Source organism: Vibrio sp. TRT 2004, assembly GCF_050113735.1.
Lineage (GTDB): Bacteria > Pseudomonadota > Gammaproteobacteria > Enterobacterales > Vibrionaceae > Vibrio.
In genome coordinates this window covers 1-41,947 of the sequence record NZ_JBNJOH010000037.1, presented here as the reverse complement: position 1 = coordinate 41,947, position 41,947 = coordinate 1, and the positions used below count along the sequence as shown (strand labels likewise).

Sequence of the window (41,947 nt, the reverse complement as noted above, 5' to 3'; positions counted from 1 at the left end):
GTTGGGAGTTCGAATCTCTCCACCCCTGCCATAATTAAGAAGGCTCTAGTCGAAAGACTAGGGCCTTTTTGCATTCTCATGTTTGTATCGACAAAGCAGCGGATTCCACCGATACCAAAAAAACGCGCGTGTTGGGAGTTCGAATCTCTCCACCCCTGCCATAATTAAGAAGGCTCTAGTCGAAAGACTAGGGCCTTTTTGCATTCTCAGCCCTTTCTGTTCTTCCGGCTTGTACGCTAATTGGGTTTCGGGATGAGCAGGGTAATTATGTCTATGATTAGAACGCTCTATAAGCTATCTCAGCATAAGATTGGACCCGGAATGAGGGTTGATATCACCTTTATCGCTCCAGCGGCTGGAGAGCGTATTTTTGTGCGTCAGATGAAAGGGCCTTTTTCATTTCCTCTCTGTTCCTTTTCGGTGATCGAATCTGATCTGCCTAATCAGTCAGTGATTCCCGTTATTCCCTTGAATCCAATTCCTAAGCTTGATCTTAATAATGCAGAGTTAATTGATTTTGTATTTGAGTGGGAGGGTATGAGCAAAGATAATATTCCAGCTCCATTAGTGACACCTGTAACCTTTTAAATTTCAAACTTTGTTTGATGTAAGATGCTATGAATTTTGGTCGATTATTTATCGATGATCGATACAATATCAACCAGAAAATAGTTTTTGGGGGAGTTATGGGTCAGCTTTCTATTCTTGGTTTTATCGCAGTGGGGGGTGCCTTTGGTGCTTGTTCGCGTTATTTGATATCTGAGTTATGTATCATGCTGTTTGGTCGAGGCTTTCCATACGGTACGCTAACCGTTAATGTGGTGGGTTCTTTTATAATGGGCTTGCTGATTGCAGCGTTTGAGAACGAGCTTCTTGCACCAGAGCCATGGAGACAGATTATCGGTCTTGGCTTCTTAGGTGCCTTGACTACGTTTTCTACCTTTTCGATGGATAACGTTTTACTCATGCAGCAAGGCGCATTTTTCAAGATGGGACTGAACGTTTTGCTCAATGTCGCGTTGAGTATCTCTGCTGCTTGGGTAGGATTTCATCTACTGGTCAAAAGTTCGTAGTGATTTTTTGTTCATTTTTTTAACAATTTTTGTACAGGTCGGCTTGGTTTAACCAAGCCGATTTTATATACTCGCTTTACTTGTCGGAGTGCCATAAGGCTGAGACCGTTAATTCGGGATCCGTTGAACCTGATCAGATTAGTATCTGCGAAGGGAACAAGAGAAGATACCTTAACCAGTATCAAACTGGTTAATATCAAATATCGATTCTGTAAACAGTCATACTTTTAGCACTGTTTTCGATACCTCTTGTCGCATCTTTCCGCCAAGCATTTTTATCCAAAATCTTTTTATCTAGAATAACAAGCAAGGAAAAATGCTATGTCGAGTCGCAAACAAGCGAGACTGGAAGCTAAACAATTCATCGATACGTTGTCTGTTCAACCGTATCCTAATTCACAAAAAGTGTACGTAGAGGGCACTCGTCCTGACATTCAGGTCCCTATGCGAGAAATCACGCTGTCTGATAGTCTAATCGGTGGCACTAAAGAATCCCCGATCTTTGAGCCTAATGAACCTGTACGCGTCTATGACACTTCCGGTGTCTATACCGATCCAAACCACAAAATAGATCTGTATAACGGACTCCCTAAGCTTAGAGAAACTTGGATTGAAGAGCGTAGCGATACTGAAATTCTTGACGATGTCAGTTCGATTTACACTAAGCAGCGATTGGCAGACGAAACGTTAGATCACCTTCGTTACGGCAATCTACCAAGAGTTCGACGCGCTAAAGTCGGTCACTGTGTGACTCAACTGCACTACGCCCGTAAAGGATTAATTACTCCTGAGATGGAGTACATCGCTTTGCGCGAGAATATGGGACGCGCCAAGTATCGTGATGAAGTGCTTAATCAACAACATCCTGGTCAAAGTTTCGGTGCCAACTTGCCCAAAGACATTACCGCTGAGTTTGTTCGTAATGAAGTTGCTCATGGACGCGCAATAATCCCATCTAACATCAACCATCCAGAGTCTGAACCTATGATTATTGGCCGCAACTTTCTAGTTAAGGTCAACGCTAATATCGGCAATTCATCGGTTACATCGTCTATCGAGGAGGAGGTTGAGAAGTTGGTGTGGGCCACTCGTTGGGGGGGCGATACGGTTATGGATCTCTCAACAGGGCGCAATATACACGAAACACGAGAGTGGATATTGCGTAACAGTCCAGTGCCAATTGGTACGGTTCCTATGTATCAGGCTCTTGAAAAAGTGAACGGTATTGCCGAAAACCTTAACTGGGAGGTGATGCGTGATACGCTAATCGAACAAGCGGAGCAAGGTGTTGATTACTTTACTATTCATGCCGGACTTCTTCTTCGATATGTGCCAATGACGGCCAAACGAGTAACAGGTATCGTTTCGCGGGGCGGTTCCATTATTGCCAAATGGTGCCTAGCTCATCATCAAGAAAGCTTCCTCTACACGAACTTTAGAGAGATATGTGAGATCTGCGCGAAGTATGATGTCGCACTATCGTTAGGTGATGGTCTTCGCCCAGGCTCAGTTGCTGATGCTAATGATGAAGCTCAGTTTGCTGAGCTACGCACGCTTGGTGAACTCACCAAGATAGCTTGGGAATACGATGTTCAGGTCATTATTGAGGGGCCAGGCCATGTCCCAATGCATATGATCAAGGAGAATATGGATCAGCAGCTAGAACACTGTCATGAAGCCCCTTTTTATACACTTGGTCCGCTCACAACTGATATTGCTCCAGGCTACGACCACATTACCTCTGGTATTGGCGCTGCGATGATAGGTTGGTATGGCTGCGCAATGCTTTGTTATGTGACGCCAAAAGAGCATCTTGGTTTGCCTAACAAAGAAGACGTTAAAACCGGGATGATTACCTACAAGCTTGCTGCACATGCGGCAGATTTAGCGAAAGGGCATCCTGGTGCCCAAGTTCGTGATAATGCTTTGTCAAAAGCTCGCTTTGAGTTCCGTTGGGAGGATCAATTTAACCTAGCGCTAGACCCAGATACAGCGCGTGCTTTCCACGATGAGACTCTGCCACAAGAGTCGGGCAAAGTTGCTCATTTCTGTTCAATGTGTGGTCCTAAGTTCTGTTCTATGAAGATCTCACAGGAAGTTCGTGAGTATGCTAAAGACACCGAACAGGTGGCAGCAGATCAAGCTATATCGATAAAAATGCTCGATGACCCGCTGGAAGGAATGCGTCAAAAATCCGCAGAATTTCGTTCTACAGGTTCAGAGTTGTACCATCCTGCTGTTCAGCCAGAGGTAGCAGAGTAGTGATGAAAATCCTTATACCTGCGTCATGTATTGCAATGACGGGGAATGTTCAGCAATGTCTGTTGTTGGCTAGAGAACAAGGATTTGATATCGAGTGTATTGAGTTGGGCGTTAGCCCAACTCTACATTTCCAACTTGTTCGCGACCAACATATCACTCACATCAGTACAGACTTAATATCTAAGCATGATGGTCAAGTGCTTCTAGATTACGTGCTTTACTATCATGGTTCGATTGATATTGAGAGATATCTAGAGCAACCCAAGAATTCTATTTATATCGATGTAGAAGATGCTGAGCAAGGCGATGTAAGTTGCATTCTGTCGCAGTTCGATATCTGGAGGCATCCAGACACAGGGGAGGTGCGAGCACTTTCCGCTGCGCCTTCGCTCTTGTTTCATCCCAAAGCGCATTTTGTGTGGGTGGTGACACTACTTGCTCTGGACTTTCCTATTGAAGATGCACTGACATTAGCCCGAGCAATGTTGGCTTCCTGTGATGATGTTTCACGTGAAACACTTTCCAATCCAAGAATGGGGTTCAACAAAACATGGCCAAGTTCCTATGCTCACTTTCCTGTACCTGTTTTAACTGATTCACGACTTGGTATTGATGTGAATTGGTCGACTGCAAATCAAGCCTTATCTTTTCCATCGTTATCGAAGTTAGCGTTGGGTCTATATCCTGTTGTTAACAGTGTTGAATGGATCGAGCGTTTACTTGAGTTAGGCGTGAAGACGATTCAGCTGCGAATTAAAGATCCACATCGGCATGATTTAGAGCAGCAAATAGAAAGAGCTGTAGCGCTTGGTCGCCAGTACCACGCTCAGGTGTTTATCAATGACTATTGGCAGCTGGCGATAAAGCACGGTGCCTTCGGTGTTCATCTTGGACAAGAAGATATAGAGCAGTCCAACCTCGATCTACTGAGAGAAGCTGGAGTATGTCTTGGGCTGTCGACACATGGGTATTATGAGTTGCTACGTATAGCGCAGATTTATCCGAGTTACATCGCCTTAGGGCATATATTCCCAACCACCACAAAGCAAATGCCTTCATTACCACAAGGATTGGTTCGGTTGGCTCTATACCAGCAATTGATCGATACCATTCCTTATCGTGGGAACCAAGGACTTCCTACCGTAGCGATTGGTGGTATTGATCAAACAAATGCGCATCAAGTTTGGCAGTGTGGGGTTTCCAGTCTCGCGGTAGTCAGAGCAATCACTGAAGCTGACTCAATAGAGCAGGCTATAGAGTTTTTTCAACAAGTAATGAGTAAGCACAGCGTTCGAGACAAAAACAATTCAGAGGAACTTACACATGCTAAGTGATGAAGAATTTGTTAGATATCAGCGCCAAATCGCCTTACCTGAGTTTGCTGAACTAGGGCAGTTGGCGTTATCAGAAGCACACGTATTAATCATCGGTTGTGGTGGATTAGGCAGTGCTGCGAGTCTATACCTATCCGGCGCAGGGGTAGGAAAGATAGTAATTGTCGATGATGATGTGGTTGAACCGAGTAACTTGCATCGTCAAGTCATATATCGGGAGCAGGACGTCAATAGACCAAAGGTCATTGCGACTCAAACGCAAATTAGAGCGTTGAATTCTAACGTTGCTATTAGGGCGATCAATAGACGACTAGATAGTCGGCAATTAAGTCTCGAGGTCATGCTTGCTGATGTCGTTTTGGATTGTAGCGACAACATGACGACTCGACAGATGACCAATCAAGCTTGTATTGAACAGGGCAAACCTCTGATCACGGCCGCGGCAATAGGATGGAAAGGTCAGTTTTCCGTATTCGATTATCGTAATTCCGACTCCGAAAATGGCTGTTATCGCTGTTTGTTCCCGTTCGATGAGCTAACACATCCGCTTAGATGCAGCGAGAGCGGAGTGCTGGGTCCTGTAGTTGGCACAATGGGTAACTATCAAGCCATCGCGGCAATTCAGCTTTTAGTTACCGGCAAGTTTCACTTTCAGCCCGCTACCTTACATCTATTTGATGGGTTAAAGCTTGCTTGGCAAACCTTATCGATAAACAGAGATAGTCAATGTTCTGCTTGTGGGTCGTTAAGTCAGACTAAAGTTTCAGAGGTGCAAATATGAGTACATCAAATAAAGTTTCGGTGTCGTTTGATTCGCTAGATAGTACCAGTAGTTCGACGATAACCATTGAGATCAATTCAATTCCACAGCTTGTACCTTTTGGCTGTAACCTAGAAAACATAGTGGCCCAGTTTGCCATTACGGATTCTGGGTACGTATTTGCGATCAATAATCAGGTTGTGCCACGTAGTGACTGGAGCAATACCATTCTCATTGAGGGAGACAGCATCTCTCTATTTCAAGCTATAGCTGGGGGCTGAATCAATGCTTAAAATTGCCGACAAACAATTTAACTCTCGTCTGTTTACCGGAACAGGGAAGTTCGCCAATAGTGAATTGATGGTAAAAGCCATTGAGGCATCTGGCTCTGAGTTAGCCACTATGGCTCTTAAGCGTGTCGATGTTAACGATAAGCAAGACAATATCTTGCAGCCACTTATCAATGCAGGTGTTAACTTACTTCCGAACACCTCTGGTGCAAAAACCGCAAAGGACGCAATCTTCGCAGCTCATTTAGCGAGGGAAGCTTTAGCAACCAACTGGCTTAAGTTGGAAATCCATCCTGATCCTAAGTACCTAATGCCAGACCCGATAGAGACGTTGCTTGCAGCAGAACAACTCGTTAAAGATGGTTTTATCGTTCTACCTTATTGCCATGCTGATCCGGTGTTATGTAAGCGCTTAGAGGAAGTAGGGTGCGCTGCTGTTATGCCTCTTGGAGCGCCAATCGGCAGCAACAAAGGTCTTGTGTCGCGCGACTTTCTCGAGATCATTATTGACCAAGCGAATGTCCCCGTTGTTGTCGATGCTGGTATTGGTTCGCCATCTCATGCTGCACTCGCGATGGAAATGGGTGCAGATGCCGTGCTTGTCAACACAGCGATTGCGGCATCTACTCATCCTGTAGAGATGGCGATTGCATTCAAATTGGCCGTCGAATCTGGTCGCATGGCATTTGAAGCAGGACTCGCAGGAAAAGCAAACCATGCGATTGCATCTAGCCCTCTCACATCATTTCTCGATCAACTGTCGTAAACAGCAGTGAGGAGATCAAATGAGTTTTGTTGAACAGTACAAAAAATACAATTGGCATGATATTTTGATGTCGATCTATGCCAAAACCGCCAAAGACGTTGAGAATGCTTTGGCTAAGAGCCGGCGAGACTTGGAAGATTTTAAAGCGCTAATCTCTCCAGCAGCAGAGCCCTATCTTGAGCAAATGGCCCAATTGTCATATTCAGCGACACGTACACGCTTTGGTAACACGATGTCGCTCTATATACCGCTCTATCTTTCAAACTTATGTGCCAACGCTTGTACCTATTGTGGATTTTCTATGGAGAATCGCATTAAACGTCGCACATTGAATAAGCCAGAAATCGAGGCAGAAGTCGAGGCGATAAAGCGTATGAAGTTTGACAATGTGCTGCTGGTAACTGGTGAGCATGAGACTAAGGTAGGCATGAACTACTTTAGGGAGATGGTTCCACTAATAAAGCAACGCTTTAACTACTTAGCTATGGAGGTTCAGCCATTACAGGAGCATCAATACTCAGAGCTTAAAACGCTCGGTTTGGATGCGGTCATGGTCTATCAGGAAACTTATAACGCTTCCACTTATGCCAAACATCATTTGCGTGGCAATAAAATGGATTTTGACTTTAGGTTGGATACGCCAGATAGATTAGCTAAGGCTGGTATCGATAAAATAGGTATCGGAGCTCTAATTGGTTTGGATGAGTGGCGCACTGATAGTTTTTACGTTGCAGCACATCTCGACTACCTCGAACGGACATATTGGCAATCACGTTACTCTATTTCTTTTCCTCGGCTGCGACCATGTGAGGGGGGAGAAAGCTCCGTTGTACCGAAATCTGTTATGAGCGATAAACAGTTAGTCCAGCTTATTTGTGCATATCGATTGCTCAATCCAGAAGTTGAGTTGTCACTTTCTACCAGAGAGTCACCTCAGTTTAGAGACAATGTTTTATCACTAGGTATTACGAGTATGTCAGCGGCGTCAAAAACTCAGCCTGGGGGATACGCTTCAAATGACGCGGAGCTTGAACAGTTTGAGATCAGTGATGAGAGAGGCGCGGATTTAATTGAAGCAATGATTAGGTCGAAAGGTTTAGATCCGGTGTGGCGAGATTGGCATTGTGCATATTCTGGTTAGAGTGTTTCACGTGAAACATAGGTAAAGAAAAGAGGGTTGATGCAAAACATCAACCCTCTACTTTTTTCTAGCTTCTAGCTTCTAGCTTCTAGCTTCTAGCTTCTAGCTTCTAGCTTCTAGCTTCTAGCTTCTAGCTTGTAGCTTGTAGCTTCTAGCTGTGTGCTACAGGTGCCGTTGCTTGACGAAGCCACTCTTTCACATCACCTTCAACTAGCGGGCTGATCTCATCCCATACTTTCTGATGGTAGTCGTTTAGCCACGCGAGTTCGGGACGTGTCAGCATATCAACATTGATGTTTCTGATATCAATTGGGCAACGTGTTAGCGATTCAAAGCTGAGTACAGGGAAGTCGCCTTTAGTCGGTGTTTCGACAACAAGCTCTAGGTTCTCAATTCGGATACCGAATGCATCAGCGCGGTAGTAACCTGGCTCATTAGACAAAACCATACCTTGAGTGAGAGGCACATCAATTTGCTTTTTAGATATGCTAGCGGGTCCTTCATGAACACTGAGGAAATGCCCCACGCCGTGTCCGGTACCATGGTCATAGTCGTAGCCTTCGGCCCATAAGTGCTGACGAGCTAGAGTATCAATCTGGTATCCTCGAGTACCTTTAGGGAAACGAGCGCGAGCGACACCAATGTGACCTTTTAATGCAAGCGTGAACTGCTTAATCATTTCGTCACTAGGTTTTCCGATAGCAATGGTACGCGTGATGTCGGTGGTGCCATCTAGATATTGACCGCCAGAATCAACCAAGTAAAGACTGTCTAGTTGAAGTACTCCAGGCTCGGGTTGATTCTCATGGTTGTAGTGACACATTGCGGCATTGCTGCCGGCTGCGGAAATAGTGTCAAAGCTAAGATCCATCAGTGTCGGGTCTTGTTTTCTAAATTGCTCAAGTTTGTCAGACAGTACCGCCTCATTGTGAAGATTTCCCGTCGCTACTTCTGAATCTAGCCAACTCAAGAACTTACACATCGCAACGCCATCTCTAACGTGGCAAGCTTTCATGCCTGAAATTTCGACGTCGTTCTTCGATGCTTTAGGCATTAGACAAGGATCGGCAGCATTGATGACTGACGCACCGCTATTTTGCAGAACCAGTTTGAACCAAGCATTGCTAGTCGCTGGATCGAGTAGCACTTTTTTACCCGCAAGCGCTTCGATCTGTGCCTTGAGTGAATCTGGGTGATGGACGGTTACACCATTACCAACGTGTTTAGAGAAGTTGCTAGGCAGACGTGCTGGGTCAAGGAAGAATTCGACACTCGCATCGTCATGGAGAATCGCGTGAGATAGCAAAACAGGCAAGCGTGAGACATCAAGACCACGTACGTTTAATAACCAGCAAATTGAGTCCAATGCGGTTATCACAGCGGCGTGACCTCCTGCCTTTGCAACCAAATGAGCGATCTCTTGGCGCTTACTCTCACTAGATTGACCAACAGCTTCTGTCGCCATCAGTCTTACATCTGAAATGACGGGGGCAGGACGATCATGCCACAACTGGTCAATCGGGTTGCTTTGCAAAATATTGAGCTCCAGCTTTCCTGCAAGTTTTGCTTGAGCTGAATCTAACCAAGCTGAGTTATGCATACGTGGGTCGATCGCGACTGAACATCCTGTTTCAAGATGTTCGAGGATCCAATCAAGAGCAGGCTCTTCAATTAAGTGGCGATATTCGAACAACGTTGCTGGGACCTGTTTAGTTACTTGAACCGTGTAGCGACCATCAACAAAAATAGCGGCATTGTGTTGAGTAATGACAGCAACACCGGCAGAACCTGTAAATCCAGTCAGCCAGTGGAGACGCTCATTGTGAGCGGGGACGTATTCGCCAAGGTATTCGTCTTCATGTGGGACAAGCAGGGCGTCTAAATTATTCTGTGCGAGCCAATCGCGAATAGCAGCCAAACGCTGTTCTGTAGTCATAAGCATCTGTGGTAATCCTTCATTATTGTCTAGTTGTCCGTGTCAACGTTTAAGCGTGCAGTTGGACGATGAGAATAAGCTACTCTTTTTACCGTCAGGCTGCAAATTATCTAAGAGCAGTGGTTTTATCCCGAATGATTTGTCGTAGCCAAGATAATGCAGGGTCATTTTCTCTATCACGGTGCCAGAACAGCGTATATGCCATTGGAGGAAATTCCATCGGTAAAGGTAGGACAGTCAAGTCTAGCTGCTTTGAGGCTAGCTTTACAAAATGACTCGGTGCGGTAAATACGAAGTCTGTGTAAGAACATAAGCTTGCCGCACTGTTAAAGTCAGGTACGGTAATCGCGATATCGCGCTCTTTGCCGATGTCGGCTAATCGATAGTCGAGTAACCATCTTTCGTTGCCATCACAGCGAACTTGAACGTGGCGCTGAGCCAAAAAGTTATCAAGATTCCAAACTTGCCCCAGAGCAGGATGTTCTTTTCGGACTAAACACATTTGGTTATCACGGTATATTTCCTGCTCGCAAATATCGCTAGGTGGTAGCATAGTGAGTTTTGCATCATTGATGTCGATATCTTTCCCTGTAATGCCTAAGTCAATTTCTCCCCGCTGTATTTGTCGAAATGTGTCGTCAGACCAAGCATGAGTACTGATAGTGACGCCCGGTGCGCGGTTAAATATCTGGGGAAGGAAGTGGGGTAAGATCAGTGGGTAAACACTTTCGACAGCGGCAATCTGGTAGCGATAATCACTCGAGCTAGGCGAAAACTCTTCAGGTTGTGTTAGCTGTTCTAATTGATTTATTAGTATCTCGAGTTTGGGTTTAAGAAACAGCGCTTTAGGTGTTGGTTTTAGGCCATGGGCGTGACGCACGAACAGAGGGTCATCAAACTGTGCCCTAAGCTTGGCAAGATTCTTGCTGACAGCAGATTGGCTAAGACACAATCGGTGTGCTGCGCGAGTAACGTTAAGTTCTTCAATTAAAACACGTAAACAGACCAGTAAATTCAAATCAAGACGAGCAAGTTTCTCTATATTCATTAGAAATTCTCAGGAGGAATAACTTTGATGACAATACGTCATTAGCAGGCATATCTAGTTTAGCCTACTATAAAGGCAATTTCATCATGCGCAGCGGAGATACAAGTGCAGACGGCAACCTCAACCAACCCAACTAAGCAACAGCTAATGCTTCTTACATTACTTGTTCTGTTTAGCCCCTTGGCTATTGATATTTATCTGCCTGCACTGCCATTAATTTCGTCAACGTTCCACGTGGAACATGCGTTAGCGCAAGATACGATTACTTGGTTCTTGTTTGCTATGGGCGTCGGTCAGCTATTTGCAGGTCCCTTAGCGGACAAACTAGGACGTCGAACTGTTGCATTGGGAGGAGTAAGCATCTATGCGGTCAGTGCTTTATTGGCGTGGAGCGCTCAAAATATCGAGTGGATGCTGGTCTCTCGTTTGCTACAAGGCTTAGGCGCGTGTGCGACATCGGTAGCAGCCTTTGCAACAGTTCGCGACATCTTTGGTCCACAAAAAAGTGGCAAAATGATTAGTTACTTAAATGGTGCAATCTGCTTTATCCCTGCGCTTGCCCCAATACTCGGTAGTTGGTTAACACAGCAGTTTGGTTGGCGATCGAATTTTAGCTTTATGGCCGGCTTTGCGGCAGTCGTATTGGTGATGCTATGGATTGGGTTAAAAGAGACGAACCCGCAAATGAGTAAAGAGCCGGTATTCAAACTCAATCGCTATCTTGATGTTGTGCGTTCACCGTCATTCTTGTTTCATGCAACTCTGTGTATGTTAGCGATGGCGGTCATTCTCGGCTATGTAACATCGGCACCCGTAGTACTGATGGAGAATCTTGGCCTTAGTATGAATGAGTTCACCATGTGGTTTGGTATTAATGCGGCAATCAATATTGTGGCCTGTATGAGTGCGCCAAAATTTATGGATAGATTTGGAACGCATATGGCACTGACTGTCGGCATTGTAACTTTGGCAATTGCTGGTGTGGTGATGATGCTTCTGCAAGGTCAAGCGACAGCGATGGCGTTTATGCTACCAATCTTTATGTCTTCGATTGGTTTTGCATGGATTCTTGGCGCGGCCGCTGGTAAAGCGCTTGCCCCATTTGGCGATAAAGCGGGTACAGCAGCAGCACTGCTAGGGCTTTTTCAAATGAGTGGTTCGGGTTTAGTCGTCGGTACCGTACAGCGCCTAGGCATGGAACCACAAATTATGATCGCAACCTTAATGCTTATTGTCACACCTGCACTTGCTATTCTATGGTCTAGAACTGGCCGTTACTGGCACCATGCGGTGGCGTAATCTTACGAGATGCGCTTTGATAATTAAATGAAACGTTGTATATTTGTGCTTCTTTATATCGGTATGTGTGGATAAATCGCTACGATGTCAATGACAACCTATGAGATGGCTCGAGTTCTGGAACAATTGGAAGATTCTCCAGAAAAAATAATGTTTGGTAAATTGTTGAGTGAATTGGGCAACCAAAGTGGCGAGCGCATCCGTAGTGCGGCGAAACAGGTTCCGCTTCCTATTCTTCGTGATATGGTGTACCAGTTTCAACAGGTGATTGAGTCACGCAAAGGTGAGCAGGTCGAATCACTGGCTAAACAGATTGCAGATCAAGGTATTTCTGTTGAAGACCTTAAGAGTTACCTTGCCTCAAAGTAATAAGATCAAAAATTGATAAAACTCGCTTCGGCGAGTTTTTTTATGGGTTAACGTTTCGGTTGATTGGGTTTTGTAGCGAGATCAAAGTCTCGGTAGATTGAACTTCATCAATGGCTTGTAGCTTATCAATCAGAACATACTGCAACTCTTCAATAGAGCGGCACATTAATTTTACGAAAATGTTGTAGGCACCTGTGGTGTAGTACGCTTCAACCACTTCTTCTAACGCATTCAGTTTTTCAAGTGCGGAGTGATAATCTCGAGCCGCATTAAGATTGATACCGATAAAACAACACACGTCATACCCCAACTTTTTGGTATCAACGATTACTTCGGTTCCTTGTATGATATCAGCCGATTTCATCTTCTCGATACGCACGTGAATGGTTGCAGGGCTTACTTCAAACTGCTTGGCCATTTCCGCATAAGGAGTACGTGCATCTTCCATAAGGGTTTTTAGGATTGCCTTATCTAGATCATCCAGTTTGATGTTGTTAGCCTGCATGTAACCCCTTGTAATTCACGTAAATGTTACGACCTTAGTACAAACCATCACCAGTGGTGATACAATAGTAGATATAATTTTTTGGTTCTGAGACACATTTTAGTGCGTTTTTGTCTATTCCTTCTAGCGATAATTTTGAGTTCGTTTTCCCAAGCGCATGAGCAAGACGTGCTGGTTGTGCATTCATACCACCAGGGCTTTTTTTGGACTGACGCTTTTCAAAGTGGTTTAGACAGCCAATTGAAGGGCTCTAGCATCCCAATACGGGTTCTCTACCTCGATAGCAAGCGCATACAAAGTGATACTTACTTTGAACGTTTGTACCAACTGTACAAAACCAAATTCGAACAAGAGACATTTAGAGCGATCATTGTTAGTGATAACAACGCATTAGCATTAATGAATCGACTAGCCAGTGAATTAGGCGATATACCGGTTATTTTTGGTGGTATCAACAACTACACCCCGAATCTCCATGAGAACCTAAATGCGACAGGGATTGCTGAAGATATCGACATCTATAGCAACATCTCTCTCATCGAGCGAATTCAACCGCAAGTAAATCTCATTCATATCGTTAGTGATCATTCGGTCAGTGGCACGGGGATTCGAAAACAGGTTGGGATGTTTCTTGCTAATTACCCCCATTATCGAGATCGCATTGTTTCCTACATTCCAGACACTTATGAGCAGCTTCTTGAACATGTGTCTAAGTTAAATCGCCGAGATAGCATTCTCTTCTCGATCTATGATCGTGAGATTGACGGCCAACTTGTCGCAGAGCACCACAAATGGAAACGACTTAATGAGGTATCAAAAGCGCCAGTTTATATGGTGCACGATCTTGCTCTGGGCTATGGTGCCGTTGGGGGTGTGGTTCAAAGTGGCTTTCAGCATGGACAACAAGCGGCCAACCTTTTAGTTGGTGCTTTAAGTAACCCTGCTGAGCCTTTGCCAAGCGTCAAACTGGGTACTCCTGACATCAAGCTTGACTACCAAGCGATGATGAAATGGGGTTTGGGAGCCGAAGGTGAATCGGACTCTGCACTGTTCAATAAACCGCAGAATTTTGCCGATAGGTATGCCAAAGAACTTAAAGCGGTCGGCAGTCTGACTGTCTTCCTATCAATCGTCATCATGGTGCTGATTTACTATTTGAGTCGCATAAAACGTAGTGAACAGATGGCGAAAGAGAGTCAGACATTGATCGAAATGGTGTTTGACCAAAGTTATCATTTTATCGGTGTTTTAGACGCTGATGGTTGCATTACATCGAGCAATAGTAAGCTTCAGGAGCTTCTATACCATCAGGACTTTAGTGTCGATAGACCTATTTGGCAACACCGACATTGGGAAGCAGAGGCAGCAAAGCAGTTACAGCAGTTTTTCAGACAAACATCCAATGACTCTGTTACGCAGTTTGAAGCTGAGATTTGGCATGCTGAACATGGTTCTATGGTTTTGGAAGTCGCGCTTAAACCTATTCCTTCTCCCCAAGGAGGCAAACAATTTTTACTTGAAGCTCGTGATATAACGACAAGGAAAATCACCGAAGAACGTCTTTATCAAAGAGAAGCGAATCTAAGTCACTACTATGATCAGCAACCAGTAATGATGTTGACATTGGATGAGCAGAATCGTGTTCAACAAGTTAACCAATTTGCCGAACAACTGCTTGGTTATAAGTCGGATCAGATTTTGGGTCATCGTCTAAGAGAATTCTATTTTAATCAGGATGAACTCATTCCTAGACAAGTATTATTGCAACCTAAGCAGGCGATAAAGGGCGTGTGGCGACGTGATATCGAATATCGACATGCCGACGGTCATACCGTCTGGGTTAGAGAAAATATTAGACCCTTGGTTGAATCTGGACACATTTTGATTGTCGGGGAAGATGTAACTGAAACGCGCACATTGTCAGAACAGCTTCAGTATCAAGCGCAACATGATTTGCTTACTGGAACCTACAGCCGCAACTATTTTGAGAGAGAACTAGAGAAGGCTCTGAGTGAAGTAGCAAGTTATACCCGCACTCATGCCATGCTGTACATCGATCTTGATCAGCTCAAAGTTCTCAATGATACTGCTGGACATGAGGCTGGTGACGCTGCAATTCAGTTTTGTGCCAGCATGTTGGAAGAGGTATTACCATACAACAGCATCTTGGCTCGTATGGGAGGAGATGAGTTTGCTATCTTGCTAAGGGATTGCACAGAACTAGATGTTAAGAAAGTAGCCGACACTATTATTACCACTCTCAGTGAGCATGCCTTTGTTTGGGAAGATATCCGTCTTAATCTCAACTGTTCTATTGGTATTCGCTTAATTGACCATACAGCGTCTTCTCCGCAAATGGTCCATGCTCAAGCGGATACAGCCTGTCACGTTGCCAAAGAAGAGGGCAGGAATCGCTACAGCATGTACTGTCTCGACGATAAGGAATTGCGTCGTCGGGAGCAGGAAATGGAGAGCGTCAATCTGGTTCATGAAGCGTTGGCGAACCAGCGCATCGAACTGTTTGCCCAGCGAATACTTGATTTAACAGGTGAAGAGCAGGGCATGCATTTCGAAATTCTAATTCGAATTAAAAACGCCGATGGGGAGTATATCTCTCCAGGCATCTTCATGCCGGCATCAGAGCGATACAATATTGCTCACCTTCTTGATAAACAGGTTGTGACACAAGCACTAGATTGGCTGTCTGCGCACCCTGAAGCACTCAAGGAACTCAGTACCTGTGCGATCAATCTTTCTGGTCACTCAATGGGCAACAAAGAGTTTATTGCTTTCTTGCTGGATAAACTGACGCAATCAGATGTGCCTTGCGACAAAATCTGCTTAGAGATCACCGAAACCGCCGCCATGAGTAATATGAATCAAGCGATAGAGTTTTTTACGCAGTTAAAAGCTTTGGGTTGCCAAATCGCTCTCGATGACTTTGGCTCAGGTCTATCGTCATTCGGATATCTGAAGAAGCTACCCGTCGATATCGTCAAGATTGACGGAATATTTGTTCGAGATATCGATGTGAATGAAATGGACCACCTAATGGTGCGTTCGATCAATGATTTGGCACGTCAGATGGGCAAAAAAACGGTTGCTGAATTTGTCGAGAATACCCACATCATTGAACAACTTATGGAGTTGGGCGTAGATTATGCTCAGGGATACATCATTGGCAAACCTAAGCCACTGCGGGAGTTAGTGGAAGAGCTAATGGCGATAGAGAAAACTTAGTACCCTTATTGAAAATCCAGTACACTGCGCACTCTTATCGTAACAACATTTTGGAGCACTTCGTGCAACTACAACTTCAATGCGAAGACCAGACTCAAACTGAGCGGTTTGTAGAGCTTACTCAACGCTGGGGATTGACTCACAGTGATGACAGTCAGTTTGCTTTAGTTCTGACTGAGCATCGGCTTGAGTTGCGTAAACTCGATGAGCCCAAACTTGGTGCGATATATGTGGATTTAGCGGGTGGTGCAGTGGCACACCGACGTAAGTTTGGTGGTGGTAAGGGGCAAGCTATTGCTAAAGCTGCAGGGTTAAACAAAGGCAGTACACCAACCGTACTTGATGGTACCGCTGGCCTTGGCCGCGATGCGTTTGTATTGGCGTCATTAGGCTGTAAGGTTCAAATGGTTGAGCGTCATCCGGTTGTCGCAGCGCTCCTAGATGATGGCCTTGAGCGAGCTAAGCAAGACTCGGAAATCGGCGATTGGGTCAGTGAACGTATGTCATTACTTCATGCTTCGAGCCATGATGCTCTTGAACAATTGGCGGCTGATCCTAACTTTGTTCAACCTGACGTGGTGTATTTGGATCCCATGTATCCTCACCCAGAAAACAAAAAAAAGAGTGCACTGGTAAAAAAAGAGATGCGAGTTTTTCAGTCTCTAGTTGGGGCAGACCTCGACGCTGATGGTTTATTAGAACCTGCCTTAGCCCTTGCAGCTAAAAGGGTTGTAGTGAAAAGACCGGACTACGCAAACTGGCTGAATGATAAGAAACCAGCGATGGCGATTGAAACGAAAAAGAACCGATTTGATGTTTATGTCAATGCATCAATGACTTAGCGAACGCTGTTTTAATTCTGCGATGTTTGCGCTTGCTTATTATTGATTAAATGGTTATATCTTACTAAGAATTATTCGTATTATTAGTTGGGGTGGTGGCGTGACTAAACGTCTTTGTAAGATGAACCGTAAACAAATCGCTGATAGCTTAGGTGAAATTCACCGCTTGGTAAGCGATACCAAGTATGTCTGCCGTTCATGTGCTCGATCTTCATCATCGAAAGCCTCGCTTTGTAAACCAGCGGCAATTCCTCCGAAATCTTGTCAAAATCAGCCAGTTGAGCAACAAAAAAACTGTGCTTTACTTGCCGAAGCTTTGCCGAAGACACCTAAAGTTATCCCTTCACCAGACAAGGCTCAAGCGATTAGAAAGGTTGTTGAGCGTGTCAAAGAGAAGGTAGCACAACCTCAACCATCAATACTCAATCAGCAAACGGAAGTTATGTTGCCCAAACTGGGTGATTTACCTAGTAAGCGAGCAATTAAACGCGCGAAGAAAACACTCAAAAAATACTACAAGCAACAAAAGAAGCTGCTTAAGTTGGCCAAGAAGCAACAAAAACTGCTCAAAAAGCAGCAAAAGCTTGAGACAAAATTGCCGAATACGTTGGTCTTAGCGGCAACCATTTCGGAAATGCGGGATGTCGTAAGTGGCTCTAACATCCACTAAATGAACAATAAAAAACGCTCTCCAACAAGGAGAGCGTTTTTTATGTACGAGGCATTATAAAGAGATCACTCTAGCGCTTGATGACTTTGCTGCACTTTTCTCTTTACCCAAGTTTCATTGACCCACAATGAAAGCAAAATGATCGCACCGCCAATAGTGAGTTGAGTGACATCAACCTCTCGGTTCCAAATAACGATGTTAACGATAAGACCTGCCGGTACGAGGGCATTATTCATGATCGCAAGAGCGCCAGCATTGACCATGGTTGCGCCTTTATTCCAAGCAAAATAGCCAAGACCTGAAGCAATAAGACCCAAGTAAATCAAGACTCCCCACTGCGTGTTAGTTGTCGGCATTTTTTCGATATTACCCATAAGAGCAAAAGCGACAGTTGCAACGCATAATGCCCCTAGATAGAAGTAACCAAAGATGGTGTGTTGAGGAAGTTCTACCTGATATTTTTCCATTAGGTACTTGTAGCCAACCTGTCCAATGGCGAAACAGATATTCGCCCCTTGCACGACCAAGAAACCAACAACAAAATTCTCATTTACGCCGGCAAATTTAATAAAAGCAGCTCCAGCAACGGCGATAACGGCAGTCACGAGGTACCATGGAGAGAAGCGTCTCTTCAAGAGGTCGTAAATGATGGTCACGTAAATAGGAGTGAAGACAGTAAACAGCAGTACTTCTGGTACAGAGAGTAACAAGAAAGATTGATAGTAGAAGCAATACATCAGGCCGAGCTGGAAGCCACCGATGACCATTAGACGAACGATTAGGCCTTTGTCGACACCTCTAAATCGTAAGAATGGCAAGAAGACGAGACTGGCCAGTGCCACTCGCATCAATACAGAAAACCAAGAATCAACCTGACCAGCAAGATAGACGCCGATCAGGCTAAAAGAGAAAGCCCACAATAAAGTGACCGCGGATAAATACCCCATAACTAAGACTCATTATCAAAAATTATCGAGCAGTTTATACCAATATTTACTATCAATCAGTCTTTAAGTGGTACTACCAACATATCAACAGGCGAACAGTTGATTAGCTGACGAGTTGAAGAGAGCAGTTTGCTCCAGAAGTCTTGGTGATGACCACAGACCACTAGGTCAATATTAAACTCATTGATTGTATCGCACAGCTCATTACTCAAATCACCACTGCCGACCAAGGTATGCTTAATCGGGTAATTGGCGTGTTCTGCCAGCTCTTGAAGTTGTTTTTGAGACGCTTCGATTGCCTGATGTTGAGTCTCTGCTAGGTTGATATCAATTAAGCCTGTGTAGAGCTCTGCGTAGTTCACATCGATATGGATAAATGAAACTACAGCATCAAGAGGCTTGGCCAGAGATACCGCTTTATCGACCAAGAGCTTGCTATCTTCCGAGAGATCAATAGCGACCAAAATATGTTGATAACTCATAGTGCTATCTCCTTGTGAGGGTGTTGATTAAAGATTAGCACCTCAGATTGATAAATTTTGTAGGAGTGATCTCAGATCCACATTTGCTAAGCAAAGTGTTAAGGTGATGAACATGATATAGTCAATTTAACTTCATAGACTTAGTAGGAGTGGTACATGCTTTCTCAAGCAATGGTTGATCAATTGAATGAGCAAATTAATCTCGAATTTTTCTCATCCAATCTATACTTACAAATGAGTGCTTGGTGTGAAGACAAAGGATTCGAAGGTGCGGCTGAATTTTTACGTAAGCACGCTGTAGAAGAAATGGAGCACATGCAACGTCTTTTCACTTACGTAAGTGAAACAGGATCAATGCCGATTCTGGGTGCTATTGAAGCACCTAAGCACGAGTTCAATAGCCTAGGAGATGTATTCCGCGAGACTTTTGAGCATGAGCAAATGATTACTGAAAAAATCAATAAGCTCGCTCATCTTGCGTTTACATCACAAGACTATTCAACGTTCAACTTCTTGCAGTGGTACGTGGCTGAGCAGCACGAGGAAGAGAAGTTATTTAAAGGGATTTTAGATAAGTTAGATCTTGTTGGTGAAGATGGTAAAGCGCTGTTCTTTATTGATAAAGATTTAGCGGCTTTGGCAAAAGAAGGTTCATCTTCAATAATGGATGCCCCTGCTGAGTAATCGGCGAAAGACACTCTAGTTTAGGTCGTCTTTTTCTCTGGGCATTTGAGAAGATGTAGGGAGGAAAAGATGATCAATGCAGACACAATTCTATTTGCATTATTGATGGTGACGCTGGTGAACATGGTTCGCTATCTTACCGCGCTGCGCTCACTCATTTACATTATGCGAGAGGCTCATCCTTTGCTTTACCAGCAAGTGGATGGCAACGGCTTCTTTACTACCCACGGTAATGTCACTAAGCAAGTTCGTTTATTTCACTACCTCAAGAGTAAAGAGTACCATCACCATCATGATGAAGTGTTTACAGGTAAGTGTGATCGAGTGCGAGAGCTGTTCATCTTGTCGACCTCTCTACTAGGTGTCACCCTGCTCGCAGCGATGATTCTCTGAGTGTTGAATTGGCATTCAAAGTAAATATCGCTAAAATAACCTTTCAAATTGCTAAGGATGTGCATAACGCACATCCTTTTTTATTGGTTTAAATGAGTAGCTATTCATGACGGAAAAGTATGACGTTGTCATCATCGGAGCTGGCGCTGCGGGGCTAATGTGTGCGGCGGAAGCTGGGAAACGTGGCCGTAAGACACTAGTGCTCGATCATGCTAAAAAGCCAGGTCGTAAAATTCTTATTGCTGGTGGTGGTCGATGTAATTTTACTAATTACGATGTGTCAGCGAATAACTACCTGTGCCAAAACCCTCACTTCGTTAAATCGGCATTATCTCAATATACCAATTGGGATTTTATTTCCATGGTCAGCAAACATGGTATTGAGTTTGAAGAGCGTGATCATGGTCAGCTATTTTGCGTTGGTGACTACACGTCAAAAGACATAGTGAAAATGCTGCTTGCTGAATGCGATTTACCATCGATTACACAACGTTATCAGCAAGATGTTCACCAAATTGAGAAAACCGAGCATGGTTTTGTATTGCATGCCAACACCAATGTGATTGAATGCCAATCGTTAGTTATTGCAACGGGCGGACTTTCTATGCCTAAGCTGGGCGCGACACCATTTGGATACAAGATTGCGGAACAGTTTGGTCTAGAGGTCATCTCAACCACAGCAGGTCTTGTGCCGTTTACTCTGCACAAAGAAGATAAAGAAGCATTTGCTGAGTTATCTGGAATTGCTGTTCCTGCTGAGATCACTGCTCAAGATGGCACAATGTTCAAGGAAGCGCTGCTATTTACTCACCGTGGATTGTCAGGTCCTTCGGTACTACAGATCTCGTCATTCTGGAAGGCAGGAGAGAAGGTGACGATTAACCTAGTGCCTGAAGCTGATATTGATGAACTGCTACAACGCTCACTTGAGAAGCACCCAAATCAGACACTGAAGAATACCCTGGCGAAGGTGTTACCTAAGCGCTTAGTTGAAGTACTCATCGATAGAAAAGTACTGCAAGATAAGCCGCTTAAACAATTTAACACCAAGCAACTTGGTGAGATCACCCATACCTTGGAAAACTGGCAGGTAATGCCTAATGGAACTGAAGGCTATCGAACCGCAGAAGTGACTCTGGGTGGCGTGGACACTAATCATCTTTCTTCAAAAACAATGGAGTGTAAGCAAATCAAAGGCTTGTACTTTATTGGCGAAGTAATGGATGTAACAGGGTGGCTCGGCGGCTATAACTTCCAGTGGTGCTGGAGCTCGGGCTTTGTGGCGGGTCAGTGGGTGTAATTTTCGTGAAGTAAATATGAATAGAGTTCACTCGTAGGTACTACACTTATCCTATAAAAAAGTGAAGGGTAGCGAAGGAGTGAACTCTATGAGCCAAGAAGCACTGATATCTCGTATAAATGAATTACCTCGTATCGAAAGTGTTTTGCAAGAACTGCTCGAGATGGTTAACCGTGACTCAATCGACTTTAGTGAGCTTGCACATAAAATGGCTATGGATCAGGTGCTGCTGGCTCGTGTGTTGAGGATGGCAAACTCAGCTCAGTTTGGAGGCGTTAAAGGTACCTCCAATATTAATGATGCCATTGTTCGTATCGGTATCGGAGCCATTCGCAATCTTATCTCATCCTCTATTTTGGCTTGTAGCTTTCCAAAAATAGAAACTCTCAATATCAAAGACTACTGGGCTGGCACGTTTGAAGTGGCCACGATCGCCAGTACCATCGCAAAAGATATCAAACTCGATCCTAATGAAGCGTTCACAACGGGTATTTTGCATAACATCGGCGAGTTAATGATTCACACATTAGAACCGGAAAAAGCGGTTGCGATTAGTCAGCGTGTCGCAAATGGAGAAAATGCGGCTTTGGTGCAGAGGGAAGTGCTTGGTGTTGATGCTCAGCAGCTTGGCGCAGTATTGGCAGAAAGTTGGAAGTTTCCTAATGAGCTGGTGGATGCGATAGCCAATGTTAATCACCCTGCCAAAGCGGTTGAATCCAAACGACTCGCTTGTCTGATGTACTTAGCTCGTGATGCTCATCAGAGTTGGGACGCGATGTTTGACGAACATGAAAAGCAACGCTATTTAGCCAATAGCAAAGCGGCTCAAGCTCTGCATGTATCGCCAGAACTGGCGTCCAAAATTGATAAAGTGCGTGGTCAGGGAAGCGAACTGGCCTATCAATTGTTCTAAATAGATAGGCCAGTGATTGGTTGTGAATCTGTTAGATGGCTTGTTTGCTAACATCCTTTTTGCCAAATCTTATCTGCTGGATCACCAAGCCCACTATAATTAAGACCAACCCGATGAGAGTGGATGGATGAATCTGCTCTCCGATAATGCTTGCCAGTAGCATCAATGAGATAAAAGGTGAGGCGAAAATTAGGTTGCTAATACGCGCCGTATTTTGCGTGAGTTTCAATGCACTTAGCCATAAGACGAAAGTAACACCCATTTCAAAAAGCCCCACATAGGTCACCGCAAACCAGCCTTGAGTCGATATCTGTGTAAAGGAAAGGCCTTCATACAGGGCTAAACCAATAGCACAAGGGATTGCGACTAGGAAACCTAATAGCACGCCAACAATTGGATCCGCTTTGTTTTTGGTATTGAGAATCCAGTAGCTTGCCCACAACAGAGTCGAAAGTAGTGCTAAACCAACGCCAAGTGGGCTGTCAAAATTCAAACCGAGAACATCGCCTTGAGTGGCAATCACAATGACCCCAAGATAGCTAAAGGTACAGGCAAGCCAATCTTGCTTACGAATCTTTTGCCCTAAAAAAGCAGCGGCCATCAGAGTAAGAGTAATCGCCCAGCTGTAATTGATAGCCTGTGCTTGAGATGCGGGCAACAAATCATAGGCCTTGAACAAAATAATGTAGTAGGCAAGAGGGTTTATCAGGCCAAGTAGTATGTAGTACCAAGGGTTAGAGAGGAACGTGCTTGGTAATAGTTTGAGCTTGCCTTGAACGGTACATATGACCAAAAGCGCAATGGCAGAGACAATGCTTGCGATGGTAAGCATTTGAATTGGAGAGAACTCTGCCAGAGTGAGTTTGAAAGCAGTGGCTACCGTTGACCAGAGTAATACAGCCGATAAACCTAATCCTAAAGCGCGACGCTCGTTCATGATGTTCCTTAATAAAACCAATGACTTGTATATCGTTAGCCATTGGTGTGGTACAGAGTGCGGAGCGCCTAGTCTAGCTGTTCGATATCCAGCCGACAAACTGGACATTTATCCAGTGGTCAAATACCATTGAAACTATCGAAATATGAAGAGTTAAATCATTATTATGCAATGGATTCTTGAGCATCAAGGCGTGCTGGTTAGTGGAATGATCAGTGCAATAACCAGTGGGTTGGTCGTTGGCTGGTGGGTCAAACAAAAAATGCGTTTTAACCAACAGCTCCTTGAACAACAAGTAGAATCGAATCAACAGTTGGCGAGTACGCAAATAGCACAACTAGAGAAGGAGCTGGCAGAAGCTCAGCAAGATCTTGATGAACTCGATGGTGAGCGTGATAGAGCGGCTCTTGAAATTAAACAATCTCACGGAAAGTTGATGGCGGTGCTTGAGAAGCTGCGTTACTTTGAAGCGGTGAAACAAGAACGCCAGCAGTACGCTGATGATTTAGATCGTCTTCGTGAACAAAAATCTCAGCTTGAAGCACAGTTGCGTGAGCAGGAAGCACGTCATGAGCAAGAGAATAAATCTAATCATGAGAAGCTACAGTTACTGGAACAAGCAGAAGAACGTTTAAAGCAGCAATTTGAATATCTTGCTAACCAGTTGTTTGACGCCAAAACCGCAAAGGTTGATCAGCAAAATCGTCAAAGCCTCGATGGTTTGCTGACGCCGCTAAGAGAGCAACTCGAAGGGTTTAAGAAACAGGTTAGTGATAGCTTCAATCAAGAAGCGAAAGAGCGCCATACCTTAGTTCATGAGCTTAAGAATCTACAACGTCTCAATGAACAGATGAGTAAGGAAGCGTTGAATCTCACTCAAGCCTTGAAAGGTGATAACAAGCAGCAGGGCAACTGGGGTGAGGTGGTACTTGCAAGGGTGTTAGCGGAATCGGGATTACGTGAAGGACATGAGTATCAGACTCAAGTCAGCTTACAGAACGAGGCTGGAAAACGCTATCAGCCAGATGTCATTGTTCATTTACCGCAGAATAAGCAAGTCGTGGTGGATTCGAAGATGGCACTGGTCGCCTACGAGCGTTACTTCAACTCGGAAACTAACCATGATAGGGAGCGTGCTTTAAGTGACCACTTACTTGCAATTCGTGCTCATATCAAAGGGTTATCCCAGAAAGACTACCATCAACTAAAAGGTATCCAGAGCTTAGATTACGTATTGATGTTCATTCCCGTCGAACCTGCTTTCCAAGTTGCGATTCAGGCAGACCCAAGCCTAGTCAAAGATGCAATGGAGCAGAACATCATTTTAGTCAGTCCGACGACCTTGTTGGTTGCTTTACGCACCATTGATAATTTATGGCGTAATGAGCGTCAAAACCAAAATGCACAAATCATTGCTGAACGGGCTAGTAAGCTCTATGACAAGCTGCGTTTGTTTGTTGACGACATGGAGAGTTTAGGTGGTGCGCTTGACAAAGCGAATCAGAATTATCAAGGGGCGATGAATAAGCTTGTTACCGGACGAGGTAATGTGATTCGTCAGGCAGAAAGCTTTAAGCAGCTCGGAGTGGAGGTGAAAAAATCCATCTCAAATGACTTAGCTCAGCTCGCACATCATGATCAATTCACAGAAAATGCAAGCTTGGATAAAAATGACTCGTTCGCTGAAAGACATACGGATGAGGATAAAGTAAACTAATCGCCCGCAGTGCTTAGGTCGTATTAATTCAATGCACTGTACGAAGAGGAATCACAATGACGGATACAAGCGTGCAATCGAATACAGCTTTAGAATCTAATGAAACCACGCATTTTGGTTTCACCACCGTAGCGAAAGAAGAGAAAGTCGCAAAAGTTGCTGAAGTTTTCCACTCTGTGGCAGCTAAGTACGACATCATGAATGACCTGATGTCAGGTGGTATCCATCGCTTATGGAAACGTTTTACGATCGACTGCAGTGGTGTTCGTCCTGGTCAGCGTGTTCTTGACCTTGGTGGTGGTACAGGTGATCTGACGGCTAAATTCTCACGTATCGTCGGCGAAAAAGGTCATGTCATTCTCGCGGATATCAATAACTCAATGCTTAACGTGGGTCGTGATAAGTTACGTGACAATGGCATTGTTGGTAATGTTCATTATGTTCAGGCTAACGCGGAAGAACTCCCTTTCCCTGACGACTATTTTGATGCAATTACAATCAGCTTCTGTTTACGTAATGTAACGGACAAAGATAAAGCACTGCGTTCCATGTACCGTGTATTAAAGCCGGGTGGTCGTCTGCTTGTGCTTGAGTTCTCTAAGCCAGTATTTGAACCTCTATCAAAGGTTTATGACAGTTACTCTTTCCATTTATTGCCGAAAATGGGTGAACTGGTGGCCAACGATGCAGAGAGTTACCGTTACCTTGCAGAGTCTATCCGTATGCACCCAGATCAAGAGACGCTAAAAGGGATGATGGACGAAGCCGGTTTTGAGCAAACCAGTTACTACAATCTGACTGGTGGCATCGTTGCGCTGCACCGTGGTTACAAATTCTAAGGTTATCCGCTATGCCATTTGAACCACTTGTAACGGCAGTGATTGAAACATCGCTCAACATTCTAATTAAGGATGACCCAGAATTGGGTCGTCGTCTTGCCCGTTTAAAAGGTCAGGTTATTCAAGTTCATCTCAAAGAACTGAATAAAACACTAACCTTTATCTTTAGCCAGCAAATTGATGTGTTGGCAAACTATGAAGGCGAGCCAGATTGTTACTTATCCCTCAATCTATCTGTGCTTCCAGAATTGCGTGAGCAATCCAACATTACTCGTTTGATCAAACAAGATAAGTTGATTCTTGAAGGTGATATCCAACTGGCACAGAAGTTCTCTCAGCTTATGACGGATTGCAAACCTGACATTGAAGAGTGGTTGTCTAGAGTGACTGGTGATGTGGTTGCTCACACTGTCGTGAAAGGCGCTGCCAACGTGGGTCAAATGATTAAGTCACAAGCGACTAAGCATCAAAACCACCTTGCTCAAGTCTTAACTGAAGAATGGAAAATAGCTCCTGCGCCACTTGAAATTGCTCACTTCTGTGATCAAGTTGATGATGTCAGAAGCCAAGCTGCACGTGTGGAAGCGAAACTTAATCAGCTATTGGAGCGTGCATGACCTTAACTGAGCTGCGTCGCTTATACCGAATCATCCGAGTCCAATTGGAATATGGTCTTGATGAGTTGCTACCCAATCATCAATTAACTAAAGCGCCTCTGTTAGCACGAAAAAGTCTGTTCTGGATTAAGAATCAACATCCAGACAAGCCACTTGGCGATAGACTGCGACTAGCGCTGCAAGAACTTGGTCCGGTATGGATTAAGTTTGGTCAGATGATGTCGACACGTCGCGATCTTTTTCCTCCTCAGATTGCCGATCCACTTGCCTTATTGCAGGATCAGGTTTCCCCATTTGATGGTCAGCTAGCTAAACAGCAAATAGAGCAGGCGCTAGGCGGTGCACTTGACACTTGGTTTGATGATTTTGATATCAAACCGCTGGCTTCGGCCTCCATTGCTCAGGTTCACACGGCTAAGCTTAAGTCGACTAACCAAGAAGTGGTATTAAAGGTCATTAGGCCAGATATTCGCCCGGTCATTGATGCAGATCTAAAACTGATGTACCGCATGGCGCGTATAGTCGCAAAAGCACTTCCTGAAGCACGTCGTTTAAAACCGGTCGAGGTCGTGCGTGAGTACGAGAAAACCTTACTTGATGAGCTTGATCTAAGACGTGAAGCGGCGAACGCGATTCAGCTGCGACGAAACTTTGAAGGAAGTGAAGAACTTTACGTTCCAGAAGTGATTACTGATTTCAGTAATAAAACTGTCATGGTTTCTGAGCGAATATACGGCATTCAAGTATCGGACATCGAAGGTCTGAAGGCGAATGGCACTAACATGAAGCTGCTAGCGGAACGTGGTGTGAGCGTGTTTTTTACTCAGGTATTTCGAGACAGCTTTTTTCATGCTGATATGCATCCGGGCAATGTGTTTGTTGAGCCGGAGCACCCTGAGAATCCTCGTTGGATAGGCTTAGACTGTGGCATTGTCGGTACGCTTAATAGTGAAGATAAACGCTATTTAGCAGAGAACTTTTTGGCTTTCTTTAACCGAGACTATCGCCGAGTTGCTGAACTGCATGTTGAGTCAGGTTGGGTTCCACGTGAAACCAATGTGGATGAGTTTGAATTTGCTATCCGTATTGTATGTGAACCTATATTTGCAAAGCCTTTGTGCGAAATTTCATTTGGTCATGTGCTATTGAATCTCTTCAATACAGCACGACGATTTAATATGGAAGTTCAGCCTCAGTTGGTTTTGCTACAAAAAACCTTGCTCTATGTGGAAGGCCTAGGTCGACAGCTATACCCTCAATTGGATTTGTGGGAAACCGCTAAACCATTCCTCGAAGAGTGGATGATGAACCAAGTAGGGCCTCAGGCGGTGATTAATGCGGTGAAAGATAGAGCGCCGTTCTGGGCAGAAAAATTGCCAGAGCTGCCTGAGCTTCTGTATGACAGCTTGCGTCAGGGCAAGATGATGAATCAGCGTATCGATCAGCTATATCAAGGTTATCGTTCCAGCAAGCGTCAGCAAGCGACAGGAAAATTTTTATTTGGTGTTGGTGCCACATTAGTCGTATGCTCGGCAATATTGGTCAACAGCACATATGAGCAACTTTCAATGGTGAGTGCACTAGGTGGCGTCACATTTTGGTTGCTTAGTTGGCGAGCTTATCGTCGATAGACGTTAAACTCTTGAAATAATTTTGTTTAATAAGACCCGAGGTAAAAAGAATGGGTGGTATTAGTATTTGGCAACTTCTAATTATTGCTGTCATCGTTGTTCTGCTGTTTGGTACTAAGAAACTACGTGGCATTGGTGGCGATCTTGGTAGTGCAGTAAAAGGCTTTAAGAAAGCGATGAGTGAAGATGATGCAGCTAAGAAAGACGCTGACTTCGAGCAAAAGAACCTAGAGCAGCAGAAAACGGACGCGACTGCTGAAACTAAGAAAGACAAAGAGCAGGCGTAACTCGTGTTTGATATCGGTTTTTGGGAACTGGTATTAATATCTGTCGTTGGGCTGGTGGTTCTTGGTCCGGAGCGTTTGCCTCATGCAATTCGCAGTGTCTCTAAGTTTATAGGCGCAGCAAAGAATATGGCGAACAGTGTGAAAGACGAGCTTTCTCACGAGCTTAAGATACAAGAACTGCAAGAAAACTTGCGTAAAGCGGAACAAATGGGGATGGAAGACCTTTCCCCAGATCTGAAGGCTTCGGTAGAGCAATTGAAGCAAGCTGCGCAAGATGTACAGCGCCCATATGCGAGCAAAAGCGACTCAGCATTGAATAAGTCTGAGACAGTGAATGAGAGTATTGAATCCGTTCCAAGCGCCAATGACTCCGGGGAGAAGGTTGAGAGTTTATCTCCTCAACCATCGCCACAGGCAGATAAAAAAGCCGAATAGTCTCGCATTAGGAGGAGCTGTTTAATTGCAGCTCCTTTTCGATTTTTTTGAGTAGAGGTTTCCATGTCTTCTGTTGAGCAGACACAGCCTTTGATCAGTCACCTATTGGAGCTACGAAATCGCTTATTACGTGCAATTCTAGCCGTGTTGGTGGTGTTCATAGGGCTGATCTATTTCTCCAATGATATCTATGAGTTTATCTCTGCACCTTTGGTAGAGCGTTTACCAGAAGGGGCAACGATGATTGCAACTGATGTTGCATCTCCGTTCTTTACCCCGTTAAAGCTGACATTAATAGCGTCTATTTTTCTCGCGGTACCGTTTATTCTTTATCAAGTTTGGGCTTTCGTTGCACCGGGCTTATATAAACATGAACGTAGACTCATCATGCCACTTATGTTTTCAAGTTCACTACTGTTTTACTGTGGTGTTGCTTTTGCCTACTTTGTGGTATTTCCGTTAGTGTTTGGATTCTTCACCGCTATCTCGTTGGGTGGGGTGGAGTTTGCGACAGACATTTCGAGTTATCTCGATTTTGTACTGGCTCTATTCCTCGCATTTGGTATTGCATTTGAAGTTCCAGTCGCAATTATTTTGTTGTGTTGGACAGGTGCAACCACACCGAAAAGTTTGAGTGAAAAACGTCCATATATTGTGGTCGGCGCATTTGTCGTTGGTATGATGCTAACGCCACCAGATATGATTTCACAAACCTTGCTGGCAATACCGATGTGTTTGCTTTTCGAGGTGGGTTTATTCTTTGCTCGTTTCTATGTTCGCAAGGACGAGGCTGATGAACAGGAAGAAGAAGTCTAATCTTCTGCCAAAGACATAAAAGGCTTGCCAATCGGCAAGCCTTTTTCGTTTAAGAGATGTTGATTCAAAGGGCAAACAGGGTTGTTGCGTTTTGTGTGGTTAACTGGTCTACCTGCTCGACACTGATTTGACGTAGCTCAGCGATGCGTTGGGCAACCAAAGCGGTATAAGCGGGCTCATTACGCTTACCACGATGAGGAACAGGTGCTAAATAAGGGCAGTCTGTTTCAAGGATGACATAGTTCATATCAAGATGAGGTATCACCTTGTCCATTCCGCCATTTTTGAAAGTAGACACGCCTCCAAGGCCGAGGTGGAATCCGAGGTCATTGATTGCTTTAGCCTCTTCGAGGCTGCCACCAAAGCAGTGGAACACGCCTGATAGGGAACCGTCTTGTTCCTGACTTAGTAAGCCCAGGGTTTCTTCGATCGAATCTCGCGTATGGATGACAACCGGCAGTTTCATCTCTTTAGCCCAATTGAGCTGTGTGATGAAGGCCATCTCTTGCTCTACTCTAAAGGTTTTATCCCAGTAAAGGTCAATACCGATCTCGCCTACGGCAATAAAGCGATGTTTCTCAAACCATGAATAGATGATATCTAGCGTCTGTTTGACATTACCATCGACATAGCAAGGGTGGAGTCCCATCATCGAACGGCAAATCTGTGGGTATTGCGCTTCAGTGGCGAGCATTGGCTCTATCGAATCTAAGTCGATATTAGGTAACAATATTCTATCAATGCCTTGGGCTAGGGCCCGTTTAACTACGTCATCACGGTCTGCATCAAATTCACTGGCATAGATATGCGCATGGGTATCGATCATGGTCTGTCTCTGGAACTCATTGAATGGATGCCAGTATACGGCAGTGTGAGCATTTGGTCATTTTTTGCATTTTTCTGCTTTGTTGCTAGCGTCACTACCAAGGAGTGATATTATGCAATCCAAGCACTTTCACCAGACAAGGAGAATAGAGTGTCAGTTTCGATTCAAGGTCAGTTCCCTGGCCGTCGCATGCGCCGTCTGCGCAAGCATGACTTTAGCCGCCGTCTAATGGCTGAAAACCAACTGTCTGTAAATGATTTGATTTACCCAATGTTTATTTTAATGGGTAAAGATCGCCGCGAAACCGTGGAATCTATGCCAGGCATTGAACGTCTTTCTATTGATTTGATGTTAGAAGAAGCTCAATACCTTGCTCAGTTGGGTGTGCCTGCGATTGCTCTATTTCCTGTTGTGAATCAAGACGCAAAAAGTGTGTGCGCAGCGGAAGCGTACAACCCAGAAGGTTTGGTGCAACGTGCAGTTCGCTCTCTAAAAGAGCACATCCCAGAAATCGGTGTTATCACAGATGTGGCTCTTGATCCGTTCACCACACATGGTCAGGACGGCATCATTGATGAAGAGGGTTACGTACTTAACGATGAAACCACTCAAGTTCTGATTAAACAGGCGCTATCACACGCAGAGGCAGGCGCAGATGTCGTCGCGCCTTCTGACATGATGGATGGTCGTATCGGCGCAATTCGAGAAGCGCTTGAGCAGGCAGGTCACATCAATACTCAGATCATGGCTTACTCTGCGAAGTATGCGTCATGTTACTACGGCCCATTCCGCGATGCGGTTGGTAGTGCTAGCAACCTTAAAGGTGGCAATAAGAAGAACTACCAAATGGATCCGGCGAACAGTGATGAAGCGATTCACGAAGTCGCGATGGACGTCAACGAAGGCGCCGATATGGTTATGGTTAAGCCAGGCATGCCTTATCTTGATATCGTTCGTCGTGTTAAGTCTGAACTACAAGTTCCAACATTTGCTTATCAGGTTTCTGGTGAGTATGCGATGCACAAAGCGGCCTTTGCCAATGGTTGGTTGAAAGAGCGTGAGACGGTGATGGAATCTCTGTTGTGCTTTAAGCGCGCAGGTGCTGATGGCATTCTGACCTACTTTGCCAAAGACGTAGCAGAGTGGCTAGCGGAAGAAAATGCTCAAGCAGCGACTTTCTTACGAGAAGAGCAAGAATAGTTGTGATGAGTTTGTAATTTCGAAAGGCTGGCAGTTGTCAGCCTTTTTTCGTTTAGGAGTTTGATAGTGAGTGTAGTTTATCGTCAGGGAACGCTCGCAGAGTGTGTCCAAGTTGTAGAGCAGATCCAAGAGTTTGCTCATAAAGAGACGCTCGAAAGCTTATCGGCGCGCTTGGAAGGTAAAGCTCGATCTCTGATTCAGGTCGCGCAAGAAGGGGACAAGCTACTTGGCTTTAAAATTGGCTATCAATTGGATGAGCACACCTTTTACAGCTGGTTCGGAGGTGTTTCTTCGCTGGCTCGTAATAAAGGTGTGGCGCAAAAACTGTTGGAAATTCAAGAACAGTGGGTAGCAGAGCAGGGTTATAAGCAGCTAAAAGTGAAATCGAGAAATCAATTTCCTGCGATGTTAAGACTGCTGGTTAGAAATGGATATCTGATTGAAAATTTTGAAGAAAAGCATCCACTGATAGAGAGTAGAATCCACTTCGTAAAGCAGTTATAGCACTGTCATAAAAATTAAATGAGATTTTTTCTCATTTAAATATTGACGCATCAAATGAGAATGGTTATTATTTGTCTCGTCTTAGGGAATGAGAGAAGTTCACAAGGACGTTGAGTTACCAGATTCAATATGGAGACGGTGATGACACTGAACTTAATCGAACTTGCACGAGTTCTTTTTGACACGACATTGCTCACATTGCTTCCAGTGTAATTTATAGCTTTATGGCAAAGCAGAGACATTCACCTGAATATGCTTTGACCCCTTTTTGCTAGGCGACATCGAAAGATGTCGCTTTTTTTATAGCTAAGATTTTTGGATGAACAAAAGGACACCAATAGTCTTTTCCACAGTCAAGGATCATTGTTAGATCGAGCTGGGAATGATCGATCTAATTAAATGTTCTTTTATTACATGTAGTTATGTTGTGCTGGTTGTCTTTTTGCTAACCATTTATATCCTGTGGGTAAATTATATAAACAGAGTTATCCACAATTTTGGCGTTGTGTTGAAAAAGGAATGTGCAAATGTGTGAGTCGGTCGCAAAGAGTTAAAATGGATTCACTCTCGCAGTCATGGCATCCTAGGCAGATCTTATTTGCATTCTCTTTGGATACGTACAAGCTATGGCTCATATTCCTGATAATCCGTTAATCCTAATCGACGGTTCTTCTTACCTTTATCGCGCATTCCATGCTTATCCAGGCACGATGAGCAATGGTGATATTCCTACCAACGCTGTCTATGGTGTGGTGAATATGTTGCGCAGCATGATGCGTCAATTTGCTTCTGACCGTATTGCTGTGGTTTTTGATGCGAAAGGTAAAACTTTCCGTGATGACATGTATCCAGAGTACAAGGCAAACCGACCACCGATGCCCGATGATCTACGCTGTCAGATCGAACCATTGCACAACGTCATTCGTGCAATGGGCTTACCATTGATCTGCATTCCCGGAGTTGAGGCGGATGATGTCATCGGTACGTTAGCTTACCAAGCATCGCAAGAAGGCATGCCGGTACTGATTAGTACGGGTGACAAGGACATGGCTCAGTTGGTCGACGACAACATCACACTGATCAATACCATGACTAACGTGGTAATGGATCGTGAAGGAGTGGTTGAGAAGTTTGGTATTCCTCCTGAGTTGATCATCGACTACCTCGCTTTAATGGGCGACAAAGTGGATAACATTCCTGGGGTTCCTGGTGTTGGTGATAAAACGGCCACGGCACTGCTACAAGGGATCGGTGGTATCGATAAACTTTATGAAAACCTTGATGATATCGCAGGCTTAGGGTTCCGTGGTTCTAAGACCATGGCGCAGAAGCTAATTGATAACAAAGAGAATGCTGAGCTTTCTTACCAATTGGCAACCATCAAACTGGATGTTGAGTTAGATTGCACGCCTGAATCACTTCTCAAGGCGGAACCGAATAAAGATGAATTGATTAAGCTCTACGGTCAGTTAGTGTTTAAATCATGGTTAAATGAGCTGCTTGATGGTGGCACGGGTGTCGTAGCAGCCGACGAAAAGTCAGGTGCTCAGATTAATAGTGCATCAGCAAGCTCAGTGCCAGATATGAATACATCGGCAGTGACCATAGATCGTAGTCAGTATGAGACGATTCTGGATGAAGCGACATTCAACGTTTGGCTAGAGAAACTAACATCAGCGGAAGTCTTCGCTTTCGACACAGAAACTGACAGCCTAGATTACATGGTCGCAAATTTAGTCGGTGTGTCGTTTGCGACAGAAGAGGGCGTAGCCGCTTATGTTCCTGTTGCCCATGATTACCTTGATGCACCTCAGCAGCTAGACCGTGATTGGGTGTTGGAGCAGTTGAAGCCAATACTAGAAGACGATAACCAAGCGAAAGTGGGACAAAACCTGAAATACGATGCTAGCGTGCTCGCTCGTTATGGTATTGAGATGAAAGGCATCAAGCATGACACCATGTTAGCGTCATACGTTTATAACAGCGTTGGCGGCAAGCACGATATGGATAGCTTGGCACTTCGTTTCCTTCAGCATAGCTGTATCTCATTTGAACAGATTGCTGGTAAGGGTAAAAAGCAACTTACCTTCAACCAGATTGAGCTTGATCAAGCCTCACCATATGCAGCCGAAGATGCCGATGTCACACTTCGTCTTCACAACCGCTTGATGGAAAACATCGAACAAGACGCTAAGCTTAAATCGATCTACCAAGAGATAGAAGTGCCGTTGGTGCCTGTTCTTTCTCGTATTGAGCGTACTGGTGTTCTCATTGATGATATGAAACTCGCAGCCCAGTCTCAGGAAATCGCCCTACGCTTAGATGAACTAGAGCAGAAGGCGTATGAGATCGCTGAGCAAGAGTTCAACATGAACTCTCCTAAACAGTTGCAGGTTCTATTATTTGAAAAAATGGCTCTGCCTGTTATTAAGAAGACGCCATCTGGTACGCCATCAACTAATGAAGAAGTACTGCAAGAACTGGCTCTAGATTATCCGTTACCTAAAGTAATCCTAGAATATCGTGGCTTAGCGAAGTTGAAGTCGACCTACACGGATAAGCTACCGAAGATGATTAATCCGGTGACAGGCCGTGTGCATACTTCCTATCATCAAGCTGTCACTGCGACAGGTCGCTTGTCATCAACGGATCCTAACCTACAAAATATCCCTATCCGTAATGAAGAAGGCCGTCGAATTCGTCAGGCATTTGTGGCGCCTCACGGGTACAAGATCATGGCAGTCGACTACTCGCAAATCGAACTGCGTATTATGGCTCACTTATCGGGTGATAAAGCACTACTGGACGCGTTCCAGCAAGGTAAAGATATCCACGCTGCTACGGCTGCGGAGATCATGGGCATCACAATAGAGCAAGTGAGTTCTGAACAACGTCGTCGCGCTAAAGCGGTTAACTTTGGTCTGATTTACGGCATGAGTGCTTTTGGTTTGGCGAAGCAACTTGGTATCCCTCGTGGCGAAGCGCAAGACTACATGAACAAATACTTCGAACGTTACCCAGGTGTCATGCAGTACATGGAAGATACTCGTAGCGCAGCAGCAGAGCAGGGCTATGTTGAAACCATTTTTGGTCGCCGTTTGCATTTACCTGAAATTCAGTCTCGTAATGGCATGCGTCGCAAAGCTGCAGAGCGAGCGGCAATCAACGCTCCAATGCAGGGAACTGCGGCCGATATCATCAAGAAAGCGATGTTGTTAGTCGATCAGTGGATTCAAGCTGAAGGTGATGGTCGAGTAAAACTCCTGATGCAAGTTCACGATGAACTGGTTTTTGAAGTTCAAGAGTCAGCTTTGACCGAAATTGAAAGTAAAGTACAAGAATTAATGGAATCAGCAGCTGAACTTGCAGTGCCTCTTGTGGCTGAAGCGGGTCATGGTGATAACTGGGAACAGGCTCACTAGACAAAAAATAGCCATTTCAATGAGATTAATATGAGCCAGCGCACAAACGCTGGCTTTTTTTTGGCGTGAATAAAGTGTCGGGGCATTCTGCCTAAATGTTGCTTAACAAAATTTTAATGAAAAAAACTTACAAAAGTGGTTTTCATTTCTGACCAATTGTTGTACATTAATCGACGTAGGGTACAGAGGTAAGATGTTCTATCTTTCAGACCTTTTGTTTCACGTTATTGGATTAGGCTGATTCAGCCGCCCCAGTCAGCTTTTGACTGGGGCGTTTTTTATTGGGCCAAGTAAAACTTTGTGGCTCTATCCAAGTAACATTTCTGCTGCCTTTATTCCTGTCTTATATCATCAAAGCAAACCATCTCTATCTTCAGTTTTGTAACTAAAAGAAAATATGTAACTTATTACCAGTCACACTTTGGTTATTTTGACTCGAAAATCAAAACCTTGCTGCGTCGTGAAATGTAGATCTAACTTGAAATAAAACTAATCAAATCAATGGTTTGTTATTGATTGTCTTTTGATTGATGAAGGATTCTAGTTGGAGAGATTAAGTTGATTTGCAACGGCAGATAACAGATCCTTAGCGAATAATAACTAATAATACCTATTCTCTCCCGTTGCCCCATCTGACAAGGTGGGGCTTTTATTATCGGATTCAGATAGCCCAAATAAAAAAGCCCCACCAGTGAGGCAGGGCTAGATATCACGACAATCCGGGCTTATTCGATTTCGTTGTCACTATTTTCTTCGTCAACAATCTCATCAATCAGAGCTTCTGCTAGTGCTGGTGCAAACCATTCATCAAGTTTGTTACGTAATACGTCAACACCAATGCCTTTAAGCGATGAGAAAGCAGCGACACTAACATCTCCGCCAAAGCCGACAGCGTCTTTCTTTATTTTCAACACTTGGGCTTTGCGAGCACCGCTTTTTAACTTGTCAGCTTTAGTAAGCAGGACTTGAACAGGAATGCCACTATCTACCGCCCAGAAAATTAATTGCTGGTCTAGGTCTTTCATTGGATGGCGGATATCCATTAGCACGACCAGTCCTTTCAAACATTGACGCTTTTGTAGGTACTCGCCTAAAGACTTTTGCCACTTTTTCTTCATTTCTAGAGGAACTTGAGCAAAACCGTATCCAGGAAGATCGACAATATGGCAACCCTCTGTCACTTTAAAAAGGTTAATAAGTTGTGTACGACCTGGGGTTTTACTGGTTTTCGCAAGGCTACGTTGATTAGTCAGGCGATTTAAAGAGCTCGACTTACCCGCATTGGAGCGTCCAGCAAACGCAACTTCGATACCTTCATCCTCTGGCAAATGACGAATATCAGGTGCACTAGTGATGAAATGCGTGTTTTGATAATGAATTTTTACGCTCACTGTTAACTCCATCTCGACTTTGTGTAGTCGATTGATTACTTTTTTGTGAAATTGTGTAAAATAACCGTGCTCGGCATAAGGTCGCCTATTGTACCATGAGTGGTACCGGAAGCTTGATAATTATAATGGAATGTCATGAAGAAATTAGCGCTAATCTTGAGTCTTTTAGCCAGCTGCTCTGTGTGGGCCCAAGGCAGCATTGAAGCTGGTAAAGCAAAATCCCTAACATGTGTTGCCTGCCATGGTGCTGATGGCAACAGTCAACTCGCAATGTACCCTAAGCTAGCAGGTCAGCATGCTAAATATATTGAAAAGCAGCTTAAAGATCTGAAACTGGGTATGACCAGTGGTGGAAAGCAAGGTCGTTACGACCCTGTCATGAGTGGCATGGCTATGCCGCTGACAGAGCAAGACATGCAAGATCTGTCTGCTTACTACGCATCACTTCCTATTTCTAACAACACAACTCCAGAGAATGTTGTTGAAAAAGGCAAGGTGCTGTACTCCGCAGGTGATGCTGAGCGTGGTTTAACAGCATGTATTGCGTGTCATGGCCCTCGTGGTAATGGTACTGAATTGTCTGGCTTCCCTAAAATTTCTGGCCAGCATGCAGATTACATCAAAGCCCAACTTGAGAAATTCCGTGATGGCAATCGCGCTAACGATATGAACGCTATGATGCGTGATATCGCGAAAAAGCTAACGGATGAAGATATTGATACGCTTTCTAAATACGTTGGTGGCCTGCACTAAGCCCTACTTATCCGTTCGAGCATAAAGTTGTAAAGAAAAAGCCCAGACTCAGTTCTGGGCTTTTTCGTTTGCGCTTGGTCACATTTCAATTTGGTCAACGATGGATGATCTATCCCTATTGTTTGTGAGAGATCGACCATATGTTGCACTTCATTTCTCTCATGTGTTTTTATAAGTAACTGAAAAATAAATGAATAAAAAAATCACAAGAAAATAATCGTATTTTTTCTTGTTAGTGGATTGTTCAATGAGAGTAAAACGCTAAAGTGTGTTCATCAGCAGGACGTTGATATCGGATACCAGACTAGGAAGTCTCCATGGAAGCAAGTAATGGACGCTTGGTAGTTGAAGAATGGATACAGGGTAGGTAGGACACCTACTTGATAAGGATGGTCACCTTGTCTAATGGTTAAAGACAATGGAAGGGATCAGGCTAAGGAATAGCTCAGGTAGCAGGAAGTAAAAAGGAAAGCCAAAACTCACCAGGATGGTGGCAAACAACACTTTTGGCAGGGAAAGCACCTAAAACAAATGGAATATTGATGCGCTAAAATAAGTGCAACACAGTTTGGCCGAAAGGCATTTAGAAAGCGATAGAGTAGCTCTATCGCTTTTTTTATTCCTAATTTTCATGAATCGATGAATATTTGCACAATAGTGCTCCACTCTAAGGAGACTTTCTGGTATGTTTCGCATCCCCGTTTGAGGATGGAACAATGCATAACTGCCCCCTTTGCCAAAGCTTGGAGATTGAACACTACTATGCAGATAAGCGACGAGAGTATCTTCGCTGTCAGCAGTGTGAGCTTGTTTTCGTTAATCCTGATCATCGTTTAGATGCAAAAGAAGAAAAAGCCCACTACGATTTGCATGAGAATGAACCAGCCGATGAAGGGTATCGACGCTTTTTATCTAGGGTCTCTGACCCCATATTAGAGCGTATTGAGCCAAGTTCTCACGGAATTGATTTTGGTTGTGGCCCGGGACCAACATTATCATTAATGTTGCAAGAGCAGGGACATACCATGAGTTTGTACGATATTTACTATCACCCAGATACTGAGGTGTTGAGTAAAACGTATGACTTTATGACTGCCACTGAAGTAATAGAGCACTTATATCAGCCTAACCAAGTGTGGCAGCAATGGTTGAATTTAGTTAAGCCAGGTGGCTGGATTGGTCTAATGACCAAAATGGTCATTGATGTTGAAGCGTTTGCCTCATGGCACTATAAAAATGATCCTACGCATGTGGTCTTTTTTAGTCGCAATACGTTTCGCTATCTGGCAGAGCGGGATCAGCTCGAGCTTGAATTTATTGGTAATGATGTAATTTTACTAAGGAAAGCCCAGTAATGAGCCGTAGTAAGAAAAAGAGATCTGGTGGTCACAACGACGTTATCGTTGTACGTAACCGCACACAATCAGACGTTGAAGGACGTCTACGTAAAAGAGATAAAAAGCGCAAAGGTCTAAAGACTGGCAGCCGCAACTCTGACGAAAAACAGCACAAGTCACAAACAGCTGGTCAGCAGCGTGATCCGCGTTTAGGCAGCAAGAAAAAGATTCCTTTGATTGTCGAGCCGCAGAAGAAGCTAACCAAATCAGAGCGACGTCTCAATGCTGAACAAGAGCTAGAGATGCTAGAAAATGACGCTCAACTGAACGTGTTGCTTGACCGTATTGATGAAGGTGAAAACCTAGGTGCAGGCCTACAGAAATACGTTGATGAGAAACTTGCGCGCATTGAAGTGTTGATGAAGCAATTGGGTATCTATGATGAAGATGATTCAGAGCAACCAGCGGATGAATCACCAATGGTGGAAGCAAGCTACAAGAAAGCACAATCGGATGACGATTTACTCTCTCAGTTTGAAGATCTGGATTTGAACCAATTTAAAGGATAAGTGAGCCAATGAATGTAACCTTATTAGCCATCGCGGGCGGAGTGATTATTCTCGGCTTAGCATCATATGCGGGTTACCTTCTGCTCAAGCTTAAAAAGCAAAAGGAATTGCAATTGCAGCATCAAAAGCTTGCAATTGAAAAACGTAATGCCAACATTTTTGAAAGCGTCCACGTCCTTTGCTTAGCGGGCATCCAAGAGCAGTGTGACCTATCTGAGGTGAGTATCCGCCTATACAACATCATGGATTATGTTCAGGGTGAAGATAGGGTTGATTTTGATAAAGAGTATCCGGCGACATCGGAACTGTTCCATATCGTTAAAGATATGGCGCGTGGAGAAGAACGCCAGAAACTTGCTAAGCAAGATCGCATGAAACAAAACCTAGAACGTCACAAAGCAGAGTCTCGTCTTCAGGATGCGATTGTTGAAGAATTGAAGCAACTGCAGAAAAAGGTTCAACCGCTGAATAATCAGATCAATGTTCAAATGATCTAGATTGGTATTATAGCTCGATCACCTATCCTAAAAGGGTAGTGATCGAGTTATCAATTCTGAGTATTGCCACTCAAAATGCAGCCAGTCCCCCGACGACTATCATCTAGGTGTGGCAAAATAGCCTGCTAACTACAATGGCTTCTTAAGCCAAATTAAGTCTTACAGCCCAAACGGAACTACCATCATGTCGCAGCCTGTCGTCGCAAGCCAACAAATTGTCTGGGATCAAGCCGTTCTAGATAAGTACAACTACTCTGGTCCTCGTTATACCTCATACCCAACCGCGTTGGAGTTTCACGAGGCCTTCACTGTCGCCGACTATGATATGGCTTGTACGCAGTATCCTGAGCGTCCTTTGTCGCTATACATTCATATCCCTTTCTGCCACAAGCTTTGTTACTACTGTGGTTGCAATAAGGTGATTACTCGTCATGCTCATAAAGCGGATGAGTACCTTGATGTACTGGAACTGGAAATTAGAACGCGTGCGGCACTACTGCAAGGGCGAAAAGTGACTCAGCTTCACTTTGGTGGTGGTACACCAACCTTCTTAACCAAAGCGCAGATTAGCCGTTTAATGGCCATTCTCCGTGGTGAGTTCTTTTTTGAGGTTGAAGCAGAAATCAGTATCGAAGTTGATCCAAGAGAAATTGAACTGGATATGCTGGATCACTTGCGTAGCGAAGGGTTTAACCGTCTGAGTATCGGTGTTCAGGATTTCAATAAAGAAGTTCAGAAGCTAGTTAACCGAGAGCAGGATGAGGAGTTTATCTTTGCTATGGTTGAGCGAGCGAAAGAGCTTGGCTTCCGTTCGACAAATTTAGACCTTATTTACGGTTTGCCTAAGCAGACAAAAGAGTCATTTGCGGCGACTCTGAAGCAAGTACTGGAGATGACCCCAGGACGTCTTTCTGTATTTAACTACGCTCACATGCCACAACTCTTTGCTGCTCAACGTAAAATCAAAGATGAAGATCTACCAGTAGCTGAAGAGAAGATGGCTATCTTGCAAGATACCATTGCGACGCTCACTAACGCAGGCTATCAGTTTATCGGTATGGATCACTTTGCCCAGCCGGATGATGAGCTAGCGGTTGCTCAGCGAAATGGTGTGTTGCACCGCAACTTCCAGGGTTACACCACACAAGGTGAAGCGGATTTGGTCGGATTTGGTGTTTCTGCTATCTCAATGATTGGTGATGCTTACGCTCAGAACCAGAAAGAGCTCAAGAAATACTATGCGCAAGTCAACGATCAGCGCCATGCTCTATGGAAAGGCGTAGCTCTTGATAGTGATGACTTACTACGCCGTGAAGTCATTAAACAGCTTATCTGTAACTTCAAACTTGATAAAACTCAGATAGAGTCAGAATTCGGTGTGAACTTTAATACGTACTTCAAAGAAGACTTAGGGTTACTTCAGACCTTTATCAATGATGAATTGGTTGAAGTGGATGACCAAGAAATTCGCGTCACACTGCGTGGCCGTTTGCTTATCCGTAACATCTGTATGTGTTTCGATAAGTACCTAAGAGCTAAGGCAAGGCAGCAACAATTCTCTCGAGTCATCTAGCCATTATTCGATTGGACGATGTTGAATCTGAAAAGCCAGCGTTAAAGCTTAACTCCTATCACTTACAGTGGTTTGAACGCACTGGATAGCAAACCATACTGTTGCGAACGCCCCCTCTGTAGCAGTGGGGTATTTTCTGATTTTTCATCATTTGTGATGGTTCACAGTCTCCTCGGTACATTTCTTGCTTCCGGGCAACTTTTTGCTCGATCTGGGCAAGATCTTGCTCGATTCGAGCAAAAAGTTGCCCAGCCCGTATATTAGAAAATGCTTAAATTGTTGAAATATATACATTTTCATTTTGGCACGCTTTTTGATTAAGAGTGAGTGTTATTACACACA

At 44.3% G+C, this 41,947-nt stretch carries 39 protein-coding genes, 1 pseudogene and 1 riboswitch; of the genes and pseudogenes, 32 read left to right on the top strand and 8 right to left on the bottom strand.

Features of this window, described 5'->3' with window-relative positions; translation table 11 throughout:
* Positions 1 to 276 precede the first annotated feature (276 nt).
* The 8 genes and pseudogenes from ACQEXR_RS14705 to thiH all read left to right on the top strand — a co-directional run.
* Positions 277 to 573: pseudogene (locus tag ACQEXR_RS14705) on the top strand (multicopper oxidase family protein); the annotation flags it as partial.
* A gap of 113 nt (positions 574 to 686) precedes the next feature.
* Positions 687 to 1,073, top strand: a complete 387-nt coding sequence (gene crcB, locus ACQEXR_RS14700; RefSeq protein WP_138973671.1) for a fluoride efflux transporter CrcB — start codon at positions 687 to 689, stop codon at positions 1,071 to 1,073.
* Positions 1,074 to 1,147: 74 nt separating this feature from the next.
* A riboswitch (TPP riboswitch) is annotated at positions 1,148 to 1,246 on the top strand.
* Between the two features lie 148 nt (positions 1,247 to 1,394).
* The gene (thiC, locus tag ACQEXR_RS14695; RefSeq protein WP_427020637.1) at positions 1,395 to 3,335 is read left to right on the top strand and encodes a phosphomethylpyrimidine synthase ThiC; all 1,941 of its coding nucleotides are present in this window, start codon (positions 1,395 to 1,397) and stop codon (positions 3,333 to 3,335) included.
* Positions 3,335 to 4,669: a thiamine phosphate synthase gene (locus tag ACQEXR_RS14690; RefSeq protein WP_427020636.1), complete on the top strand. Its 1,335-nt coding sequence runs from the start codon at positions 3,335 to 3,337 to the stop codon at positions 4,667 to 4,669. Before thiC ends, ACQEXR_RS14690 begins: the two co-directional genes overlap by 1 nt.
* Entirely contained in the window at positions 4,659 to 5,450 is a 792-nt protein-coding gene (locus ACQEXR_RS14685; RefSeq protein WP_427020635.1) for a HesA/MoeB/ThiF family protein, read from the top strand. Before ACQEXR_RS14690 ends, ACQEXR_RS14685 begins: the two co-directional genes overlap by 11 nt.
* A complete protein-coding gene (gene thiS / locus ACQEXR_RS14680) occupies positions 5,447 to 5,710 on the top strand; it encodes a sulfur carrier protein ThiS (RefSeq protein WP_427020634.1) in 264 nt (87 codons plus the stop codon). Before ACQEXR_RS14685 ends, thiS begins: the two co-directional genes overlap by 4 nt.
* 4 nt (positions 5,711 to 5,714) lie before the next feature.
* Positions 5,715 to 6,485: a thiazole synthase gene (locus ACQEXR_RS14675; RefSeq protein WP_427020633.1), complete on the top strand. Its 771-nt coding sequence runs from the start codon at positions 5,715 to 5,717 to the stop codon at positions 6,483 to 6,485.
* A gap of 19 nt (positions 6,486 to 6,504) precedes the next feature.
* Positions 6,505 to 7,626 carry a 2-iminoacetate synthase ThiH gene (thiH, locus tag ACQEXR_RS14670; RefSeq protein ID WP_427020632.1) on the top strand — a complete coding sequence of 374 codons (1,122 nt, stop codon included), beginning with the start codon at positions 6,505 to 6,507 and terminating at the stop codon, positions 7,624 to 7,626.
* A 151-nt stretch (positions 7,627 to 7,777) separates the two neighbouring features.
* On the opposite strand, the gene ACQEXR_RS14665 is transcribed toward thiH, so the two are convergent.
* Positions 7,778 to 9,568 (bottom strand): aminopeptidase P family protein, encoded by a 1,791-nt coding sequence (locus tag ACQEXR_RS14665; RefSeq protein ID WP_427020631.1) that lies wholly within the window; start codon positions 9,566 to 9,568, stop codon positions 7,778 to 7,780.
* Positions 9,569 to 9,668: 100 nt separating this feature from the next.
* Positions 9,669 to 10,610 (bottom strand): LysR substrate-binding domain-containing protein, encoded by a 942-nt coding sequence (locus ACQEXR_RS14660; RefSeq protein WP_138973679.1) that lies wholly within the window; start codon positions 10,608 to 10,610, stop codon positions 9,669 to 9,671.
* 105 nt (positions 10,611 to 10,715) lie between these two features.
* Here ACQEXR_RS14660 and ACQEXR_RS14655 point away from each other — a divergent pair, with 105 nt between their 5' ends.
* Both ACQEXR_RS14655 and ACQEXR_RS14650 read left to right on the top strand, forming a co-directional pair.
* On the top strand, positions 10,716 to 11,909 hold the full coding sequence (locus tag ACQEXR_RS14655) for a multidrug effflux MFS transporter (protein WP_427020630.1): 1,194 nt from the start codon (positions 10,716 to 10,718) through the stop codon (positions 11,907 to 11,909).
* Positions 11,910 to 11,993: 84 nt separating this feature from the next.
* Complete coding sequence (locus tag ACQEXR_RS14650; protein WP_138973681.1) at positions 11,994 to 12,278, top strand: hypothetical protein; 285 nt, start codon at positions 11,994 to 11,996, stop codon at positions 12,276 to 12,278.
* A 40-nt stretch (positions 12,279 to 12,318) separates the two neighbouring features.
* Here ACQEXR_RS14650 and asnC read toward each other — a convergent pair whose 3' ends face one another.
* The gene (gene asnC / locus ACQEXR_RS14645; RefSeq protein WP_138973682.1) at positions 12,319 to 12,783 is read right to left on the bottom strand and encodes a transcriptional regulator AsnC; all 465 of its coding nucleotides are present in this window, start codon (positions 12,781 to 12,783) and stop codon (positions 12,319 to 12,321) included.
* A 102-nt stretch (positions 12,784 to 12,885) separates the two neighbouring features.
* Here asnC and ACQEXR_RS14640 point away from each other — a divergent pair, with 102 nt between their 5' ends.
* The 3 genes from ACQEXR_RS14640 (at position 12,886) to ACQEXR_RS14630 (ending at position 17,535) form a co-directional block, all read left to right on the top strand.
* Positions 12,886 to 16,023 (top strand): EAL domain-containing protein, encoded by a 3,138-nt coding sequence (locus tag ACQEXR_RS14640; protein WP_427020629.1) that lies wholly within the window; start codon positions 12,886 to 12,888, stop codon positions 16,021 to 16,023.
* Between the two features lie 62 nt (positions 16,024 to 16,085).
* Complete coding sequence (locus tag ACQEXR_RS14635; RefSeq protein ID WP_331417787.1) at positions 16,086 to 16,865, top strand: class I SAM-dependent methyltransferase; 780 nt, start codon at positions 16,086 to 16,088, stop codon at positions 16,863 to 16,865.
* A 100-nt stretch (positions 16,866 to 16,965) separates the two neighbouring features.
* Positions 16,966 to 17,535, top strand: a complete 570-nt coding sequence (locus ACQEXR_RS14630) for a hypothetical protein (protein ID WP_427020628.1) — start codon at positions 16,966 to 16,968, stop codon at positions 17,533 to 17,535.
* A gap of 65 nt (positions 17,536 to 17,600) precedes the next feature.
* Here ACQEXR_RS14630 and ACQEXR_RS14625 read toward each other — a convergent pair whose 3' ends face one another.
* Together ACQEXR_RS14625 and uspA are read right to left on the bottom strand one after the other, a co-directional pair.
* Complete coding sequence (locus ACQEXR_RS14625; RefSeq protein ID WP_426953093.1) at positions 17,601 to 18,482, bottom strand: carboxylate/amino acid/amine transporter; 882 nt, start codon at positions 18,480 to 18,482, stop codon at positions 17,601 to 17,603.
* Between the two features lie 56 nt (positions 18,483 to 18,538).
* Positions 18,539 to 18,964, bottom strand: a complete 426-nt coding sequence (uspA, locus tag ACQEXR_RS14620) for a universal stress protein UspA (RefSeq protein WP_269378142.1) — start codon at positions 18,962 to 18,964, stop codon at positions 18,539 to 18,541.
* A 156-nt stretch (positions 18,965 to 19,120) separates the two neighbouring features.
* Here uspA and ftnA point away from each other — a divergent pair, with 156 nt between their 5' ends.
* The 4 genes from ftnA to ACQEXR_RS14600 all read left to right on the top strand — a co-directional run bounded on the left by ftnA (position 19,121) and on the right by ACQEXR_RS14600 (position 22,254).
* Positions 19,121 to 19,648 carry a non-heme ferritin gene (ftnA, locus tag ACQEXR_RS14615; protein ID WP_138973687.1) on the top strand — a complete coding sequence of 176 codons (528 nt, stop codon included), beginning with the start codon at positions 19,121 to 19,123 and terminating at the stop codon, positions 19,646 to 19,648.
* Positions 19,649 to 19,717: 69 nt separating this feature from the next.
* A complete protein-coding gene (gene uspB, locus ACQEXR_RS14610) occupies positions 19,718 to 20,041 on the top strand; it encodes a universal stress protein UspB (RefSeq protein WP_269378141.1) in 324 nt (107 codons plus the stop codon).
* Between the two features lie 106 nt (positions 20,042 to 20,147).
* Positions 20,148 to 21,341: an NAD(P)/FAD-dependent oxidoreductase gene (locus ACQEXR_RS14605; protein WP_427020627.1), complete on the top strand. Its 1,194-nt coding sequence runs from the start codon at positions 20,148 to 20,150 to the stop codon at positions 21,339 to 21,341.
* 88 nt (positions 21,342 to 21,429) lie between these two features.
* Positions 21,430 to 22,254, top strand: coding sequence for an HDOD domain-containing protein (locus tag ACQEXR_RS14600; RefSeq protein ID WP_138973690.1), 825 nt, complete (start codon positions 21,430 to 21,432; stop codon positions 22,252 to 22,254).
* 31 nt (positions 22,255 to 22,285) lie between these two features.
* Here the strand turns inward: ACQEXR_RS14600 and ACQEXR_RS14595 are convergent, their stop codons facing one another.
* On the bottom strand, positions 22,286 to 23,191 hold the full coding sequence (locus ACQEXR_RS14595; RefSeq protein WP_427020626.1) for a DMT family transporter: 906 nt from the start codon (positions 23,189 to 23,191) through the stop codon (positions 22,286 to 22,288).
* A 166-nt stretch (positions 23,192 to 23,357) separates the two neighbouring features.
* Between ACQEXR_RS14595 and rmuC the strand changes: the two genes are divergently transcribed.
* From rmuC to tatC, 7 genes are all read left to right on the top strand, one after another.
* A complete protein-coding gene (gene rmuC / locus ACQEXR_RS14590) occupies positions 23,358 to 24,908 on the top strand; it encodes a DNA recombination protein RmuC (RefSeq protein WP_426953094.1) in 1,551 nt (516 codons plus the stop codon).
* A gap of 56 nt (positions 24,909 to 24,964) precedes the next feature.
* Positions 24,965 to 25,747, top strand: coding sequence for a bifunctional demethylmenaquinone methyltransferase/2-methoxy-6-polyprenyl-1,4-benzoquinol methylase UbiE (gene ubiE / locus ACQEXR_RS14585; RefSeq protein ID WP_138973693.1), 783 nt, complete (start codon positions 24,965 to 24,967; stop codon positions 25,745 to 25,747).
* A gap of 11 nt (positions 25,748 to 25,758) precedes the next feature.
* Positions 25,759 to 26,364: a ubiquinone biosynthesis accessory factor UbiJ gene (locus ACQEXR_RS14580; protein ID WP_138973694.1), complete on the top strand. Its 606-nt coding sequence runs from the start codon at positions 25,759 to 25,761 to the stop codon at positions 26,362 to 26,364.
* The gene (gene ubiB / locus ACQEXR_RS14575) at positions 26,361 to 27,995 is read left to right on the top strand and encodes a ubiquinone biosynthesis regulatory protein kinase UbiB (RefSeq protein WP_138973695.1); all 1,635 of its coding nucleotides are present in this window, start codon (positions 26,361 to 26,363) and stop codon (positions 27,993 to 27,995) included. The genes ACQEXR_RS14580 and ubiB overlap by 4 nt, the downstream gene beginning before the upstream one ends.
* 50 nt (positions 27,996 to 28,045) lie before the next feature.
* On the top strand, positions 28,046 to 28,282 hold the full coding sequence (gene tatA / locus ACQEXR_RS14570) for a Sec-independent protein translocase subunit TatA (RefSeq protein WP_138973696.1): 237 nt from the start codon (positions 28,046 to 28,048) through the stop codon (positions 28,280 to 28,282).
* A gap of 3 nt (positions 28,283 to 28,285) precedes the next feature.
* Entirely contained in the window at positions 28,286 to 28,717 is a 432-nt protein-coding gene (gene tatB / locus ACQEXR_RS14565) for a Sec-independent protein translocase protein TatB (RefSeq protein WP_426953095.1), read from the top strand.
* Between the two features lie 63 nt (positions 28,718 to 28,780).
* Positions 28,781 to 29,533 carry a twin-arginine translocase subunit TatC gene (gene tatC / locus ACQEXR_RS14560; protein ID WP_331417778.1) on the top strand — a complete coding sequence of 251 codons (753 nt, stop codon included), beginning with the start codon at positions 28,781 to 28,783 and terminating at the stop codon, positions 29,531 to 29,533.
* A 64-nt stretch (positions 29,534 to 29,597) separates the two neighbouring features.
* Here tatC and ACQEXR_RS14555 read toward each other — a convergent pair whose 3' ends face one another.
* Positions 29,598 to 30,359, bottom strand: coding sequence for a TatD family hydrolase (locus ACQEXR_RS14555; RefSeq protein WP_427020625.1), 762 nt, complete (start codon positions 30,357 to 30,359; stop codon positions 29,598 to 29,600).
* Positions 30,360 to 30,509: 150 nt separating this feature from the next.
* Between ACQEXR_RS14555 and hemB the strand changes: the two genes are divergently transcribed.
* From hemB to polA, 3 genes are all read left to right on the top strand, one after another.
* Positions 30,510 to 31,559, top strand: a complete 1,050-nt coding sequence (gene hemB, locus ACQEXR_RS14550; RefSeq protein WP_138973700.1) for a porphobilinogen synthase — start codon at positions 30,510 to 30,512, stop codon at positions 31,557 to 31,559.
* Positions 31,560 to 31,625: 66 nt separating this feature from the next.
* Positions 31,626 to 32,063: a GNAT family N-acetyltransferase gene (locus ACQEXR_RS14545; RefSeq protein ID WP_426953097.1), complete on the top strand. Its 438-nt coding sequence runs from the start codon at positions 31,626 to 31,628 to the stop codon at positions 32,061 to 32,063.
* Positions 32,064 to 32,689: 626 nt separating this feature from the next.
* Complete coding sequence (gene polA / locus ACQEXR_RS14540) at positions 32,690 to 35,485, top strand: DNA polymerase I (RefSeq protein WP_427020624.1); 2,796 nt, start codon at positions 32,690 to 32,692, stop codon at positions 35,483 to 35,485.
* Positions 35,486 to 36,210: 725 nt separating this feature from the next.
* Here the strand turns inward: polA and yihA are convergent.
* Positions 36,211 to 36,876, bottom strand: coding sequence for a ribosome biogenesis GTP-binding protein YihA/YsxC (gene yihA, locus ACQEXR_RS14535; protein ID WP_331417774.1), 666 nt, complete (start codon positions 36,874 to 36,876; stop codon positions 36,211 to 36,213).
* Positions 36,877 to 37,011: 135 nt separating this feature from the next.
* Between yihA and ACQEXR_RS14530 the strand changes: the two genes are divergently transcribed.
* From ACQEXR_RS14530 to hemN, 5 genes are all read left to right on the top strand, one after another.
* Positions 37,012 to 37,629 (top strand): c-type cytochrome, encoded by a 618-nt coding sequence (locus ACQEXR_RS14530; protein WP_331417773.1) that lies wholly within the window; start codon positions 37,012 to 37,014, stop codon positions 37,627 to 37,629.
* Positions 37,630 to 38,345: 716 nt separating this feature from the next.
* Positions 38,346 to 38,984 carry a class I SAM-dependent methyltransferase gene (locus tag ACQEXR_RS14525; protein ID WP_427020623.1) on the top strand — a complete coding sequence of 213 codons (639 nt, stop codon included), beginning with the start codon at positions 38,346 to 38,348 and terminating at the stop codon, positions 38,982 to 38,984.
* Entirely contained in the window at positions 38,984 to 39,535 is a 552-nt protein-coding gene (gene yihI / locus ACQEXR_RS14520; RefSeq protein WP_331417771.1) for a Der GTPase-activating protein YihI, read from the top strand. Before ACQEXR_RS14525 ends, yihI begins: the two co-directional genes overlap by 1 nt.
* Before the next feature lie 8 nt (positions 39,536 to 39,543).
* Positions 39,544 to 40,032, top strand: a complete 489-nt coding sequence (locus ACQEXR_RS14515; RefSeq protein WP_427020622.1) for a DUF2489 domain-containing protein — start codon at positions 39,544 to 39,546, stop codon at positions 40,030 to 40,032.
* Positions 40,033 to 40,216: 184 nt separating this feature from the next.
* The gene (gene hemN / locus ACQEXR_RS14510) at positions 40,217 to 41,605 is read left to right on the top strand and encodes an oxygen-independent coproporphyrinogen III oxidase (protein ID WP_331417770.1); all 1,389 of its coding nucleotides are present in this window, start codon (positions 40,217 to 40,219) and stop codon (positions 41,603 to 41,605) included.
* The last annotated feature ends 342 nt before the right edge of the window (positions 41,606 to 41,947 follow it).

Coding starts and splice junctions, on each gene's coding strand:
- crcB (WP_138973671.1), top strand. CDS start 687: ATGGGTCAGCTTTCTATTCTTGGTTTTATCGCAGTGGGGGGTGCCTTT.
- thiC (WP_427020637.1), top strand. CDS start 1,395: ATGTCGAGTCGCAAACAAGCGAGACTGGAAGCTAAACAATTCATCGAT.
- ACQEXR_RS14685 (WP_427020635.1), top strand. CDS start 4,659: ATGCTAAGTGATGAAGAATTTGTTAGATATCAGCGCCAAATCGCCTTA.
- thiS (WP_427020634.1), top strand. CDS start 5,447: ATGAGTACATCAAATAAAGTTTCGGTGTCGTTTGATTCGCTAGATAGT.
- ACQEXR_RS14675 (WP_427020633.1), top strand. CDS start 5,715: ATGCTTAAAATTGCCGACAAACAATTTAACTCTCGTCTGTTTACCGGA.
- thiH (WP_427020632.1), top strand. CDS start 6,505: ATGAGTTTTGTTGAACAGTACAAAAAATACAATTGGCATGATATTTTG.
- ACQEXR_RS14665 (WP_427020631.1), bottom strand. CDS start 9,568: ATGCTTATGACTACAGAACAGCGTTTGGCTGCTATTCGCGATTGGCTC.
- ACQEXR_RS14660 (WP_138973679.1), bottom strand. CDS start 10,610: ATGAATATAGAGAAACTTGCTCGTCTTGATTTGAATTTACTGGTCTGT.
- ACQEXR_RS14650 (WP_138973681.1), top strand. CDS start 11,994: ATGTCAATGACAACCTATGAGATGGCTCGAGTTCTGGAACAATTGGAA.
- asnC (WP_138973682.1), bottom strand. CDS start 12,783: ATGCAGGCTAACAACATCAAACTGGATGATCTAGATAAGGCAATCCTA.
- ACQEXR_RS14625 (WP_426953093.1), bottom strand. CDS start 18,482: ATGGGGTATTTATCCGCGGTCACTTTATTGTGGGCTTTCTCTTTTAGC.
- uspA (WP_269378142.1), bottom strand. CDS start 18,964: ATGAGTTATCAACATATTTTGGTCGCTATTGATCTCTCGGAAGATAGC.
- ftnA (WP_138973687.1), top strand. CDS start 19,121: ATGCTTTCTCAAGCAATGGTTGATCAATTGAATGAGCAAATTAATCTC.
- uspB (WP_269378141.1), top strand. CDS start 19,718: ATGATCAATGCAGACACAATTCTATTTGCATTATTGATGGTGACGCTG.
- ACQEXR_RS14605 (WP_427020627.1), top strand. CDS start 20,148: ATGACGGAAAAGTATGACGTTGTCATCATCGGAGCTGGCGCTGCGGGG.
- ACQEXR_RS14600 (WP_138973690.1), top strand. CDS start 21,430: ATGAGCCAAGAAGCACTGATATCTCGTATAAATGAATTACCTCGTATC.
- ACQEXR_RS14595 (WP_427020626.1), bottom strand. CDS start 23,191: ATGAACGAGCGTCGCGCTTTAGGATTAGGTTTATCGGCTGTATTACTC.
- rmuC (WP_426953094.1), top strand. CDS start 23,358: ATGCAATGGATTCTTGAGCATCAAGGCGTGCTGGTTAGTGGAATGATC.
- ubiE (WP_138973693.1), top strand. CDS start 24,965: ATGACGGATACAAGCGTGCAATCGAATACAGCTTTAGAATCTAATGAA.
- ACQEXR_RS14580 (WP_138973694.1), top strand. CDS start 25,759: ATGCCATTTGAACCACTTGTAACGGCAGTGATTGAAACATCGCTCAAC.
- ubiB (WP_138973695.1), top strand. CDS start 26,361: ATGACCTTAACTGAGCTGCGTCGCTTATACCGAATCATCCGAGTCCAA.
- tatA (WP_138973696.1), top strand. CDS start 28,046: ATGGGTGGTATTAGTATTTGGCAACTTCTAATTATTGCTGTCATCGTT.
- tatC (WP_331417778.1), top strand. CDS start 28,781: ATGTCTTCTGTTGAGCAGACACAGCCTTTGATCAGTCACCTATTGGAG.
- ACQEXR_RS14555 (WP_427020625.1), bottom strand. CDS start 30,359: ATGATCGATACCCATGCGCATATCTATGCCAGTGAATTTGATGCAGAC.
- polA (WP_427020624.1), top strand. CDS start 32,690: ATGGCTCATATTCCTGATAATCCGTTAATCCTAATCGACGGTTCTTCT.
- ACQEXR_RS14530 (WP_331417773.1), top strand. CDS start 37,012: ATGAAGAAATTAGCGCTAATCTTGAGTCTTTTAGCCAGCTGCTCTGTG.
- ACQEXR_RS14525 (WP_427020623.1), top strand. CDS start 38,346: ATGCATAACTGCCCCCTTTGCCAAAGCTTGGAGATTGAACACTACTAT.
- yihI (WP_331417771.1), top strand. CDS start 38,984: ATGAGCCGTAGTAAGAAAAAGAGATCTGGTGGTCACAACGACGTTATC.
- ACQEXR_RS14515 (WP_427020622.1), top strand. CDS start 39,544: ATGAATGTAACCTTATTAGCCATCGCGGGCGGAGTGATTATTCTCGGC.
- hemN (WP_331417770.1), top strand. CDS start 40,217: ATGTCGCAGCCTGTCGTCGCAAGCCAACAAATTGTCTGGGATCAAGCC.